The sequence below is a fragment of the Gluconacetobacter dulcium genome, assembly GCF_014174165.1.
GTDB lineage: Bacteria > Pseudomonadota > Alphaproteobacteria > Acetobacterales > Acetobacteraceae > Gluconacetobacter > Gluconacetobacter dulcium.
On the sequence record NZ_JABEQN010000004.1, the window covers coordinates 56,554 to 111,039 of the forward strand.

Consider the following 54,486-nt stretch of genomic DNA (forward strand, 5'->3'; position numbering starts at 1 on the left):
GCGCTGGTCGTGCCCAGGGGTTTCCGCGACGGCCGGGCGTGGTGCTATGAGAGCCTGCATGGAAATGTACGTCGGTGGCGTGTCCTCGGCGCATTTCAAGGCAGGTTCAGAGACGGCTGCGGTGCGGTGACGAATGGACGGGATGCCCTGCATGCGGATGGTCGGCACGGATAGCATGTGAACGACAATGAAAATTCTTGAAGTTACCAACGTCGATTTTTCCCTTCGGCATTTTCTTCTGCCTCTGATGCGAGGTTTGCGGGCCGAGGGACATGAGGTGATCGGTGTCTGTGCGGACGGGCCTTTGCTTGCCGAGGTGCGTGACGAGGGATTCCGCGTCGAACCGGTTCCGATGGTGCGGTCCTTTTCGCCACTGGCGCAGGTCCAGGCACTCTCGGCGCTGATGGCCCTGATCCGGCAGGAGCAGCCGGACATCGTACATGCGCACATGCCGATCAGCGGGCTGCTGGCACGGCTGGCGGCGAAGCTCTGCGGTGTTCAATGCGTGGCCTATACGTGCCATGGGTTTCTGTTCAATCAGCCGGGGTCGATGCCCCGGCGGGGCCTGTCGCTGGCGCTGGAATGGATGGCCGGTCGGATCACCGACCGGTATTTCACCGTGTCCACGCAGGAGGCTGAGGACGCGCAGCGCCTCCATATCCACCCGAAGCCGCTTGCGCTGGGCAATGGCCGCGATCCGGCCAGCTTTCATCCCGATCCCGAAGCGCGGCAGCGGATTCGTGCCGAACTGGGCGTGCCGCCCAACGCGGTCGTGATCATCGCTGTTTCACGGCTGGTACGTCACAAGGGTTATCCAGAGTTGCTGGAGGCCATGGAGCAGGTGCCTGGAGCCGAACTCTGGGTGGTGGGCGAACGCCTGGCATCGGACCATGGATCGTCGCTGGACGAGAATTTCGCGCGTGCGGAGCGCGAGCTTGGCGGCCGGCTGCGCCGGCTGGGCTATCGAAGGGACATTCCGGCCCTGCTGGCGGCCGCGGATATCTTTGTGCTGCCCAGTCATTTCGAAGGGTTGCCGATGTCGGTGATCGAAGCGATGCTGTGCGGCCTGCCCGTCGTGGCGACCGATATCCGTGGCCCGCGCGAGCAGGTGGTGAACGGCCGCACCGGTTTGCTGGTGCCCGTTGGAGAGGTTGCACCGCTGGCCCGGTCGCTGTTGCGTCTGGTACGGGATTCGGACCTTCGATATCGGATGGGCAGCTCCGGGCGGATGCGTGCCCAGAGCCGATACGATGAAGCGACTGTCACCGCTCACGCCGTCGCGGCGCTGCTGGGCGACGCAAAGGACAAAAAGCCGGTGCCGGACCATCAGGCTGCGCCTCATTGAGGGCTGCCTCGCCAGGTGGCACGAGATTATCATATGGTTTTCCGTGAGCGCCGTATGGACAGTCATGGTTTCGGTGGGTAACGTATTAATATTGACTTAAAAATTCGAGTGGAAACCGCCTCGTTTGGGTTCCGATATCCTGAATGCAATTGGTATGAAGTGTGTTCGGCGGATTTGTAGGCTCTCAAGAATATTAGAGAGGGGCGAGTGTCATGCGGTTCCTGCGGGAAGTTGTTGCTCTAAAGCGCGATCGTCGGGGCGTGACCATGCTGGAATATGGGCTGATTGCGGCGCTGGTCGCTATCGTGGCCATTACTGCGCTGACGACATTGGGTAAAAATCTGGGCAACACGTTCAATAGTGTGGCCAGCGAACTTCCGACGAGCGATTCATCGGGTAGCAATCAATCCGACACCGGGAAAGTCGGCAGCAATTGATCATGTCTGAAATCCACAGGTGTGATCGATATCGTTCGTGAAGGTTTGCGCCACCGCGGGAATGGCCGGGTGGCCGTTGGGGGTGGCGTGCCTGGGCGGCGTGACGGTGCTTCTGTTCTGGGCTGCCCTCTATGATATCGCGACCCGACGGGTCTCGGATCGTCTGGTTCTCTGTGTCGCCTTGCTGGATTTTCTGCTCGCCTGCCTCGGCGGTTATCCGTGGCGTGGAGTTCTGTCCGGCTTTTGCCTCTTCGTATTGGGGGTCATTTGCTGGTCGCGCGGGTGGATGGGGGGCGGAGACGCCAAATTGCTGGGGGCTGTCGGCCTTGCGCTCCGGCCCGGCCAGGTGCCGGCGCTGGTTCTGAATATCGCGTTGGTCGGGGGTGTACTGGCCCTGGGTTATCTGCTGGGTCGGGCGGCGCTACCGCTGCGCCATGGCAGGGCGGCGCCTCGAAACCGGGTTCAACGTATTCTGCGGATCGAACGCTGGCGACTGCATCGTGGATGCCCCTTGCCATATGTCTGTGCCATAACGGGAGGAAGCCTCATCGTTTTCCTGTAGCCGGGGCCAGTGATGTTTCGCTTTGTTTTCTTTGTTCTTATGGCAATCGCATTGGGGGGATTTGGGACCGTGGCGTGGATCGCGACCCATCGGCCGGCCGCGAGACCTGACGTGCGGCAGGCTGCCATGGTCAAGGTCCTGGCTGCGTCGCGGTCACTGGATGGAGGGCATTTGCTGAAGCCGGAGGATGTAACCACGATCGACATCCCCCATGGGCGGGAAAGCCCCGATATGACGGTCGATTCCCCCCAAGCGCGTGAGGGGCTGATGGGGGCCATGCTGCTTCATGCCGTTGGAGGGCGCATGATCCTGCGGTCGGACGACTTGCTGCGTCCGGGCGACCGGGGGTTTCTGGCGGCTGCGCTGCATGGGGGGATGCTGGCCGTGACGGTCGGTGTCGATGCGATTACGGGCACAGCCGGGCTGATCTGGCCCGGTGACCATGTGGACCTGATTCTGACGCAGACCTTTCCGAACGAACCGCAGGCCGAACGGCGTGTGGTTGCCGAAATCGTCCTGTCGAACGTGCGGGTGATCGCCATCGACCGCCGCCTGGTGCTGGGCAGGGATGCCGGCAGGGAACCCCAGGCGCGGACGGTGACGCTGGAAGTGACCGCGATCCAGGCTGAACAGGTTTCGGTGGTGACCCGCATGGGGCTTCTGTCGCTGGCGGTGCGCTCGGCAAAACCCGGAACCGAACCCGAGCCGGTGCCGCGCGCCGCCTGGGCCGGCGATGTTTCGCGGAGCGTGCGCGATGATCGGGTGCCGGCCCCAGTCGCCCGTTCGGTTCTGCTTTACGAAGGGGGAGCGGACGGGAAGGAGGTGCGGTTCTGATGGCGGGTAGCGGGAGAGCGGCGCGGCTGGTCATGGTGGCCACCCTGTCGGTCCTGCCGGCGCTCAATGTCCGTGCGCAGGAACCCGGTTCGGGGGAACAGGCCGAGGGGATGCAGGCCCTCAGTCTGGAAGTCGGCAGCGGGCACATGGAATACCTCCCCGAACCCGCCGCCCGGATCTTCGTCGTCGATCCCAGGATCGTGCAGGTTCGGCCGGCCAGTGGCACGAGCATGGTCCTCTATGGCGTGGCGGCCGGACGGACGACGGTGATGGCAAGCGATGCCGCTGGCCGGACGATCGCGCGCTTCACCGTCGATGTGCTGCCGTCGCGCTATGGAGCGTCGCAGGCCGAGGCAGAGATCGCGCGGCAGATGCCGGGTAGCCAGGTCCGGGTTCAGGCCGATCTGCGCAATCTGGTGCTGACCGGTTCGGTCGAGTCCCCCGAGGACGCGTCACGGGCTGAGGAGATCGCGAAGGGGTTCGTGGCCGGTAACCAGGGGGTGACCGATCGGATTGCTATCCGCTCTGCTACACAGGTCACGCTCGTCGTGCGGATTGCCGAGATGGACCGGAATGTGGTCCGCCAGTTGGGAATCGACTGGCAGGCGGTCGGCAATATGGGAAAGTTCGGCAGCTTTCCGGCGCTGACGCTGAACATGAACGCCAGCACAGCCGCCTGTGTGGCAACCCGCAATCCGTTCTGCCTGGGCAGCAACGTCAATGGTGTGGTCGATGCGCTGGCCCAGGACAATCTGGTGCGGCTGCTCGCCGAACCGAACCTGACGGTCATGAGCGGGCAAAGCGCCAGTTTTCAGGTAGGCGGCCAATATCCCATTCCGCTGGCACAGCAGGCTGGGGCGATCTCGGTTGCCTTCAAGAGCTACGGCGTCAGCCTGACGTTTCTGCCGACGGTTTTCAGTAACGGGCGAATCAATCTGCATGTGGTGCCGGAGGTGAGCCAGTTGAGCAACCAGAACAGTGTCTCGGTCACCACCTCGGGCTCTACCTCCGTCATTCCCGCCCTGACGGTCAGGCGGGCGGAGACGACGGTGGAACTGGGCAGCGGTGAGACCTTCGCCATCGCCGGTCTGCTGGAGGATTCGTTGACGGATTCGACCAGGGCCATTCCCGGTGCCGGCGATATTCCGGTGTTGGGGACGCTGTTCCGGTCGGGGAATTTCAATCGGCAGGAGACCGAACTGGTCATTCTCGTCACGCCGTATCTCGTTCGGCCGGTGGCCGATCGCGCCCGTATGACCGCACCGACCGACATGGCGGGGGTGCCGGGTGAGTTGGACCGCCTGCTGCTGTTGCGGCAGGCGATGCCGACTCAGCCCGCCCGGCCCGTTGCCGTGCCGGGGAGTGCCGGATTCTTTGTCGAATGACGGTGGTGGGCGCGCGACATGTCAGGTCGGGCATGCTGTGTTGTGTTCTGGTTCTGCTGGCGGGTTGCGCGTCGCTGGAGCCCTATCGCAGGCCCTATGCCTGGCACCCCGTGGGGGCCAATCAGGCCAATCTGGCGGCAATGGTTGCCGATCCGCATGACCTGGCGCGTGGGCAGTCTGAACAGGAAACGGATGCGCGGGCGCCGGTGCTGGCGATCGAGCGTGTGCGCGAGGACAAGCCGAAGCGATTGCCTTCCACCAGCGGGATTTTCGGTGGTGCCATGGGATCCGGGTCGGGATTGGCGGCTGGTGCCAATAATGGCGGGCCGCCCGTATCCGCATACGGGTACTGAACGATGACGGAGATGGACACGGCGGGCCGGCACGACAGACCGTTCCTGATGGGGTTTATCGGCGACGCCGGGACCGAGGCGATCATTCGTGATGGTCTGGGATCATTCGTCGGCTTCACCGTCGATCTGCGCCGTGGGTCCGTCCGGACCGCCATCGCTGCCCTGCGCCGGCAGGCAACCCCGAAAATATTGATCGTCGATATCGGGGAAGAAAAGCAGCCGATCAGCGCCCTGCGCGAACTGGCCAATGTGGTCGAGCCGGATGTATCGGTTCTACTGGTCGGCACCCTGGATAGCGCGGATTTCTATCGCGAGGTCACGCGCGGGCTCGGCGTGCTGGAATATCTGCCGCGTCCGCTGACGCGAGAAAAGATCGCGCGCGAATTCGGCCCGGTGCTGATGGGACAGATCCCCGAGCGCGACAATGGCGGTCGGTGCGTGACGGTTACCGGCGTGCGGGGCGGGGTGGGGGCCTCCACCATCGCGACCAACCTGGCGTGGCTGTTCGGGGTGGCGATGCACCGCCATACGGTGCTGCTGGATGCCGACCTGTATCGGGGCATGACGGCCCTGATGCTCGACGTGGCGGCGGGGGCTGGATTGTGCCAGGCGTTGGAGATGCCGGAACGGATTGATGTGCTGCTGCTCGAACGCGCGGCCGTTCCGGCGGCCGAGCGGCTGCATGTGCTGGCGGACCGGCTCGATTTCATGACCGAACTGAATTGCGCACCGGCCGCGACGCGTGCCCTGCTGGGTGTGTTGCGGAATCGATACAATTTTATCGTGGCGGATGTGCCGTTTGTGCCGAACAGGTTCAGTCGCGATCTGCTGATGGAAGTGCATCAGCGCATTCTGGTTCTGGAGCCGACCCTGGCATCGGTGCGCGAGACACTGCGTCTGCTGGAGGTTCCGCCCGGCCCCTTGCAGAAACAGCGGCCGGTTCTGGTCCTGAATCGTATGGGCCGGCCCGGCACGCTGAACCGTCGGCAGGTGGAGGATGCCCTGAAAAATCATGTCGACCTGATTATTCCCGATCTGCCGCGTCAGGTCGGAAATGCTGAAACATTGGGAGAGGCGGCGGTCGCAGCGCGCGGCGTGTTTCGTAACGCGATGTTCGAACTGGCGCGGCAGGTCGATGCGGTGGGCATGCTGGATGTCGGGTCCGGATTGTCAGCGGGGCCGACAGCCGGGATCGGGCGACGCTGGCTGTCGTTCGGTCGGCGATGACGGGGTTTCGTCCTCCGGCCTTCGGCCGTCGCGTGGTCAAAGGGGGGCCGCTGTCCGCGCCCGACAGGGGTGCGCCGACAGGGCAGCCCCAGCACCCCGTGGCCAGGGTCGAACCCGCCGGTGCCAGCCTGCCGTTTGAGATTCTTGCCGATCTGCGTGCGATCTGTCTTGATCGGCTGGATCCTGCCGCTGTCGCCGCCATGGCCCCGGAGCGGCTGCGCGCGGATATGGAGCGGCTGATCTCCGAGATCGCGACCGAGCGGCGCATCCAGTTGAACAGTCGTGAGCAGAAGATCCTGGCTGAGGAACTCGTCTTCGACATGCTCGGGCTGGGCCCTCTGGAGCCTCTGCTGGATGACGACCGCATCAGCGAAATCATGGTGAATGGGCCTGACAATGTCTTTGTTGAGAGCAAAGGCAGGCTGGTCGCCTCGGGCGTGCGGTTCCGCGATACGGCCCATCTGGCGGCGATCTGTCAGCGGATTGCCTCCGCCGTCGGGCGGCGGATCGACGAAGCCAGCCCGATGGCCGACGCACGGCTACGGGACGGATCGCGTGTCAATATCGTCTTTCCACCGCTGGCTCTCGACGGTCCTTATCTGACGATCCGGAAATTTGGACGCCAGATCATTGATCTGGAGCGACTGGTCGCCTTCGGGTCGCTGACCGCGCCGGTTGCCCGCGTGTTGCGGATTGCCGCGCAGGTACGGCTGAACATCATCGTCTCCGGCGGCACGGGGGCAGGCAAGACGACATTGTTGAACGCCCTGTCGCGGCTGATCGATGCCAGCGAACGGGTGATCACCATCGAGGACGCGGCGGAGTTGCAGTTGCAGAAGCCGCATGTGGTGCGCCTGGAAACCCGGCCGGCGAACCTGGAGGGCGGTGGAGAGATCGCGCAGCGTGAACTGATGCGCAATGCGCTGCGCATGCGCCCCGACCGCATCATCATTGGAGAATGCCGGGGGCAGGAGGCCTTCGACATGCTCCAGGCGATGAATACCGGCCATGACGGCAGCATGTCGACGGTGCATGCCAATACCACCCGCGACGCGCTGACACGCATCGAGAACATGGTGCAGATGGGCAATATGGGTCTGCCCTCGCACGCGATCCGCAATCAGATCCTGGGCGCCGTCGACCTGATCATCCAGGTGGAGCGTCAGCGTGATGGCAGGCGGCGTATCGTCCAGGTGACCGAAATCTGCGGTATGGACGGCGATGTCTTTACCCTGAACGACATCTTTCGCTTCGAGGTCCAGGGCGAAAGTCCTGATGGGCGCCTGACAGGGCGCTATACGGTCAGCCGCGTGCCGCCTTCCTTCATGCGGCGTCTGGCCTGTTTCGGCCTGGAGCGGGAATGGCATGCGGCCGTTGAACAGGCTGCCGGCGAATGTTGAGTGGTGCAGTCTCGCCGACAATGTTGCTGAGCCTGTCCGGCCTGTGGCTGGTGGCGGTGGCCGCGAGCGGCCTGCTGGCCTTGAGGGCCCACGAGCGTAGCCGTCGTCGGGATGCGCGGATGGCGGCGGTGGTGCGGCCTTATCGTCCGGAGCCGGTCGTCGAACTGTCGGCATTCAAGCCGTTGCGTCGGGTCCGGCGCCCGCTGATCCAGCGTGCGGTCGGGCTTTTGGGCGTCGACGTGGCACGGGCGGATCTTTATCCCCTGCCGTGGTGGATTGTGCCGATCGGGGCTTTCGTCGCGGTGGGTCTCTTGGCGTTCATGATGAAGGATCTTGCCGGCGTTTATGCGACTCCGATCATGGTCGTGGTCGGAATCGGCCTATGCCGGGCCGGCTTCGGCTGGATGAGGGATAGGCGGCGGGAGCGGCAGCTCAGGCAGTTTCCCGACGTATTGTCGACCATCGTGCGGTCGGTCAGTGTTGGTATTCCTATGCTGGAGGCGATGCGGGGCGTAGCCCGGGAAGTGCCGGAACCGACAGGGCCGGAATTTTCCCGTATGCTGGAGCAGATTTCCATCGGCGTTCCGCTGGAGGACGGGCTTCACGACATGGCGGCCCGGTCGGGCTTGCCGGAATATCGGTTCTTCGCCACCGCGCTGGCGCTCCAGACGCAGACTGGCGGCTCGCCGCGCGCCACGCTGGAAGGGCTGGCCGATGTGATCCGCAAGCGGTTGGCCCTGAAGGCCCGTGGCTATGCTCTGGCGTCGGAGGCGCGGGCCAGCGCCGCCGTGCTGGCCCTGTTGCCCCTGGCGCTGGGCGCGTTGCTGTGGCTGACGAACCGGACTTATATCCGCCTGCTGTTCACCGATCCGGCAGGGCACGTGATTCTGGCGCTTGCTATCGGGTCCCTGGCGATGGGTATTCTGATGATGCGCGCTATCATCCGTCGGACTTTGACATGATCGGGCTGATGCCGGCGCTCTGGGTGGCGACGATTGCGACGCTGCTGGTGATGGTGATGCTGACGGCCGCGATCGTACGCCGGCAGCGCATCGGGCGACGATTGCGCGATCTGCGGGCGCCACCCTCGGGGCGTGCGGCAAATGTGGTCGCGGTCAGGAGAGTGGGCACCTCGTCACTTCATCTGATTGCCGCGCTGGGGCACTGGATCGTCAGGCGGGGACTTTTATCCACCGGCACGTTGGACGAGCTACGGGCATCCCTGGCTGCGACCGGCGTACGCGGCGCCAGTGCGGTCGGCCTGTTTATCGGGGTCAAGATCCTGCTGGCAACGCTGCTGCCTCTATCGGCGATCGTTCTCCTTTCCCGGCTGGAGAGTGATATGTCGGCATTGTCGTATCGCGCCCTGATCGCCGCCGCCGCCATCGGCGGCCTGCTGCTGCCGGATTGGATCGTGCGGGCGCGGCGCAACCGCTATCTGCGAGAAGTCGAACGCGGCCTGCCGGATGCGCTGGATGTGATGGTGATCTGTACCCAGGCGGGCATCGGGCTGGGGCAGGCGATCGTCATGGTCGGCGTAGAACTGCAGGACGTCTGTCCCGCGATCGCCAGCGAGTTCGCCCAGACGGCCAGCGAACTGAGCGTGATTGCCGATACCAGGCAGGTGCTGGTCAACCTCGGAGCGCGTACCAGTGTCGATGGGCTGAGACGCCTGACGGCGACACTGTTGCAGACGCTGCAATATGGAACGCCGATGACCGATGCGTTGCGCGGGCTGGCGGGCGAACTGCGGCAGGAGACACTGACGCGCTATGAGGCCGGGGCCGGGCGGCTGTCCGTCCTGCTGACATTGCCGACGCTGCTGTTCATCATGCCTTGCGTGTTCCTGATCGCCGGAGGGCCTGCCGGCATTCAGGTCATGCATATTCTTCATAACCACAAACCCTGATGCAGTGGACGGGATATCATTTGTGAAATCAGCCATGGTTACGAAATGGGCGTTCGTCGTGCTGATTGCGGGGAGTCTGTGCGCCTGCGCAGGCAGCGGGGGAAAGGAATATGCGGAGAGTGGGCGTCTGGATGTCGCGCGGGCGGCGTTGCGCGGTGGAGCGCCGCAGATCGCATTGCGTGCCGCCACGGCCCGCCTGACCGACGATCCGATGGATGCGGAGGCCGCTCTGATCCAGGGTGACGCACTGACGGCGCTTGGTCGGCCGGAACAGGCGGAATGGAGCTATCGGGCTGTCTTGCGTCGTCGCCCGGATATGGCTGGTGCCCATATGGGGCTGGGCCGGTGCCTGCTGGCGACGGACACGGCGGAAGCCGAGCGGCAATTCCTGTCGGCTGTCGGGCGGGAACCGAGCAACGCCGCCGCGTGGAATGACCTTGGCGTGGCACGGGATCTCCTGCGTCGGCATGACGACGCGCAGATGGCCTATCGCCGGGCATTGGCAGTCAACCCGCAGATGATCGGTGCGCAGGTCAATCTGGCCCTGTCACTGGCGATGGGGGGCAATGCCAGCGCGGCGGAGCGCATGGTGCGTCCGTTTGCGGACGATGCCAGCGCGAATGCCAAACTGCGTCACGACCTGGCGGCGGTGCTGGCGATGGGCGGCCAACGTGGCGAGGCCGCGCGCATTCTCTCCGCCGATCTGTCGCCGCAACAGGTCCGCCAGGCGCTGTCGGCCTACATTGAGGCGCGCGATGGGGCAAGCGCGCCCCGGATTGCCGTGCCGTAGGCATGCCGGACGCGACGGGCGCGGGTTGGCGGCGATTGCGGAGAGAGTTCGATCGGCGCGGCTCGGTCGCGTTGCTTGTCGCCCTGGCGCTGCCGGTGCTGATGGGGGTGTTGGGCCTTGCGATCGACATTAGCTACTGGGCGATGACGCGCCTGGAATTGCAGCGCGTCGCGGATCTCGCGGCCGTGGCGGGTGTTGCGCGCTATGGGGCCAGCGGGCAGGTCTCCGATGCGTTGGATACGGCCGCGGCTGTTGCCGAACTGAATGGTCTGCCGGCCGGGAGGCGGGACGGGGACGGAATTGTGACCCGGATCGACATGGCCGGGGCTTACAGGACCACGATCACCTTCGCCGCGCCCGCTACGCTCACGGTGACGATCGTGAAGGCGGTGCCGCGCCTGTTCAGTGCCTTGTTCCTGACCTCTGGCACCCAGCCGGTTTCGGCCCGCGCCGTGGCGCGGCTGACGGCGCGCACCCGTGGCGGGGCGGCCTGCGTCCTCGCCCTTTCCGGCGCGGGTGAGACGGTTCTTGAGGCTGGTGTCCGCCTGAGCATGCCGGGGTGCGATCTGCGCACCAATGCCGCTCTGGCGCTCGGCGCGGAGGCTGCGGTCGATGTTGCGAACCTGGTGGCCGACGGGAGCATCGGGCCGGACGGGAGCGATATATGTTCGGCGCTGACCTGCGTGCAGTATGCGGCGCGGATGGCTGATCCCTATGCGGCTCCATACGGCAGCCTGCTGGGCGGGCCGGTGCAGGCCGTGAGCCTGCCGAAAGGACAGACAACGTTCTCGCCGTCGCCCGTGGGGACGGCTTATGTGTGGCGGGTGGGCAGTGGGGCTTATACGCTGATGCCGGGGATTTATTACATCAGCGGGGATTTCACTGTGAATGCGGGCACGACGCTGACCGGGACGGGGGTGACGATCATCGCCAGCGGCAATGTCGCCATCGACGGCAGTGCCTCGCTCCATCTCGCGGCACCGGTTACGGGCGCTTCGGCCGGATTGCTGTTCGCCTCGGCCGGCAGCCTGTTCCAGTTCACCGGTGGGACGGCCACCACCCTGACCGGCGCGATCTACGCGCCGCGGGCCAATCTGGTCATCGACGGTGACAATGGGGTGGCGGCTGATTGTCTTTATGCCGTTGCCGCGTCCGTAACGTTCAAGGGCGGTGCCAGCTTCGCCGATGGCGACTGCCGGGCGGCGGGCATGAAGCCGATTTATGACCTGCCGGGTGTCGCGAGTCTGGTGGAATGACGGGCACCCGTCGGGATGGTCTCGGCCGGGCCGGGGTGGCCGCATTGGAATTTGCGCTGGTGACGCCGTTCCTGCTGGCGGTCCTGGCCGGGCTGGCGGATTTTCCGCTGGCCTTCTGGGATCGGATGACGCTGATTTCAGCGGTGGAGAGCGGGGCGAACTATGCCTTTGCCGTGGAGCAGAATGCCTCTGGCACGCATGATGCGCTCTTGCCTGGCGATGTGCGGAACGCGGTGCTGGCCGTCGGCGGGCTGCCGGGCATGATTGTCACGGTCGGTGCGGCCACGACCAATTGCATTCAGCCGGGAACGGTCAGCACCCTGATCGCGGTGCCGGCGGATGGGATCTGCCCGGACGGGACTTTGCCTGGAACCTATATGAGCATCGCGGCATCCTATCGCTATGCGCCGCTTATGCCGTTCTACGCGATGGTGGCCCCGGCGACCCTGACGGACATGGCCACGGTCAGGCTGCAATGAGACGCGGGTGCGATCTGGCACGCGACAGGCGCGCGGCGGCGGTGATCGAATTTGCCGTTGTGGCCAGCATTTTTCTGACGATGCTGGTGGGCGCGATCGAGATAGGGCTGCAATGGTGGACGTGCGACTGCCTGCAAATGACGGCGGACCTGACGGCGCGATGCATTGCCCAGGGGGCGTGCCGCGACGATCCGCTGGGGTTTGCGACAACGGAGGCTGCCGACTGGGCGTTGCCTGGGGCGGTGTCGGTATTGTCGGTCGATGACCAGGCCGCATCCTGCCATGGCATGGTCGTGTCGGGCACGCGCTTCGTCACCGTCCAGATCCGTTCGGATTTATGGTCGGGTCTGTCGTTTCCGTTTGTCGCGCCGTCGCTCTCGGTCTCGGCCTGCTATCCGCAGGTATCGTGAGGGCGCGGATATCCCCTTCCGCCGTAGCGGCGGAAGGGGGCGTCTTCCAGAGGTTCAGCGTGCCAGGAAGGTCCTGATCTTGCTGTTGACCTCTTCCGACTGTTCCATCTGCGGCATATGGCCGGTGTCGGGCAGGATCTCGACCGTGATCGCGTCCGGCAGCTCTGCCGCGTGGCTGGAGGGCAGGATTTCGTCGTCCTTGCCCCAGATGACCAGGGTGGGGGGAACGCTCTCCAGCACCGGGCGCAGATTGTCGGTCTGGTGGCCATCGGCGAAGTTTGCCGCCGCGACCTGGCGCAAGGCATCGACCGCGCCGTCCAGACGCTTGTAGCGCAGGACGTCGTCCGCCATCTTGCGGCCGATCAGCCCCTTGTCATGGACCAGATAGGACAGGACCGGGATCAGGGTCTTCTGGCGGTCGGCGGAGATGAAGCCGTCGATGAAGGCCATGTTGATGTCCGGGCCGAGGCCGGCCGGCGCCAGCAGGGCCAGCGAGGCTACACGCGACGGGGCGTTTTTGACCGTGGTCAGCGCCACGCCGCCGCCCAGTGAATGGGCCACAAGATGGGCGCGTTCGATGCCCAGCGTGTCCAGCAGGTCCACGACCACCGAGGAGAAGAATTCCAGCGATCCGGGGCCGACATCCTTGCCCGAGCCGCCATGGCCGGGGAGGTCGAAGGCGATGACGCGCCGGTTGGATGCCAGCGCGGCATGGTTGAACAGCCAGTTGCCGATATCGCCGCCGAAACCGTGGATGAGCACGATGGGGTCGCCATCGCCATGGCCGATATCCAGAACGCGCAGCGCGCGCCCCTTGACGTCGATCACGCTCGGCTCGGGCGGGGTATCGTCGGCGCTCTCGGCCGCGCCGGCGGAAAATTCGGCGTTGAATTGTGCGATGAAGGCGTCGATATCGGCGTCGGACGTATCGGCGTCGGCCAGCACGCCGATCAGCGCGCCGACGGCCAGCATTTCGCCTTCCTGCGCAACCTGGCGGCGCAGCACGCCGGCGGCCGGGCTTTCATACGCGTTGGTGATCTTGCTGGTTTCGATATCCGCCAGATCGTCACCCGCCTTGACGGTCGCGCCGGGGCGGACCATCCAGCCGGCCAGTTTGCCCTCGGTCATCGCCAGACCGAATTTGGGCATGGTGATGGGGGTGATGGAAGCGTTCATGATCAGGCTGCCTCGGTGACTTTGTGGTTCATAACGGCCTTGACGGCGGCCTCGATCTTCGCGGCGTCGGGCAGGTAGAGGGCCTCCAGCACCGAGGCGAAGGGGACCGGGGTGTGGGGGGGAATCACCCGCCGGATCGGTGCCTTCAGGGCATCGAACGCCTCTTCCGCCACCAGGGCCGAGATATCGGCGGCCATGTTGCAGCGCGGGCTGGATTCATCGACGATCACCAGCCGGCCGGTATCGGCCACGCAATCCAGGATGGTGTCGCGGTCGAGCGGCGAGGTCGTGCGCGGGTCGATCACGGTGCAACTGATGCCCTGGCGTTCCAGCTTGTCGGCGGCTTCGTTGGCCAGCTTCACCATCCGGCCGAAGGCGACGATGGTCACGTCGTCGCCCTCGCGCGTCAGGTTCGCCTCGCCGAAGGGGATGGTGTAGGCCTCGTCGGGTACCTCTTCCTCGTCGTCGTACATCACCTTGTGCTCGAGGAAGATCACCGGATCGTCGTCGCGGATCGCTTCGATCAGCAGGCCCTTGGCCTCGTAGGGCGAGGAGGGGATGACCACCTTCAGGCCCGGAATGTGGGTGAACAGCGGATAGAGCGCCTGGCTGTGCTGGGCGGCGGCGTTGAAGCCGGCGCCGAACATGGCGCGGATGACCAGCGGCGTGCGGGCCTTGCCGCCGAACATGTAGCGGAACTTGGCGGTCTGGTTCATGATCTGGTCGAGGCAACTGCCGACGAAATCGACGAACATCAGTTCGGCCACCGGACGCAGGCCCGTGGCGGCGGCTCCGGCGGCGGCGCCGATATAGGAGGCTTCGGTGATCGGGGTGTCGAGCACGCGCTCGGGGCCGAATTCGGTGTACAGGCCCTTGGTGACGCCCAGCACGCCGCCCCAGGCATCGACGACGCCGGACGTGCCGCCCTGGCCGCCGGCCACGTCCTCGCCCATGATGATCACGCGCGGATCGCGGCGCATTTCCAGTCGCATGGCCTCGTTGATGGCCTGCCGGAAGCTCTTTTTGCTCATGATTGTCTCTTTTCTGGCTCGCGGGAGGGGGAGGCGGGGCGCTCAGTACCGGACATAGACATCGGCCAGCAGGTCGGCGGGCTCGGGCAGCGGGGCGGCCTTGGCGGCGACGACCGAGCTTTCGATTTCGTCGCGTACGGCTTCGTCGATCGCGTCCAGTTCCGCGTGCTCCAGCAGGCCGGCTTCGGTCACCTTCTTGCGGAACAGGTCCAGGCAATCGTGGTCGCGCTTGGCCTCGGCGACCTCGCCAGCGGCGCGATATGTCATGGCATCGCCCTCGAAATGGCCGTACCAGCGCTGGAGATGCACATGCAGCATGATCGGCCCGTTGCCGGCGCGGGCATGGGCGATGGCTTCGCCGGCCGTCTGGTAGACCGCGAAGAAATCCGACCCGTCGCATTCCAGGTAGGGCATGCCGAATCCGGCCGCGCGGTCCTTCTGCGTGCCTGCCACCGCGAAGGAGGAGCCTGTGGCCTCGCCGTAGCCGTTATCTTCCACCACGAAGACCACCGGCAGTTTCCACACCGTGGCGAGGTTGAGGCTCTCCAGCGTGGTGCCCTCGTTCGATGCGCCGTCGCCGTAGAAGGCGACCGCGATGCCGCCATCCTTCAGCGTCTTGTGCGACAGGGCCGCGCCGCACATCAGGGGCGGGCCGCCGCCGACGATGCCGTTGGCGCCCAGCATGCCGCGCGAGAAGTCGGCGATGTGCATCGAGCCGCCCTTGCCCCGGCAGACGCCGGTGCTCTTGCCATAGATCTCGGCCATCATGCCCGAGACCTCGACGCCCTTGGCGATGCAGTGGCCGTGGCCGCGATGCGTGCTGGAGATGGTGTCGTTATCCGTCAGGTTGGCGCAGACGCCGACGCCCGACGCTTCCTCGCCGCAATAGAGATGGACGAAGCCGGGGATCTCACCCGTGGCGAATTCGACATGCAGCCGCTCCTCGAAATCGCGGATCGTGCGCATGGCCCGATAGGAGCGAAGCAATGTTTCCCGTGCGATCTGCATTGGAAATCTTCCCTGTTATTCCGGGGATATCGAATCCCGATATCCGTCGGCACAGGGGAACGCCGATTAACTCGGGAGACAAGAAAGACTGTTATTTGAATAACGAATATGTGACTCGGTCTGTCCGCTCTGTCGCGTTCCTGCGACAGGCGGGACGGGTTAAATGAAGACAGGCTATAACCGTTCGGAAGAGACGGATGATGTTGCAGACGCCATCACCTTGGGTGGCCGGCCCCGTGCCGGCCGCCGCTGTTGCCCGGATGCAGCTTGCCGCATCGTGGCAACGCTGCGAGGGCGATTATGCCCTGGACCCGGCGCAATCCGGGCTTACCGACCTGCTGTCGTGCTTCGAGCTGCGCCAGTCCTGCGACGAGGCTGGACCGCTGCTGCGGTTTGCCGATGCCGAACTGGACCGGTTGCATGTGATCGTGCGCGACATGGAATATGCGGTTCTGCTGGCCGACCGGACTGGCACCGTGCTGACCCGCCGCACCGTGCGGGACAGCGAGCGCGGCTGCCGGCGCTGGCATCTGTGGCCCGGCGCGCGGTGGAACGAGCGCGAGGAAGGGACCAACGGCATCGGGACCTGCCTGGCGGAGCGGCGGCCCGTCACGGTGCATATGAACCAGCACTGGCGGATGAATCTGCGCTATCTGACCTGCACCGCCGTGCCGGTCTATGACGCGCTGGGGCGACTGGCGGGGGCGCTGGATGCCAGTTCGTATCATCCCGACCCGGATGCCCGCGATGTTGCGCTGATCCGCAATACGATCACCGAGGCGGCGCGGCGGATCGAGGCGCGCTGTTTCAGCGACCTGTATCGCGGGCACATGATCGTGACCATGGGGGCGGATGATGGAACGTCGGCCCCGTTGCTGGCGCTGGATGCCGAGCGCCGGGTCGTCGGTGCTACCCATGCCGCGCGCCGGGAAATGGGGCTGGAGGACGGCGACGAGCTGGCATTCTGCCTGATGGACGAGCGGGGGCCGGGACGGGATGGCTTTCGCGTGGCGGAGAAGGCGGTGGTCGAGGCGGCCCTGGCCTCCGCGCGGGGCAATGTCAGCGCGGCGGCGCGGCAATTGGGGATCAGCCGGTCGACCCTGCACCGGAAGATAAAAACCCTGGCGATCGACGCCGAATCGTAGGGGTTTCCAGGGGGGATTTCCCCCCTGGAAGCAGGGCTTTAGCCGGTGGGGTCGTCCTGCCGGCCGTGGCCTTCGGCCAGCGGCCCCAAGGCGGCGTCGACTCCGAATTCGCCGGGCAATGCGCCGGCGGGGAACAGGACGTTGACGTGGCCCATCTTGCGGCCGGGCCGCGCTTCGACCTTGCCGTAATGATGCGGCAGCAGGCCCGGCGTCGCCAGGATGGCCGGCCAGAGCGCCATGTCGTCGGGGCCGACGAGGTTCTTCATCACCGCGTCGGAATGCCGGACGGCCGGAGGCAACGGCAGGCCGGTGACGGCGCGGACATGCATGGCGAACTGGTCGACCGGGCAGGCATCCATGGTCCAGTGGCCGGAATTGTGCGGACGCGGCGCGATCTCGTTGACCAGGACCCGGCCGTCGCGATCGACGAACATCTCGACACCCAGCAGTCCCACCAGGTCCAGCGCGTCGGCGATCCGCAGGGCGATCTTGCGGGCATCGTCCCGGATCGTCTCGGGCACACGGGCGGGAGCGAGGCTGAGGTCGAGGATGCCTTTCCGGTGGCGGTTTTCCGTCACGTCGAATGTGACCGCGATGCCGTCCAGCCCTCTTGCGACCATCACGCTGATTTCGCAGGCGAAATCCACCATGCCTTCCGCGACCAGGGGATGGGGGGCCAGCGTGTCGAAGGCGGGCTGCATGTCTTCGTCGCGATGGATGCGGCTCTGGCCCTTGCCGTCATAGCCCAGGCGGGTGGTCTTGAGGATGAAGGGCAGGCCGAGATCGGCACGGGCGGCGGACAGGTCGGCGGGCGTGCCGACTTCGCGCCATGGCGCCACGGGAATGCCGGCTTTGGTCAAAAAGCGCTTTTCGGCCACGCGATCCTGGCTGATGCGCAGGATACGGCCGGACGGGCGTACCGGGCGGAGGGCTGCCAGCAGTTCCAGCCCGTCGGCGCTGATATTCTCGAATTCGAAGGTGACGACATCGACGGCCGTGGCGAAGCGGCGCAGGGCGTCGGGGTCGTCATAGGCGCCGATGGTGATTGTGTGGGCGACCTGCGCCGCCGGGCCGTCCGGCTCGTTGGTCAGGATATGGACCCGGTAGCCCAGGCGGGCGGCGGCGATGGCGGACATGCGGCCGAGCTGGCCGCCGCCGACGATGCCCAGGACCGCGCCGGGGGGCAGGGCGGCGGGAGAGGAAGGCGCGCTCATCGAGACGGGCTGTCCGCGACCGCGTCGGTCTGGGCCTGGCGCCAGGCCGACAGCCGGCCGGACAGGCCGGTATCGTTCAGGGCCAGGATCGAGGCGGCCATCAGGGCGGCGTTGATGGCGCCCGCCTTGCCGATGGCCAGTGTGCCGACGGGCACGCCGCCGGGCATCTGGACGATCGACAGCAGGCTGTCCATGCCCTTCAGGGCGTGGGATTCCACCGGTACGCCCAGAACCGGCAGGATGGTCCAGGCCGCGCACATGCCCGGCAGATGCGCGGCGCCGCCTGCGCCGGCGATGATGACCGAGAGCCCGCGCGCGGCGGCGGTGCGGGCATAGTCGGCCAGGCGGTCGGGCGTGCGGTGCGCGGAGACGATCCGGACCTCGTGCGCGACCTCCAGCGCCTCCAGCACCGCTACGGCATGCCGCATGGTTTCCCAGTCGGACTGGCTGCCCATGATCATTCCGACCCGAGGCTCGGCCTGGGAGGTGGAATGGGGGGAGAGGGGGGGAGGCGTATCGGTCACGCTGGTCGGCTTTCGGGACTGCGGAGAGGGGAGAGAGGGAGGTTCAGGCGATGCTGTCGGGGATCAGGCGGCTTTCCAGCCACGAGATTTCGTCCTTCAGCAGCAGCTTGCGCTTCTTCAGCCGCTGGAGCTGGAGCTGATCCATCGGATGCAGCGCCAGACGGCCGATGACGGTATCAAGGTCGCGGTGTTCGCTGCGCAGTTCGTGCAGCTTACGGAGCACGGTATCCCGGTCAGTCAGCATTGTACCCCGTCTCGCATGTGGTCGGTCACGCATTCTACCGACTCTTGCCGCGATGGCGAGAACCCGATAGCGCGCATGACCGCCTTGGTGAGTCCTGCAATTTTAGCATGCACCGCGCCAGCGTGGCTGGCCTAGGCTATCTGCTGTCGGAAACGCAACTCGCTGGAGGCATCATGTCCCACGAACCCAGACTCCGTAGCCTGCGCCTGCGTCACGCCCGCCTCGATGACAGAATCTTCGACGAGGACCACCGACCGTCGCCGGACCTGAGCGTTCTGCGACGGCTGAAGGTGGAGAAGCTGCGGATCAAGGAAGAAATCGAGCGGCTTTCTCATCCGGCGTGAGCCTGGGCGACCAGACAGGAGACGGGCGGGCATGATCTGCCCGCCCTTGCCGGTCAGTTGGCGTCTTCGCCGATTTCCAGCGGCACCGGGACGGCCTGGCCTTCGCGGGTCAGGCGCTCGTTCGCGGCCTGGACCATGGCGTTGAGGTCGGTCTGGCTGCACAGGCCCAGAATCACCGGATCGCGCGGCTTGATGTTGGCGCTGTTCCAATGTTGGCGGTCGCGCACCTTGGCGATCGTGTCCTTGGTGGTGCCGAGCAGCTTGACGATCTGTGGCTCGGAAAGCTGCGGGAAATTGCGCAGGACGAACGCGATCGCGTCGGGGCGGTCGTTGCGCTTGGCGACGGGGGTGTAGCGCGCGCCCTTGGCCCGGCGATGGATCGGGTTGGGCGTGGACAGCACCTTCAGCCGCAGGTCCGGATTGGCTTCGCAGCGCGCGATGTCGTCCGGACGGACCTGGTGATTGGCGACCGGATCGTAACCCACGATGCCCTGCGCGACTTCGCCATCGGCGATGGCCTGGACCTCCAGCGGGTGCATGCCGCAGAATTCCGCGATCTGGGTGAAGGTCAGTGCCGTCTTTTCGATCAGCCACACGGCGGTGGCCTTCGGCATCAGGGGCAGTGCATTCATGATAACGGGTCCTAACTGCGCAATGGGTGGCGCCGCGCAGGCACCCGGTCCATGTCAGCGTCCCGGAACCCGGTCCACCGCTGCGTGCCTGCAGACGCGCAATGACTTGATGACCGATATGGGGCCGTTCGGGGGAGTGGGTCAAGGGCGGGCGGCGTGTGCCGGCCATGAAAAAAGGGCCGGACTTGCGCCCGGCCCCCTGTTGTGTGGACTGTACTGCCCGAACCGTGCGGACGGTCAGGCGGCGTGTTCGGCTGGCGCCGCGTTTGTGCCGTCATTGGCTACTGCCGGTGCGGGCTGGGCCGAAACGGCGGGGGCGCCGGTACCGACGGGAATGCGGCGGGGCTTCAGGGCCTCGGGCACGAAGTGCCGGACGGCGACGCGCAACAGGCCGTTCGTCAGGTCCGCGTTGTCGACCACGATGTGGTCGGCAAGGACGAAGCGGCGCTCGAAGGCCCGGGTGGCGATACCGCGATGCAGCACTTCGCCCGCGGGCGCGGCATTGGCCAGACGGCCGGCCACCACCAGCGTGTTGTCCTGGACCGTGAGTTCGATATCCTCGGGGCCGAAACCGGCGACCGCCATGGTCAGGACGTAACTGTCCTCGCGCAGCTTTTCGATATTGTAGGGGGGATAGGACGGACCCGCCGGGTTCTGGGCGGCATTGTCCACGAGGCGCGCCAGACGGTCGAAACCGATGGCGGTACGGAACAGCGGTGCGAAATCATAGGTCATGTCAACCTCCTCGACAGCAAGGTCAATTCAGCCGGCCGTATTTGGCCCCTCGACGAGCGGGCCGGAGCCTGACTGGCGGAAACCCGAATGGCGTTTCCGTATCCCTGATGTGAGAAACCCCGCCCCCCGGTTCAAGGGGCAGGGCTCTGCAAACATGCCGATGTGGCGGGCGGGGGATGTTGCCCCCGCGGCCTTTACGCCTTGGCGCGGCGGCCCAGACCACCGAACTTCTTGTTGAACTTCGCCACCTGGCCCCCGGTGTCGAGCATGCGCTGCACGCCGGTCCACGCGGGATGCGACTTGGGGTCGATGTCCAGGCGCAGCGTCGCGCCGGGCTGCCCGTAGCAGGAACGGGTCTTGTATTCGGTGCCATCGGTCATGATGACATTGATTTCGTGATAGTCGGGGTGAATGCCGGATTTCATCGTCAAACCTTCATGCTGGACCCGCCGATGCCGACCGGGGGCGTTTGCATGGGCGTATAGATGAGGCGCGGCGCGGGATCAACGCCTATCTGCCGGCGTTCCGGCGTTCCGCCGGGCTGGTTTGAAGCGATCGGCAGACGATTGCCGCATGCAACGCGGCGGCCTGTGTTTTGTTGTTCATGTGGTATCAACCGGATTGCTATCAATTCCGTGTCGGCAATGCACAAGGAGGCTCCATGTCCGTCAAGGCCCCGTCCATCCATACTCCGGGATGGGTTTCGGAATTCCGCGCCTTTCTCATGCGCGGAAACGTCGTCGACCTTGCGGTCGGTGTCATCATCGGTGCGGCGTTCACCGCGATCGTCAACAGTCTGGTCAAGGACATCTTTACGCCCTTCATCGGGTTGCTGATCGGCGGTATCGACTTCACCAACGTCTTCGTCACGCTGCGCGGGCCGCATCTGGCGACCCTGGCGGAGGCACAGAAGGCCGGTGCGGTGACGATCAATATCGGGCTGTTCCTGAACGCGCTGATCCAGTTCATCATCATCGGCTTCGTCATCTTCTGGGTGGTCAAGGCCGTGAACCGGCTGACCGTGAAGCATGAGGCCGCTCCGGCCGCGCCGCCGCCGCCGCCGCCGCCGCGCAGCGAAGTGCTACTGGAAGATATTCGCGACCTGCTGGCCGCGAAGAAGACCACGCCCTGAGACGGGGGCGCCGCCATCCGCGCTGGCGGGTGGCGGCGGGCTGTCAGGCCGTTAGGCCGCCATCGACGGCGAGGCATGTGCCGGTGATGTAGCCGGCGCGGGGGCTGGCCAGGAACGACACCATATCCGCGATATCGGAGACCTTGCCGTAGCTGTCGGTGGCGGTGAAGCCGCGGATGGTGGCCGCGGCGTCGCCGTGCGCCGGGTTGAGGTCGGTGTCGATCGGGCCGGGTTCCACCACGTTGGCTGTGATGCCCCGCGCGCCCAGGTCGCGCGCCACGCCGCGGGCGAAGCCGCCCAGCGCCGCCTTGGTGGCGGAATAGAGCGAGATGCCGGGGAAGGGCGCGCGCGCGCCGAACGCCGAGCCGATATAGATCAGCCGGCCGCCGGTACCCATATGTTTGACGGCTTCCATGGTTTCCACCATCGCCGCGCGCACGTTCAGGTGCAGGGTGCGGTCGATCTGCTCCACTGTCATCTCGCCGATCGGGCCGTAGGGGTAGATCCCGGCATTGCACACCAGAATGTCCAGCCGGCCCAGGGTCGCCACGGTCTGGGTGATGGCGGCGATGTTGCCGTGGGTCGTGGCGCCGTCGGCCTGGATGGCCACCGCCCGGCGCCCGAGGGCCTCGATCGTGGCCACGACCTGGGCGGCGGCGGTGGCGTTGCTGGCGTAGGTCACGGCGATGTCGAAGCCGTCTTCAGCCAGTTTCGCGGCGATCGCGGCGCCGATTCCACGGCTTCCGCCAGTCACGAGGGCGACACGTTGGGTCATGGATCTCATCCTTGGTTTCGGAGGTTGAAGGGGCGGCGCGTCGGTATGGACGATGCGGCCCGAATGGAACAGATAAAGTTTCGGGTAAAAAGCCAAAGGACTACAGGGAATTTCATAGGCGCGTCATGCCCCGCCGGTCATTGACATGCGACCCCTCCATGGACCTTGCCGCTGTTCGACAGAAATCCTTGCGGGCGATATGGATAGGGTCATGACGGCGATCAAACCTAGCTTGACCGAAGAAGCCGTGATCGTGGCGCATCGCCCGGATCGTTCTTCTGGTTTTGCGGCGAGGTTGTTCGCGCTTGAGCGCAGAAGCATGAAAAATGCCATCAAGGCTTGCTTTGCCTTGCGGCGTGACCGGGTGCTGGCCCTTTTCATACTCGCGGGGTTTCTGTCATTCCTCCATTTCTGGGGAGGGAGCCAGCCTTGGCCGATGACGGCAGGGGGGGGCGGGGGCGTGGCGTGTCTGCTGGGTTTCGGGATCGAGCGGTTTCTGGACGGCCGGCTTGCCTTTCACGAAACCGATGGCCTGTTGCCTGTCGCGGCATTGCGGCGCCAAGAGCGCCGACAATACAAAATGGCGTGGCATCTGGTCGGGTTCGGCGTTGCGGCCTTCATGATGCTGGTCCTGCGCGCGGCCCTGCTGCCGGTCATCGTGCCTGGATATGTCGCGGGTGCCTTGTGTGGGCAGGTGACGCTTCATGTCGTGCGGTCGATAGCGCCGGTGAGGGCGGCGGCGGTCAGGCGGCGTGTTCTCATCTGGCCGCGTCGCTGGCTGGCCGGTTTGGGGGCGGCCGTCGTGCTGGCGCCGGTTCTCCTGCTCGTTGCGCGACTGCCCGATCAGACCGCGCGCCTGTGGTTAGCGGGGATCGGGGCGGCTGTCATCGGTCTGGCATTGACCGGCATCGATCATGCCGTGGTGCGGTTCATGGCGGGTGCCGGGCATGCGCCGTGGCATGTCATCCGCCATCACGTACGGGGGCTGGTCGCGTTCTGTGTTCCGGCCGCGCTGGTTGCCTTTCTTGCCATCGGGCCGGCCGGGGGTGGCGTATTGCTCGCCGTCTCGGGTGGGAGCCTGTTTCTCGTATCGCTGAATATTCTGGTTGCCCTGCTTTACGCTAAACAGGCGGCCTCGCTGGTCATCATGCTGACACTCGCCATGATTGTCGTGATCGCAAACATGTTGCCGATCGTGCTGCCCCTCTTCCTGATCATGCTCATCTGGCAGCTTGTCCGCCGGGCGGCGGCGCGGACATGGATCGTCGCATGACGCCGGTCGTGTCTCTTCGAGGCGTTCGGGTCGCGCATCAGGGCAGGACGGTCGTTCACGCGGTCGATCTGGATATCCAGCGCGGTTCGTGGTTTGGCCTGGTCGGGGCGAATGGATCGGGCAAGACCAGTCTGCTCAAGGCCCTGGCCGGCCGGTTGCCGTTTTCGGGCGGGGCCTGCCTGATCGGCGGAGAGGACATGATCGCGGATCGGGCCGGGCGGGCCGAACAGTTCGGCTTCGCGCCGCCGGCCGATCGTCTGCCCGATAGTTTGCGTGCCTCCGAAATGCTTGCATTCGTTGGAGGACATCTCGACCGCGTGCGTCGGAATCTCGGCCCTCTGCGCCAGGCGCTGGGCGTGGACCCGTTGCTGGATCAATGGATCGGCAATTGCTCTGCCGGGATGAAACAGCGGCTGGCCATCGCCGCCGCCTTCGCGGGTGGGCAAAAGCTGGTCATTCTGGACGAGCCGTTCAACTGGCTTGATCCGGTTGCGATTTTCGACCTGCGCCTGGCGTTGCGTCAGATGGTCGACGACGGTCTGACACTGATCACGGCCCTGCATGACCTGCATGCACTCGTCGTGGCATGCGATGACGGGCTTATCCTTGCGAATGGAAAGAAGAGGATCGATCTCAGTCACGGCATGTTGCGGGATGCCGCGGTCGCGCCGTCTCTTTTCGAGAAGGAGATGATCGATATTCTGCGGGCGGGCGCCGCCGAATAGGAGCGGCGTCGTCCATGCGGCGAGGGCGTCGTGAGCGATCTTCCGACCTTTCATACCGGCAGACTTGTCGTCAGGCCCCGCGTGATGGCGGATCTGGACGCCTGTCTGGCGATGGATCGTGATCCGGAGGTTACGCGCTTCGTGGCCGGTCCCTGGGACGATTCCGCACGCCACGAGGCGTTCGTGCGGGAGAGGATGACGGCCGATTTCGGCCGGGGGCTCGGATATTGGTCGGTGTTCGACCGGCATGAGCCGCATTGCTTTCTCGGATGGGTGTTGCTGATCCCCTGTGATGGAAACGGCCCCGATATCGAGATCGGCTGGCGGTTCGTCCGCCGGGCGTGGGGGCGGGGATACGCGACGGAAGCCGCCCTGCCGGTTGTGGCGCATGCGTTCGGTACGCTGGGATTGGGGCGGATCGTCGCCGGCATCGCACCGGGGAACGAAGGCTCGATGAATGTGGCCCGCAAGATCGGGATGCGCCGGTCAGGGCCGAGTGAGGGGGCAGGGGTGGAGGTGGAGGCGTTGTTCGTCATGACCCGTTTCGATCATGAGGTGTTTTGAACGGGGGTCGATTCTGCTCTAGGCTCTGGCGATGACGAAAAGCTGGAACAGGATCGGGCGACGGAGGCTGGCGGCATCGCTGCTGGTGACGGCCTTTGTCGGGCTGACGGGATGCCAGGGCGGGGCGCCCGCCGAGAGCATTCAGCCGGTGAGCAGGCTGCCGCTGCCGTTGCAGGCGTATCTGAGCCTGGATACGTATTTCATCGCCCAGGGGATGGTGAAGGGGCGGCTGTCGGATGGACGGCTGATGCATGATCAGGCGCGCGATCTGGTGGCGGCGACCCTCTATGCCCGCCAGTTGGCGGCGCGGAACATGATGCACCCGACGGTGGATGGCCAGAAGCGGGTGCAACTGGCCATCGAGATGGTACTGGACTGCGTGCAGCAGGCAAACAGCGGCGCGACCGCCGGCTGTCTGACGCCGCCGTCGGTCAGCGGGGGGGGCGGGAGTCCCGCCGCAGGCGCTTTTCACCCAGCAACAGCAGAATCGGCGCCGCGATAAAGATCGAGGACGAGGTTCCGACCACGATCCCGAACAGCATCACCCACGCGAAGCTGGACAGGCTGGCCCCGAACAGGGCCAGCGGCAGGGCCGCCAGGAACACGGTGGTGGAGGTGCCCAGCGTGCGGCTGAGGGTCTCGTTGATCGACAGGTCGATCAGTTCGGCCAGCGGCATGGTGCGGTATTTGCGCAGGTTCTCGCGCACCCGGTCGTAGACCACCACCTTGTCGTTGGTGGAGTAGCCCAGGATCGTGAGGATGGCCGCGACCATCACCAGGTCGAACTCGAAATGGGTGATGACCAGGAAGCCGACGGTCTTGGTCAGGTCGAGGATCAGGGTGATGACGGCGCTGACCGCGAACTCCCACTCGAAACGGAACCAGATATAGCCCAGGATCATCAGTAGGCTGATGCCCAGCGCCAGCATGCCGTCACGGAACAGTTCGGCCGAGACCGAGGCGCCGACGGCATCGGCGCGCAGGACCTGCGCGCCCGGCAGGGTGGCGACCGCGTGGCGGACCGAATCGACCAGTGCCTGGGTGCGGGCCTCGTGATCGGCGCTGCTGGCCGGGGGCGCGTCGAGGCGGATCAGCACGTCGTCGGGGGCGCCGAAGGACTGCACGCCGGCGGCCTCGACATGCTGGGTGGCCAGCGCCGCGCGGACCTGGCCGAAATCGGCCGGGCCCTGGGTGCGGACCTCGACGACGATGCCGCCCCGGAAATCCAGCCCGAGGGTCAGGCCGGGATGGAGGAAAAGGATCACGGACGCGATCGACAGCACCGCCGAGGTGGCTAGGCCCATGAAGCGGCCGCGCATGAAGTTGATTTTTGTGCCGTTGGGCACGAAGCGCAGGAGGGGGCGAGAGAACATGGTGATGCGCCTCAGACCGGCAGGACAGTGGGACGGGTGCGGGCGTACCAGCGTACCATCAGCATCCGCGACAGCAGCAGCGTGGTGAACAGCGTCGTGACGATGCCGATCATGATCGTCAGGGCGAAGTTCTGCACCGGGCCGGTACCGAAGGCGAACAGCATGATATGCGCCAGCAGCGCGGTCGCGTTGCTGTCCAGGATGGTGGAGGTCGCGCGCTCGAAGCCGGCCTGCATCGCCGCCAGGGGCGTGCGGCCGCGCGCGATTTCCTCGCGGATGCGTTCGTTGATCAGGATGTTGGCATCCACCGCCATGCCCAGGGTCAGCAGCATGCCGGCCATGCCGGGCAGGGTCAGCGTGGCCTGGAACAGCGACAGGATGGCGACCATCAGCACCAGGTTGGCCAGCAGGGCGACATTCGCGTACCAGCCGAAGCGGCCGTAGAACAGCGCCATGAAGACGATCACGAGGGCGAAGCCGATGCCCAGGCTGATCATGCCCGCGCGGATCGAGTCCGCACCCAGCGACGGGCCGATGGTGCGCTGTTCGATGACCGACAGCGGGGCGGGCAGGGCGCCGGCACGCAGCAGCAGGGCGAGGTCGGTGGCCGACTGGGCATCGAACCCACCGCTGATCTGGCCGTTGCCGCCGCTGATGGCGCTGCGGATGACCGGGGCCTGCACCACCTTGTTGTCGAGCACGATGGCGAAGCGGCGGCCGACATTGGCCTGCGTGGTGGCGGCGAAGGCGCGGGCGCCGATGGAATCGAAGGTGAAATTGACGGCCCATTCGCCGGTCTGCTGGTCGATGGCGGCGGAAGCGTTGGTCAGGTCCGAGCCATCGACATCGACATGATCGGCGACCGGCAGTTTCTGGTCCGGCGCGTTCATCATCGGCAGCAGGCTGACGCCGGGACCGGGCACGGCGGAGCCGAGCGCGTTGTCCTGCACCATGTGGAAGGTCATCTTCGCCGTTGTGCCGAGCAGGTGCTTGACGCGCTCCGGATCGCTGATGCCGGGCAGTTCGACCACGATGCGGTCGTCGCCCTGGCGGGTGATCTCGGGATCGACGGCACCGGTCGCGTCGATGCGGCGGCGCACGATCTCGATCGACTGGGTGACGGCGTCGGTCGCGCGCAGGCGCATGGCCTCGGGCGAGAGCGTGACGGCGATGCTGCCATCGGGCCGCTGGGCGACCGCGAATTCATTGGGCACCGCCATGGGCATGGCGCGCAGGGCCTTGAGGTCCGCCTCGGTTTCGGAGGGGCTGCGCGGGGTGAAGGTCACGGTGCCGGCGTGCGCGTCGGTCGCGACATCGCGGTAGCCCAGGCCGGCGCCGAGCAGCGCCTGGCGGGTGCCGTCGGCCAGCGTGCGCAGGCGGTCGGCGGTGACGCTGTTCATGTCCACCTGCATCAGCAGGTAGGAGCCGCCCCGGAGGTCGAGCCCCAGGTGGATCTGGCGCCACGGCACCGTCGGCGCGGGCTGGCGCAGGGCATTGGGGAGGCAGAGCAGCACCCCCAGGAAGCAAACGGCGACGACCGAGGCCAATTTGAGCCGGCTGTAATACATCATGACTGAAAAGGGTGCTCCTTACGCTCGGCCCGGCCGGCTCCCTGTTCGCGTGTCGATGCCGGCGGAGGGCCGGCGACGCGGGAACATGCCGGGCCGGCGCGCCGGATGCAACCGCCCGACGGCTTCCGCCGCACGAAATCCTTCCGTTTCGTGGGCGTATTCGTCAGAACAGGGAGAGTTGCGGTTCCGGCGGCGGTGGGGGGGACGCGAAGCGCGTGCAGTCCAGCGGCCGCCCGCGTGTGAGCCCCAGTGCCCGGCGGGCGCGGGCGAAACGCTGGGCCAGCAGGTCGGCATGCGCGCCCTGGCCCCGGCCGCGCTCGCCGAAGGTCGAATCGTTCAGCCTGCCGCCACGCATCGCGCGGATGCGGTGCAGGACGTGGTGTGCGCGGTCGGGGTAGTGCTGGGCCAGCCAGTCCGCGAACAGCGGTGCGACCTCCAGCGGCAGGCGCAGCAGCGCGTAGCCGGCATCGCAGGCGCCGGCCCTGGCGGCGGCGCCGAGAATCGCTTCCAGTTCGTGGTCATTGAGGGCCGGGATCATCGGTGCGGCCAGGACGCCGGCGGGAATGCCGGCGGCGGCGAGGGCCGACAGGGCGTCGAGCCGCCGGGCCGGGGTGGAGGCCCGAGGCTCCATCCTGCGGGCCAGTTCGGTATCGAGCGTGGTGACCGACAGGCTGACGCGCACCAGGTTGCGCGTGGCCAATGAGGCCAGAAGGTCGAGGTCGCGCAGGATGCCGGCCGATTTGGTGACGATGGTGACCGGGTGGGAAAACCGGTCCAGCACCTCCAGGATGGCGCGGGTCAGGCCCGTCTGGCGTTCGACCGGCTGGTAGGGATCGGTGTTGGTGCCGAGCGCGATCGGGCGGACCCGGTAGGCATGATGGCGGAGTTCCCGCTCCAGCAGGCGGGCGGCATCCGGCTTGCAGGTGAGGCGGGTTTCGAAATCCAGCCCCGGCGACAGGCCGATCCAGGCGTGGGTGGGGCGGGCAAAGCAGTAGATGCAGCCATGTTCGCACCCGCGATAGGCGTTGATCGACCGGTCGAAGCCCAGATCCGGGCTGTCGTTGCGGGTGATGATGGTGCGCGCCTGCTCGAATGTGAGTTCGGTGCGCGGGGCGGCGTCGTCCGCGGCCACGCTGCCCCAGCCGTCATCGACCGGGGACGAGTGATGGCGGGCGAAGCGGTCGGGCGGCGACAGGGTGGCGCCACGCCCATGGCGGATGCCGGCCAGGGTGGACGACTCGTCGGACAGGGTGCGCGCGGCGGCGCGGGTCGGCTGTCCGGAGCCGATGCGGATGGGGGACGGGTTGGACATGGCGGGCTCCGGGACGGCGCCTGTGGCGGGTGGGCGGCATGATGGCAGGCCGGCCTTTGGCGATCAAGAACAAAAAGTGAACATGCAATCCCGCGCGGGTTGGCCGGCGGTGCCGCCTCTGGCCGATCGGGCGCGCGTGCTCTAACCCTTCGTCATCCTGAATGCAGAGAGGACACGATGGCGGGGCTGTTCGGTGGCGGAGCGACGCGGGGTGAGATGGCGCGGCAATTGCGCGTGGGCGTCATCGGCGCCGGTCATTTCGGACGGTTTCATGCGCTGAAGGTCGCCGCGTCGCCGCGTGAGCGCCTGGTGGGCATTCATGACCCGGACCAGGCGCGGGCCGCCGCCGTTGCGGCTGAGGCGGGCGGGGCCGAGGCGGGCGGGGTGCCGGCGCTGGCGCTGGACGACCTGCTGGAGCGGTGCGAGGCGGTGGTGATCGCCGCGCCGGCCGAACATCATTTCGCGCTGGCCGACCGGGCGTTGCGGGCCGGCCGGCATGTGCTGGTGGAAAAGCCGATCGCCTCGACGCTGGAGCAGGCCGACAGGCTGGCGGCGCTGGCCATGGAGACCGGGCTGGTGCTTCAGGTGGGGCATCTGCTGCGCTATTCGGCCGAGCATCATGCCATTACCGGCCGGATTACGCGCCCGCTCTATATCGAGGCGACGCGCATCGCCCCCTTCAAGCCGCGCGGTACCGATGTCTCGGTCATTCTGGACCTGATGATCCATGATCTGGATCTGGTGCTGGCGATCGTGGACAGCGAGATCGTGGATGTCGATGCGCTGGGCGCGGCGGTGAGTTCGCAGCACGAGGATATCGCCAACGCCCGCGTCCGCTTTGCCAACGGGTGTGTGGCGGCCATTACCGCCAGCCGGATTTCGCTGAAGACCGAGCGGCGGATGCGGCTGTTCTCGGAGGAAGGTTATCTTTCGGCCGATTTCGTGAAGCGCGAACTGACGATGATCGGGCGGGAGACGGGGTTGCCGTTGCCGGGCACCGGCGGCTTCCGGCGGGAGGTCGTGCGGTGGGACGACCATGACACGCTGGCGGCCGAGCATGTGGCCTTTGCCGCCGCGTGCCTGGATGGCGCGCCCGTTCTGGTGGATGCCCAGGCGGGCCGGCGCGCGCTGGCGGCGGCGCTGGCGGTGACGGACGGCATCGCGGCGGTGCGTGCGCTGTGGGAGACCTCCGGGCTGGTCAGCCCCGGCTGATGGACGCTCAGTGGGGCAGGGTCTCGATCCGTGCCGCCATGATGAAATCGTTGCGGTGCAGGCCGCCGATACTGTGGGTTTGCAGCTTCAGGCGCACATAGCCCCAGCCGAAGGCGATGTCCGGATGGTGGTCGGCGGCTTCGGCCAGGGCCGCGATCCGTTCGACCAGCGCGTAGGCGCTGGCGAAATCGGGCAGGACGCAGGAGCGCAGCAGCGTCGTTCCGTCAGGGGAGAGGGTCCATTTGGGGATCTGGGCCAGCAGGCTTTCGGATTCGGCGCGCGTCAGGGCCGGCGTGTCGCGGGAGCACGGGACGATGACTTCGCGGGCGAGGGCTGTGGTGGCGGAGAGGGGCATGGCGGTGTTCCTTCAGCCGCTGGTCTCTTCCACGCGGCCGGGGTGCGTGCCGCGCGCGGCGCGGGTCAGGATGAACCCAGCGATTCGCGCAGCATTTCCAGTTCCAGCCAACGTTCTTCCGCCGCCGTCAGTTCGGCCTCGGCGCGGTCCAGTTTTTCCGTCGTCGCGGTGAAGGCCGCCGGATCGCGGGCGTAGAGGCCGCTATCCGACAGGATCGTCCGCAACTGGCCGATCTTTTCCTCCAGGGTCGCGATCTGGCCGGGCAGGCGGTCCAGCGCGTGCTGGTCCTTGTAGGAGAGTTTGCGTGCGGGACCTTTGTCCGACCGCTTCTGTGCCGCGGGCGGTGCGCCTGCCTCGGGGCGCCGGTCGCGGCCCGCCGGGGCCATGCCGCCGCGCTGGGCCAGCATGTCGCTGTAGCCGCCGGCATATTCGACCCAACGTCCGGCGCCTTCCGCCAGCAGCACCGAGGTGGCCACCCGGTCGAGGAAGTCGCGATCGTGGCTGACCAGCAGCACGGTGCCGGCGTAGGCGTCCAGCATCTCCTGCAACAGGTCGAGGGTTTCCAGGTCCAGGTCGTTGGTCGGTTCGTCCAGCACCAGCAGGTTGGAGGGGCGGGCGAGGGCGCAGGCCAGCATCAGCCGGCCGCGTTCGCCGCCCGACAGCGCGCTGACGGGGGTGCGCGCCTGTTCCGGGCGGAACAGGAAATCCTTCATGTAGCCGATGACGTGGCGCTTCTCGCTGCCGACCTGGACCATGTCGCCGCCACCGCCGGTGAGGGTGTCGGCCAGGGTGGTGGCAGGGTTGAGCGTGCGGCGCTGCTGGTCGAGGGTGACGACCGACAAGGCGGTGCCGACGCGGATTTCGCCGGAATCGGGCTGGTCCAGGCCCGTCAGCAGCCGCAGCAGGGTGCTCTTGCCCGCGCCGTTGGCGCCGACGATGCCCAGCCGGTCGCCGCGCAGCACCCGCAGGTCCAGCCCGTCGATGACCGTGCGGGGGCCGTAAGCCTTGTGGATGCCCTCGGCCACCGCGACCAGCTTGCCGGACAGGCCGTCTTCGCTGGCCTGCATCCTGACGCCGCCGGGGGCGCGCACGGCGTCACGCCGGGCCTGGCGCAGGGCGGCGAGCTCGCCGACCCGGCGGACGTTGCGCTTGCGCCGGGCGGTGACGCCGTAGCGCATCCAGTCTTCTTCGCGCGCGATCTGGCGGTCCAGCTTGTGGGCGTCGCGCTCTTCCTGCTCCAGGACCTCTTCACGCCAGGATTCGAAGCGGCCGAAGCCCTGGTCGAGGCGACGCGTGATGCCGCGATCGAGCCAGACGACGCTGCGGGAGAGGGTTTCCAGCAGGCGGCGGTCATGGCTGATGATGATCATGGCCGACGACAGGGACAGCAATTCGCGTTCCAGCCACTCGATGGTCGGCATGTCGAGATGGTTGGTGGGCTCGTCCAGCAGCAGCAGGTCGGGTTCGGGCGCCAGCGCCCAGGCGAGGGCGCAGCGCCGGGCCTCGCCCCCCGACAGGGTTGCCGGATTTTCCGCGCCCGTCAGGCCCAGTTCGCCCAGCAGCAGGGCCGCGCGGTAATCCGGCCCGTCTGGCGGGATGCCCGAGCGGACGTAGTCCAGCGTGGTGGCGAATCCCGACAGGTCGGGTTCCTGCGGCAGGTAGCGCACGGTGGTGCCGGGCTGGAGGAAGCGCGTGCCGCCGTCGGACGCCAGTTCGCCGGCCGCGATGCGCAGCAGGGTGGATTTCCCGCTGCCGTTGCGCCCGACGAGGCAGATCCGTTCGCCGGCCGAGACGCCGAAGCCGGCGCCGTTGAGCAGCGGAGCGCCGCCGAGCGTCAGGGTGATATCCTGAAGAAGAAGGAGAGGAGGCGACATGACCGGGGTTCTGGACCATGGCGAAGGCCATGCGCAAGAGCCAGCGTAAGGGGAGCCCGCATCGGGCTACCCCCCAGGGACCTTTCGAGGCGGGTTTCAGGTGATCCTGGGGCCGCCGGTGACCGCCTGGTAGGTCGCGATGGCCAGTGTCATCGGTTCGAAGGGCTTGGTGATGACGAAGGCGGGTTCGATCGCTTCGCCCGTCAGCAGCCGTTCCGGGTAGGCGGTGACGAAGATGACCGGGGCCATGTGGTGACGGAGGATGCTGGCGACCGCGTTCGCGCCGTCGCCGCCCGCGCCGAGATTGATGTCCGCGAGGATCAGGCCGGGTTTGGTCTGGCGCGCGAGTTCCACCGCATCGGCTTCGGTGGCCGCCACGCCGGCGACCTGATGGCCGCACCAGCGGACCAGATCCTCGATATCCATCGCGATGATCGGTTCGTCCTCGATGATCAGGATGGAGGTCTGGGCGACCTTGCGTAGTCCGGCGTGGGCGTGGGCAAGGATTTCGACGGCCTCGGCCTCCTCGATATCCACGACCCTGGCCGCTTGGGCGGTGGTCAGTTCTTCCAGCGATGTCAGCAGCAGGAGCTTGCGTTCCAGCACGCTCAGGGTTTCGGCATCGGAGGCCGGATTCTGCCGGAACTGGCGCGAGATCCATTGATAGAGACACTGCCGTGCCGGCATCGGTCCGGCTTCCGCGACAGCCAGTCCGCGCAGGCTTTCGGCCACCAGAAGATCGCCGCGCGGTTGACTGCCGGTCAGCGCCCGCGCGTATCGCCTGGCATAGGGAAGGGCCCGGATCAGATCCTGCCGCCGCGAGAGGGGCATTGAACGGTCAACTCCGTATGGAACAAGAAACATGTTACATTATGGATCATGACAGCGTTAGATTTGTCCGCAAGAGGAACTAGGGGTCAGGGGCGCCATTCGTTCAACGATCGTGTCGTCGTCGTGACATCGGGACGGCGGACGGGTGCTTCATTGACGCGCGCCGGGCAGGAATCGGTGTGAACGAATGGGGGCTCGGGCTGGCGGCAGGTACCGCTCATGGAGCCGCCGCGGGGGGCATGACGGGATTTTAACGGTGGATTAGGGTTTTCTAAACGCTTCTCACGCCTTCGTCATGATTAAAACACAACCCAGACATTACACTGGCGCGAGTTTTGGCAAGAGAGGACACAGAGCAATGGCCCATAATTTCCATGACCAGGTGATCGCGATCCTCCCGCGCCTGCGTGTTCAGGCGCTGGCTCTGACGCGCAATCGAACGATGGCCGAAGACCTGGTGCAGGATGCCGTCTGCAACGCGCTGGCCGCCCAGGACAGTTTCATCCCCGGCACCAATTTTTCGGCGTGGATGCACCGCATCCTGCGCAACCGCTTCATTTCCGACCTGCGCAAGCGGCGGGAAACCACGGATATCGAGGATATCCCCGCCTCGGTGCTGGCCACGACGGCGCCGCATGAGGACCGGCTGGCGCTGAAGGATCTGGCGATGGCGCTGGACCGCCTGCCCGAAGACCAGCGCGAGGCGCTGATCATGGTGGTGCTGCATGGCATGAGCTACGAGCATTTGGCCGAGGCGACCGGATGCGCGGTCGGCACGGCCAAGAGCCGGGTCTTCCGTGCCCGCCGCCAGTTGGAAAGCTGGATGATCGGCGAAGAGCATGATTCGCCGCAGATCAAGGCGCGGGTGGCGCGCATGCGCAGCCTGCTGGCGGCGAAGACGGGAGCGCGCAAGGCCGAAGTGGCACGTTCCTGACCCATACCCGGCAACCCTTCGCTTCCCAGGCGGTTATTTCCTGAGTCGGACGGCTGGACGGTAGGTCACGGGCTGTTTTACTGTCCGCCGACATTGATACGTTCGGGATGCGGGTTTCAGTAGGGTGGGCGGGGTATTTCGTGGATCTCAGGGATCATCAATGACGTCCCGAAAGGATTCCCGTCCGAGGCGGCCGTCGAAAAGCAGCGAGACCACCCAGCGAGATGATCCGTTCGAGCTATGGCTCAAGCGCGGGCTTCATGATCTGTTCGATGGAGTTGCATCGGAGCCACTTCCCGAGGAGCTGCTGCGTCTGATCGAGGAAGACCGCAAGACCAGGGGCTAGATGGGCAAGAGTGGCGGCCGGAACAGGCTGAGGCGTGGCGCGCCATATGGTGGGTGGCTTTTTCGGCTGTTCGGGACCGTCAGCGCACGGATGATCGTGATCATCCTGTGCGCGGCGGGTCCTATGGCCATGATCGCGAGCCTTCAGGCATGGAACAGCTATCGCCACACGCTGGAGGCGCCGGTTTTCCGGGCGGATATGGCGGTCAGCCGGATCGATCTGGAAGTGCGGCACGATGTCGATCATATCGGCGCCCTGTTGTCCTCGATCAGCCGCATGTCGCTGGACGAGGGCGGGTTTGTGCGGATTTTCCAGATGGCCCGGTCGCTGACCGGGGAGTTCTATCGCCTGGCCCTGCTGGATGATCATGGGCGGGTGCTGGTCGGGGTCAATGGGAACAGGGTGCCCACTCTTCCGACCCAGGTGCCATACGACGACCTGCCGCGTTTCAGCGGTGACGTGCGGGTGGTGCCGCTCGATATCCCGGCGCAGAACGCGGGCCGGCATTCCTATATCGGGGTGACGCTTTCCACGCCGATTTCCGATTCTTCGGGCACGGTGCGGTCCGGCTTCCTGACTGCTGTCATGCCGGTGGTCTGGAGCCGCCATCATCTTCAGATCGGTGATCCCCGGCTGGATTTCATGCAGAAGAACGGGGTCATCGAGGCCTGGATCGTCGGCCGCGACCTGACGCTTTCGCCTTTATGCGATGATTGCGCCTCTCCGGGGCCGCCGCCTGCCGAGGTGCAGCGCTGGATCGGGGCCATGACGTCCGTTCAGCGTGAGGTCCGGCAGACCATGAGTGTGGGAGATGCCGCCTTCGCGTTCGGCCCGATCGAGGGCGGGGTGGCGGCATTGACGATGACCCGGCGCAATCCGGCTGAAACCCATGCGCTGGTGATGTTCGTGATCTGGCTCTTTGTCATCGTGGGGCTGCTGGGATGCTGCCTGACGATCGTGACCCAGGGTGCGAATGCGCTGCTGATCGCGCCCGTGCGCCGACTGACCGGTTCGGTCGAGCGGTGGCAGGCGGGTGGCGGCGTATTCGATGCGCAGGCGAGCTGGGTGATGCCGATCGAGATCCGGCAACTGGCGCGGGCCTTCACGCAGGCGACCCGCAGCCTGGCCCGCGACGAGCGGCGGCTGGCGCGGGCGGCGGTCAGGCAGGAACTGCTGCTGAAGGAGATGCATCATCGGGTCAAGAACAACCTGCAGATCGTCGCCTCGCTTCTGAACCTACAGGCCAATCGCATCCGGCAGACCGAAGCGCGCCAGGAGTTCGCGCAGGCGCGCGACCGGGTGCGGGCGCTGGCGACCCTGCATCGCTATCTGTATGCCGAGGGCGAATTGTTCAGCATGAACATGGAGCATTTCGTCACCGAGCTGTGTGGGCAGATCATGCAGGCGGCGGGGCACGGGAGCGGCGGGCAGTTGGCCCTGTCGGTTCAGGCGGCGACGCTGGAACTGGAACCCGATCAGGCGGTGCCGCTGGCGCTGATCATTACCGAGATCGTCAGCAATGCCATCAAGCATGCCTTTGCCGACGGGCGGAGCGGCACCATTTCCGTCACGCTGGAGCGGGTGGAGCCAAGGAAGGCGCGGCTGGATATCGCCGATGACGGGATCGGGCTGGCCGGTGGATACCAGCAGGCCAAGGAGGAGCGAAGCGGGATCGGCATGCAATTGATCCGCGGTTTTGCGCGGCAGTTGGGTGGCAAGCTGGAGATTATCGAGGAGGAGGGGACGCGCTATATCCTTCTGTTCCCTCTGAAAGAGGACGAATCGGGCGATCTCGCCCGCTGAATCCGCATGGCCGGTGGCCGGATGGCGGGGCGATTCACGATCGGGAATGGGTGTCCCTGGCGGGGCGCTTCGATTATAGGTCGCGTTCATGAGCGGTGACAAAATGGTGATGCGCGCCTGGACACGGGCGCAATCGCGCCTGGGGCGCCGGCAGGCGATGCCGGTCCTGGCCTGCGGCTTGCTGGCGGGGCTGGTCGCCGTCGGCCAGGCATGGTGCGTGGCGGCGGTGCTGGCGCGGGGATTGATCGGGTCTGGCACGGCCGCGTGGCCGGGCGCCGGGCTGCTGCTGGCCGCGTTGGCCGGCCTGGCGGTGCTGCGTGCCCTGATCATGGCCGGCGGCGATATCTCTGCCGCCCGCGCCGGGCGGGGAGGGCGCCGGCGGCTGCGCGACGAGGTGCTGGGCGCCATTCTGCGCGGCGGGCCGGCCCTGCTGCGGCGGCGGCACAGTGCGGAACTGACGGCCCTGGCGGTTGACAGGATCGAGGCGCTGGACGGGTTCTTCGCGCGCTGGATTCCGGCGTCGGTGCTCTGGATCGCGGTTCCGGGGCTGATCGCGACCCTGGCCGCGCTGGTGCAGCCGGGCGCGGCGGTGATCATGATCGTGTGCGGGCTGGCGGTGCCGGTGGGGCAGGCCGTCTTCGGCATTGGCGCGGCCGTGGCGTCGCGCAACCAGTTTCTGGCCATGACGCGGTTGCAGGCCCGGTTTCTCGACCGGGTGCGCGGTATTGCCACCATCGTCCTGCTGAACCGTACCGATGACGAGGCCGGACGACTGGCCACCGCCGCCGACGAACTGCGCCGGCGGACCATGAAGATCCTGCGGGTGGCGTTTCTGTCCTCGGCGTCGATCGACTGTGCGATGGTGGTGGCGCTGGTGCTGATCGTGGTGCGGGATGGCGCCACGCTTGAGGTGCTGCGCCATGGCGGAGCCTCGGCCCCGCTTGCCGACGCGGCGGCGCGCAGCCTGTTCGTGCTGCTGCTGGTGCCGGAATTCTTCGCGCCCCTGCGTGCGCTGGCGCTGGCCTATCAGGATCGCGCCCATGCGGCCGGTGCGGCGTCCGCCATGGACGACCTGCCGGACGGGGCGGGTGCGGTGGTGGTGGCGGGCGACGTTGTACCGCAACGCGCCGAAGGCGGGGTGTCGGTGGCGTTCGAGCATGTGACCTTCGCCTGGGATGCTGCGCGCGGGCCGGTGCTGACGGATCTGAGTTTTGCCGTCCGGGCGGGGGAAATCCTGACGCTGGTCGGGCCTTCCGGTGCCGGGAAATCGACGATCATCGAAATGCTGCTGGGGTTTATCGTGCCGGGTAGCGGCCGTGTGCTGGTGGGGGGGGCTGATCTGACCGCTATGGCGCCCGCGACCCAGTCCGGGCTGGTGTCGTGGATCGGGCAGAAGCCGGTGTTGTTTGCCGGGACGCTGCGCGAGAATATTCTCTTCGCGCGCCCCGATGCGGATGAGGATGCGTTGGCCGCCGCGCTGCGCGCGGCGTCGGTCGATCGGTTTGTCGCGGATCTGCCCCAGGGGCTGGACACGCCGATCGGTGAGGGCGGGTTCGGCCTGTCGGGTGGGCAGGCGCAGCGCGTGGCGATCGCGCGGGCTTATCTGAAGGATGCGCCGCTGCTGCTGCTGGACGAGCCGACGGCGCATCTGGACCCGGAGACCGAAAGCGAAATCTTTGCCAGCCTGCGCATTCTGGCGCGGGGCCGGACGGTGATCCTGTCCAGCCATGCGGCTGGCGTGCGGGCGTTTGCCGGACCGTGCCTGGATCTGGGGATGCCGCGTTGCGTGGAACCGGGCGCGGCGCGGATGGCGCCCATCGAGGAAGGGCATGTTCATGTCTGATCGCTCCCTTTCCGGTTCGCGGATTCAGGATCGTGACGGGCTGACCCCGGTTCTGCGGGTTCTGGGGTTGTGGAAGGATCGCGCGCCGCGCCTTGTGGCGGGCGGTGTGCTGTCGCTTCTGGCCTTGGTGGCCGCGCTGGTACTGATGCGCGGGGCGGGTGCGCGCATGGGCGGGCTGGCTTTCGGCGGTGCGGTGGCCGGGCTGGTGCTGTTGCGTGGGGCGGGTGTGGCGCGCGTGGTGCTGCGGTATATCGAGCGCCTGGTGACCCATGATGCGATGTTCCGGGCTCTGGCCGATATCCGCGTGTGGTTTTTCCGTCGCCTTGCCGGTGGCGCGGCCGCCGGGCTGGGGTTTCGCCGGGCGGGCGACCTGCTGTCGCGTCTGGTGTCGGATGTCGAGGCGCTGGACGGGTTGTATCTGCGGATCATGGTGCCGCTGGCCGGGGCGTGTGTGGTGCTGCCTTTTCTGGTGATGGCGGTTCTGCCGGTCGATCCGGTGCTGGCCGTGATCGTTGGCGGGTTGTTCGTGATCGGTGCGTTCGCGCTGCCGCTGTTGGCGGCCCTGATGGGACGGCGCGAGGCCGCGATCCTGACGCAGCGTCTGGCCGACCTGCGGATCGGTGTGCTGGATCTGGTGACCGGCTTGCGTGAAATCCGCGCCTTTGGGGCCGAGGGGCGCATGTTGGCGCATGCGCAGGCGCGTGATGCCGCATTGCTGCGGGGGCAGGCGCGGCAGGCGCGGCTGCTCGCGATGATGGGCGGGGTGTCCTATCTGTGCGGGCAGGCGGCGGTGCTGGCGGTGCTGGCGGCGATCCTCGGTGTGGGGCTGGGGCCGATTCCGGCGGCGCGTGGGGTGGGGCTGCTGTTCCTGGTGATTGCCGGCTTCGAGAGTGCCGGCGGCCTGACGCGCGCCGGGGCGCTGGCCGGCGGCATCAGTCGCGCGGCGGCGCGGGTGGTCGCGGTCGGCGAGGCGGATGGGCCGGTGGTGCCGGTGGGGACTCGGCCGGCGCCTGCTGGCACCGATATTCGCTTCGAACAGGTATCGTTCCGCTGGCAGGCGGATCGGGGAGCCGTGTTCGACGGGTTGACGCTGGAGATCAGGCAGGGGGCGCGGGTTGCCATTCTGGGGCCTTCGGGGATCGGGAAATCCAGCCTCGCGGCGCTGCTGCTGAAGGTGGCGGCGCCGACATCGGGGCGGATCATGCTGGGGGGTGAGGATCTGGCGACGCTGGAGAGTAGCTCCGTGCGTCAGCGGATGGCGTGGCTGTCGCAGGCGACGCATCTGTTTGCCGATACCATCCGCGCCAATCTTCTGCTGGGCCGGCCGGATGCGATCGAGGCCGATCTGTGGACGGCGCTGGATCGCGCGCAGGTGGGCGATGTGGTGCGCGCGCTGCCCGATGGGCTGGATGCTTGGCTGGGTGAGGGCGGGGCATCGCTTTCGGGTGGGCAGGGGCGGCGGATCGCGCTGGCGCGCACGCTGCTGTCTGACGCACCGATCCTGATCCTGGACGAGCCGGCGACCGGCCTGGATGCGGAGACCGAGCGGGACTTCCTGACGACGCTTTACGATGTGACGGCCGGTCGCACCGTGATCCTGATCGCGCATCGTCTGGTCGGGGTGGAAAGGCTGGACCGCGTGTGGCGTCTGTCAGACGGCCGGGCGGTCGCCGCTGCCGTCTGACGCGGAGGGGTTTTTCAGGGAACGAGGTTTCTGTTTTTCATAGGAACGGGGGTTTCTGCCCGGAGAGGCGTGCTGGTGAGCGAGAGCGGCCCGCTCGGGCCGCGCCCGTCGTGCGTTTTCGAGCATCGCAGCGGAGCGGCCTTGATGGCCGCCCGCCGCGAAGCGCAGAAAACGCGCGTCGGATCGCCGCCAGCGCGGCTCTCCGGGCAGAAACTGTTGACGTGGGGGTGGGGAGGGGGCACCAAGGTTCCCTATCCATATGTCGCTGACTTTCCCGCATTGTTGGCGGCGGATTCATCCGTAAGCCGGTTAAGCAAGGGGATCTACCGATGCGTCGCCTCTCTCTCGTTCTGGGATTGTGTCTGCTGGCAGGGTGCGCCGATGGTCCGTCGCGGAAATATGTCGTGTTCTTCACCCGTGATTCCACGGCGCTGGAAGACCCGGCCCTGTGGGTGGTGCAGCATGCGGCGGAACAGGCGGCGCATTATCCGCAATCGGTGGTGACGGTCGAAGGCTATGCCTCGGCGCATGGCGACCTGTCGGCGGATGCCCTGCTGGCCATCGACCGGGTGAAGAAGGTTTCGAGCCAGTTGGTGGCGGACGGGGTGCGGGCCGATCGAATCCGCCAGAAGCCGCGTGCGCCTTCGAACGAGGACGGCGCCGTGGGCTCGCGCCGGGTCGAGATCGAGATTGCCGCACCCTGACGCCCCCGTTACGGACCGGATGACGATGTCGCTCGCCGCCGGCATGGCTGCTCCCGAGCGTGAGGATACGCCGCGCGCGATCCTGTCGCGCGTGTTCGGATTCCCCGATTTCCGGGGTCTTCAGGAAGAAGCGGTGGACGCGGTGATGGCCGGGCGCGACTGCCTGGTGCTGATGCCGACCGGCGGTGGCAAGAGCATCTGCTACCAGGTGCCGGCGCTGGCGCGACCGGGCACCGGGCTGGTGATTTCGCCGCTGATCGCGTTGATGGACGACCAGGTGGCGGCCCTGCGGCAGGTGGGGGTGAATGCCGGGGCGCTGCATTCGGAACTGGAACCCGACGATGCCGCGCGGGTGCGCGCGGATCTGGCGGCCGGCCGGCTGGATATCCTGTATGTCTCGCCCGAGCGGCTGCTGTCGCCCGGTACGCTGGAGCGGCTGTCGCGGCTGACGATCTCGGTCATTGCGATCGACGAGGCGCATTGCATCTCGGCCTGGGGGCATGAATTCCGGCCGGAATACCGGGCGCTGGCCACGCTGCCCGAGCATTTTCCCGGTGTGCCGCGCATTGCGCTGACGGCGACCGCCGACCCGCGCACGCAGACCGATATTCTCGGTGCGCTGGCGATGCCGGATGCGCTGGTCCTGCGCGCCAGTTTTCATCGGCCCAATCTGGACATCGCGGTACGGCCGAAGACTTCGGAACTGCGGCAGTTGCTGGAGGTGCTGGGGCGGCATGAGGGGGAGGCCGCGATCGTCTATTGCGGCAGCCGCAACAAGACCGAGCGGGTGGCGCGGTCGCTGGTCGAGCGCGACTGGCCGGCGCTGCCGTTCCATGCCGGGCTGTCGCCGATCGAGAAGCGGGCCGCGCTGGCCCGGTTCCGCTCGGGCGAGCCGGTGGTGATCGTCGCGACCGTTGCCTTCGGCATGGGGATCGACCGGCCCGATGTGCGGACGGTGGTGCATCTGGACATGCCCTCGTCGCCCGAAGCCTATTACCAGCAGATCGGCCGGGCCGGTCGTGATGGCGAGAAATCGGAGACCGTTCTGCTCTATGGCGGGGACGATATCGCGCGGGCCCGGCACTGGCTGGAGCAATCGGCGGCGCCCGAGGCCCAGAAGCGGATCATGAGCGCCCGGCTGGAGGCGATGATTACCCTGACCGAGACCACGGGGTGCCGCACGCAGGCGCTTCTGGGCTGTTTCGGCGAGACGCTGGCCACGCCGTGCGGGCATTGCGACAATTGCCGCAGCCCGGTCGCCTCGTTCGATGGCACGGTCGAGGCGCAGAAGGTTCTGTCGACGATCTATCGCATCGGCCAGAAATTCGGCGCGGTGCATGTGGCGGCGGTGCTGCGGGGCAAGGAGAGTGAGATGGGCGCGCGCTACAGCCATGATCGGCTGAGCGTGTTCGGCATCGGCAAGGACAGGCCCGAGCAGTTCTGGCGCGGGGTGATCCGGCAGTTGATCGCGCGTGGGGCCATTCGCGTGACCGGCGATTATAACGCGCTGGCGCTGAATGAAGCCGTGGCGCGTCCGATCCTGCGCGGTGAGGACAAGGTGCTGCTGCGCGACGACCCGGTGGAGGAATTGAAGACGGCGCGCGGCGCGCGGGCCGGGGGCGGCGCGCGGTCGGCCACGGCGCGGCCGGTGGTCAATCTGCCGCCCGAGGCCGAGGGGCCGTTCGCCGCGCTGCGTGCCTGGCGGTTGGGCGAGGCGCGTGAGCAGGAAATTCCGCCTTATGTGATCTTCCACGACGCGGTGCTGCATGACATCGCGATCGAACGTCCGGAGACGCTGGACGAACTGGGGCGGATCAAGGGCGTGGGTGCGTCGAAGCTGGACCGCTATGGCGACGCCGTGTTGCAGGTTCTGGCCGAGGCGGGCTGACCCGATGGCCGGCGTGCCCTCCGAGGAACGGTATCGCGAAATTCTGTCGCTGGTGCGCGCGCGTGGCTATGTGGCCAATGAGGAACTGGCGCAGCGCCTGCGTGTGGCGGTGCAGACGATCCGCCGCGATGTGAACCATCTGGCCGGGATCGGGCAATTGGCCCGGCATCATGGCGGGGCGGGGCTGGTCTCGTCGATCGAGAACATTGCTTATGCGGAGCGGCAGATTCTCAACCGGCGGGAGAAGGAGGCGATCGGGCAGATCGCGGCCAGGGAAATTCCCGACCATTCGTCGCTGTTCATCAATATCGGCACCACGACTGAAGCCTTCGCGCGGGCGCTGCGGCATCGCCAGGGGCTGCGGGTGATTACCAACAATCTGCATGTGGCCTCGACCCTGGCGCCGGAAGCCAGTTTTCGCGTCGTGGTGGCGGGCGGCACGGTGCGCTCGCATGACGGGGGGATTACCGGCCCGACCGCGACGGCGATGATCGACCAGTATCGCGCGGATTTCGGGGTGATCGGCATCAGCGGGATCGAGGAAGACGGCACGTTGCTGGATTTCGATCTCGACGAGATCGACCTCGCGCGGGCGATTATGCGGAATGCGCGCACGGTGTTCCTGCTGGCCGACCATACCAAGTTCGGGCGGCGGCCGATGGGGCGGGTGGGGCATCTGTCGGACGTGCATGCGCTGTTCACCGATCGGCCGCCGCCGCCATCGGTGCGGGCGGTGCTGGAGCAGCATCAGATCGCCCTGCATATCGCCGGTGTGAGTCCGTAAACGCGCCGTGGCGCGGATCGGTCCTTTCGGGTTCGCGCGGTTTGTCTGCTTTTTGTGGGCATCATGTTCTAAAACGAACATCTGTGTGCGCTTCATGACAAAATAATCAGGGTTCGTGGGTTCGGAACCGCGCTCGATCGCTTCGTTTTGCGTTGATTTTTGCTTTTGTGTTCGTTTACGAACATCAGCAGGAGGAACGAGTCATGCTGTCCGATCCATCGCGCGGGGTGAATGCCGCGCAGCAACCCTATGACCTGCTGATTGTCGGGGGCGGTATCAATGGCGTCGGCATCGCGCGGGATGCCGCCGGGCGCGGGGCGTCGGTGCTGCTGGTGGAACAGCACGATCTGGCGTCCCATACCTCGTCCGCCAGTACCAAGCTGATTCATGGCGGGTTGCGGTATCTGGAATATTACGAATTCCGTCTGGTGCGTGAGGCGCTGATCGAGCGCGAGCGGCTGCTGGCGATCGCGCCGCATATCATCTGGCCGCTTTCCTTCGTGCTGCCGCATTCCAGGCTGGTGCGGCCGGCCTGGATGTTGCGGATGGGGCTGTTCCTGTACGACCATCTGGGTGGCCGGATGACGCTGCCGCGCTCGCGCGGGGTGCGGCTGGACCGCGACCCGGTGGGTACGCCGCTGCGGCCGGAATATCGGCGCGCGTTCATCTATTCCGACGGGCGGGTGCTGGACAGCCGCCTGGTGGTGCTGAATGCCATGGATGCGCGGGCGAAGGGAGCCGATATCCGGACCCGCACCCGGCTGGTCGCGGCGCGCCGGGTCGATGGCGTGTGGGAAGCGACGATCGAGGACGCGAGTGGCCAGCAGGTGGTGCGGGCGCGCGGGCTGGTGAATGCCGCCGGGCCGTGGGTGGAGCGCATTCTGCGCGATACGCTGGCGATCGGGACATCCAAACAGGTGCGGCTGGTCAAGGGCAGCCACATCGTGGTGCCGCGCTGCTTCGAGGGCGAACAGGCTTATATCTTCCAGAATCCCGACCGGCGGATCGTGTTCGCCATTCCCTATGAGCGGGATTTCACGCTGATCGGCACCACCGACATTCCGTGGGCCGCCGATCCGGGGGAAGTGCGGATTGCCGACGATGAGGTGCGCTATCTGTGCGAGAGCGTGAACCGGTATTTCCGCAAGGCGGTCACGCCCGAGGATGTCGTGTGGACCTATGCCGGGGTCCGGCCGCTTTATGACGACGCGGCGCAGAATGCCTCGGCGGTGACGCGCGATTATGTGCTGGATGTGGATGCGCCACCGGGCGAGGGGGTGTTGCTGTCGATCTTCGGTGGCAAGATCACGACCTATCGGCGCCTTGCGGAGCATGCGCTGGAAAAGCTGGCGCCGAGCCTGCCGGTTCTGGGCGGGGCGGGATGGACGGCCAGCCGGCCGTTGCCGGGGGGCGATCTGGGGCCGGGAGGGTTCGAGTCCGCCGTGGCGCGCCTGCGTGCCGATGCCCCCTTCCTTTCGGCGGACGATGCCTGGCGGCTGGTCCGCAATTACGGCACGCTGGCGTGGGAGATCGTGGGGACGGCGCGGAACCGGGCCGATCTGGGCGAGGATTTCGGTGGCGGGTTGACGGCGCGCGAGGTCGATTATCTGATCGCGCAGGAATGGGCCGTGACCGCCGAGGATATCCTGTGGCGGCGCTCGCGCCAGGGCCTGCATATTGACGGCGCGGGCCAGGCGCGACTGGAACGCTATCTCGACGCCCGGCGCGAGGCCGTGCGCGACAGCCGGTCTGCCATGGCCGGCTAGGGCTGGCGGCGTCCGGGCGGGCTGTCTGCCCGGATGCCGCCGCCTGATGCGAAACGCCAAGAGCAATAACCCGAAAATCAATAAAGAGAAGAAACGGGACCATGTTCAGGAACAAGCAGTTCGTCGGCGAGCTGATCGCTGAATTCATCGCGGTCTTCATCATCATCCTGGTCGGTGATTCGGTGGCCGCGATGTATTCGCTGTATGATCCCAGCCCGTACCGCAATGCCTATTGGGGCGTGTGCATCGTCTGGGGGCTGGGGGTCACCATCGCCATCTATGTGACCGGTGCGGTCTCGGGCACCCATGCCAACCCGGCGGTGACGCTGGCGCTTGCGCTGTTTCGCGGTTTTTCGTGGCGCAAGGTGCTGCCTTATGTCGGTGTTCAGGTGCTGGGGGGCATGGCGGGGGCGGCCATCGTCTATGTGCTCTATGCGCCGGTGATCGATCATTTCAATCTGGCGCATCATCTGGACCGTCTGCATGACGGTGGGGCGGCCGGGGTGTTCTTTACCCATCCCGGCGATTTCGTGACGCCGCTTCATGCCCTGGTGGATGAGATCATCCTGACGGCGTTGCTGCTGTTCGGGATCTTCGCCGTGACGTGCGAATATAATACCCAGGCGCCGCAGGCCAATTCGGGCGCGCTGATCATCGGGTTGCTGGTGGCGGCGATCGGCGGGTGCGCGGGGTATCTGGAAGCCTGGGCCATTAATCCGGCGCGCGATTTCGGGCCGCGCCTGTTCTGTTATTTCGCGGGCTGGGGGCCGTCGGCCCTGCCGGCGCCGGGCCATTACTGGTGGGTGCCGATCGCGGGGCCGCTGGTGGGTGGCGTGATCGGCGCCGGTGCCTATGAGGGGCTGGTGCGCCCCTATATGCCGCGCCTGCGCGACCGGGCGGCATCATCGGAGGTCGGCCCGCTGGCTGAGGCACCGACCACCGAAACCGGCTTTTCCGGCCAGGCATGACCCGGCCGGGCATGACATCGAGCGCAGACTCGGGAGGAACGAACATGAGCAGCACGAAAACCATCCTGGCGATCGACCAGGGCACGACCTCGACCCGCAGCATCGTCTTCGATCGCGACGCGCGGCCGCTGGCGACGGCGCGCGCCGAATTCGCGCAGCATTATCCCGGCCAGGGCTGGGTGGAGCATGACGCCGAGGAGATCTGGCGCGACGTGCTGTCGACCGCGCGCGACGCGCTGGAGCAGGGCGGCGGCGTGGAGAGCGTGGCGGCGATCGGCATCACCAACCAGCGCGAGACGATCGTGGTGTGGGATCGGGCGACCGGCACGCCGGTCCATCGCGCCATCGTCTGGCAGGATCGGCGTACCGCGCCGCTCTGTGCCCGCATGCGGCAGGAGGGTTGCGAGGATCTGGTGCGCGCGCGGACGGGGCTGTTGCTGGACCCGTATTTTTCCGCCAGCAAGCTGGCCTGGATCCTGGATAATGTGCCGGGTGCCCGGCGGGATGCCGAGGCCGGGCGGCTGGCCTTCGGCACGATCGACAGTTTTCTGCTCTGGCGCCTGACGGGCGGGCGGGTGCATGCGACGGACGTGACCAATGCCTCGCGCACGCTGTTGTTCGACATCCATCGCCAGTGCTGGGATGACGATCTGCTGCGGCTGTTCAATATCCCCGCCTCCCTGCTGCCCGAGGTGCGGGGCAACAGCGAGATTTATGGCGAGACCGATCCGGCGCTTCTGGGGCGTGCGATTCCGGTGGCGGGCATGGCGGGCGACCAGCAGGCGGCGCTGGTCGGGCAGGCCTGCTTTACGCCCGGCATGGCCAAGGCGACCTATGGCACGGGCTGTTTCGTGCTGCTCAATACCGGCGAGGCGCCCGTGACCTCGGCGAACCGGATGCTGACCACGATCGGCTACCGGATCGGCGGCAGGACGACCTATGCTCTGGAAGGCGCGATCTTCGTGGCTGGTGCCGCGATCAAATGGCTGCGTGACGGGTTGCACCTGATTACCCATGCCTCGCAGACCGACGACATGGCGACGCGCATTCCGCACAGCCATGGCGTGTATATGGTGCCGGGTTTCGTGGGGCTGGGGGCGCCGCATTGGGACCCGGAGGCGCGGGGCCTGATCTGCGGCCTGACGCTGGATGCCACGGCGGCGCATATCGCCCGCGCCGCGCTGGAATCGGTGGCCTATCAGACCTATGACCTGATGGAGGCGATGGCGCAGGATGGCGGCGGGCTGGTGACGACCCTGCGCGTCGATGGCGGCATGGCGGCCAATGACTGGTTCTGCCAGTTTCTGGCGGACATCCTTCAGGCCGGCGTGGAGCGGCCGACCCATCTGGAGACCACCGCCACGGGGGCGGCGTTCCTGGCCGGGCTGGCCTGTGGTGTGTGGACCGATCTGGACGACGTGGCGGCGCGCTGGTCGCGGGGCCGCGTGTTCGAGGCCAGCATGGAGGAGGCCCAGCGCCGGACCATGCTGGAGGGCTGGCGGCAGGCGCTGCGCCGGACCCTGACCCCGAAAGTGGCCTGATCGCGGGTCGGGGGGCGAGCTGCCGGGCGAGCCGGGGAGATCAGGGTGTGGTTTCCTCGGTATTCGCTGGCGGCTGGACGGTGAAGGGGACGTTGCGCGTGGCGCCGCCCATGAAGTGGAAGGTGATGGTGATCTGCTGGCCGGGGTGCAGGCTGTCGTCATAGCCGGTGCAGATCAGGTGATAGCCGCCGGGCGGGAACACCAGGGTGGTTTCGGCCGGCAGCGCCAGATGCGCGAACAGCGTCGCGGTGTCGCTGGTGCTTTCCTGTTCCGTGTGATGGGCGAACAGATTGTGACAGGCGGTCGATGAGACGCCGGCCAGCAGATGAACCGATTTTCCGCGATTTTCGATCGTGAAATACCCTGCCGCGATCCGGCGTTTGGGGCGGAGGATCTGTATCGAGGCATCGCGGATGACGATATCCTGCCCTGCCGCGGCCTGGTCGTCATCGGGCGCGAGGGGGGCGGCGCGGGCGGCCGAGAGGGCCGCCTGACTCATGAGGACCAGTAATCCGATCAGCAGCGCGTGTCGCGTCATGGGCTCCTCGGCTTCATTGCGGGAAGAGTATCAGGGTGCCGGACAGGGGCAAAGCAGGCCCGGCATGGACAGATGGGCTTGCGTCCGGTTGATTTCGTGCGCATTTCCCACCTCGGAAACCCGCTGCTCAGGACTGATACCCGCATGAGATGCCCTTTTTGTGGTCATGACGATACCCAGGTCAAGGACAGTCGCCCGCATGAGGATGGGGCGGCGATCCGTCGTCGGCGGATCTGTGCATCGTGCGGCCAGCGTTTCACGACCATCGAGCGGGTGCAGCTTCGGGACCTGCATGTCATCAAGACGGACGGGCGGCGCGTGGCGTTCGAGCGGGACAAGCTGGCGCGGTCGGTCCGTATCGCACTGCGCAAGCGCCCGGTGGATGACGAGCGGATCGAACGAATCGTCAACGGTCTGGTGCGCAAGCTGGAGGCGTCGGGGGAGACCGATATTCTGTCGGGCGATATCGGCAAGCTGGTGATGGACACGCTGCGCGAGGTCGATATCGTGGCCTATATTCGGTTTGCCAGCGTGCATTGGGATTTTCGTGAAACCAAGGATTTCGCGGCGATCCTGGAGTCGATTCCCGGAACGGCCGAGGCCCGGGCCGTCGCGGCCGGTGGGCGGCAGGACGACGCGCCGTGAGATGGGGCTATGGACCTGGCGACGTAAAGAGGCGATGAAGCCGCCTTTCGCGGAATCGTGGCAGCAGGAGACAGGTGCATGAACGGATCGCAGGACGAAGACAGCACCCATGCGCGGACCCGCTCGCGGACCGCATCGCGCGTGGCGGTGGTGCAGGCCCTTTTCCAGATCGAACAGGCCGGCGACAGCCCGGAGGCGGTGATCCAGCAGTTTTTGCGCCATCGGCTGGTGGTGATGCCGGGAAGCGACCAGAGTGCCGAATATGAGGACGGGCGGGTGCCCGAGGCCGATATCCGCCTGTTCGAGCAGGTGGCGCGCTCGGCGGTGGCGCGGCGCGAACAGATCGATGCGCTGATCGTGGATGTGCTGCCGGCCTCGTGGCCGGTCGGGCGCCTTGACCCGGTGCTGCGGGCGCTGCTGCGGGCCGCCGGTGGTGAACTGGCCGTGGTCGGCGGGGTGCCGACGCGGGTGATCATCAACGAATATCTCGATATCGCCCATGGCTTCTTCTCGGGCGACGAGCCGAAGATGGTCAATGGCGTGCTCGACACGATGGCGCGCCGGCTGCGGGCGTCCGCCAATACGCAGGATGCCGCGCCCGACGAGGCGCCCCAGGAAGCGCATGGGGCCGAAGGCGCCTGATCCGGCGGGGCGCGCCATGTCGCCGCCCGCGTCGGGTGCTGGTCTGCCGTCGGAATTCAAATTCATCCGGCGGCATTTCCGTGCCTTGGCGGGCGAGGGGGCGCTGGGGCTGACCGACGATGCGGCGCTGGTGCATCCGCCCGAAGGCCGCGAACTGGTGATCGCGGTCGATACGATGGTCGAATCCGTGCATTTTCTGCCGGATGATCCGCCCGATACGGTGGGGCGCAAGCTATTGCGCTGCAATCTGTCCGATCTGGCGGCGATGGACGCGACGCCGCTGGGCTATCTGCTGTCGCTGACCCGGCCGCAATCGCGCGATGAGGGTTGGTTCGCCGCTTTCGCCGCGGGTTTGCATGATGATCAGGCGCGCTATGGCCTGACCCTGCTGGGCGGCGATACGACCGCGACGCGCGGGCCGCTGGTTCTGTCGCTGACCATTCTCGGCCATGTGCGCCCCGGCGGAGCCCTGCGGCGCAGCGGGGCGCGCGACGGGGACGATGTCTGGGTGACGGGGACGATCGGCGACGGGGCGCTCGGGCTGCGGGTGCTGCGTGGCGAACTGGCCGATGCGTCCGGTTTTCTGGCCCGGCGTTATCGCCTGCCCGAGCCCCGGCTGGGGCTGGAACTGGGGGGCATTGCCTCGGCGGCGATGGATGTGTCGGACGGGTTGGTGCAGGATCTGGGCCATCTGGCGCGGGAAAGCGGCCTGGGGGCGTGGCTCGATGCGTCGTGCGTGCCGTTGTCCGAGGCTGCGCGGCAGGCGGGAGCGGCTTGGCTGCCGACCTGTCTGACCGGCGGCGACGATTACGAATTGCTGCTGGCCGTGCCGCCGGAGCGCGAAGAGGCCCTGCGTCATGCGGCGGCACGAAGGGGGGTGCCGGTGACGCGGATCGGGCGTTTTGCTCGCGCGCTGCGCGGCGTCGAAGTTCGGGACGGGGCAGGCGGCGTGCTGGCGCTGGACCGCACCGGCTGGAGCCACCTGTAGCCCCGGTTTTCAGTCCGTCGGGGCGGTCAGCGGACGGTCATATACACGGTAACGCTTGCAGGGCTCGGGGGCCAGGCGTTCGATCAGGCGGCGCATGGGCATGTTGTTCTCGACGACCCAGCCCATTTCGACCATCCGGTAGGGCAGGGACTTGCCGCGCCGCATCAGTTCGGTGATCGCCAGGGCCGGCAGGATGGCGCCCAGGGCCGTGCCCTCCATTTTGGAACTCACGCCCAGCAGGATGACGCGGGCGGAATGGAATTTGTGGCGGAGCAGGCGCGCCGCCAGCTTGACCCAGCCCAGCGGGGACGGCGCGCCGCCCAGGTCGCTGGCGATGTCGTAGAGATTCGGGACGACCAGCGCCACGGCCACCGGGTCGCCGTTCTGCTCGATCAGCACGAAATGCTCGGGCTTCAGGATCGGCTTCATCTGCGCGACCATCGCCGTCATTTCCTCCTGGGTCAGCGGTAGGGAGCCCCAGTTGTTGCGCCAGGCATCGTTGTAGAGCCCGCGCAGGATTTCGCCGTCTTCGGCCATCCTGTCCTTGCGCATGACGCGCGTGGTCACGCTGCCCAGCCGGCCTTCGCCCAGGCGCAGGCTGGAGGGGACGAGATGCTTTTCCTCCGCCTGCGGCCCGATTTCCATCTGGTAGGCGAGGAAATCCATCGCCCTGGTGAAACCGGCGGCTTCGATCATCGGCGGGAGCCAGCGTGGGTGCCAGGGCATGGCGATCATCGGCGGGGCGTCGTGGCCCTCGATCATCATGCCTGTTTCGCCGTTGGAGTTGAGCGTGAACGGTCCGCGGGCGGTGACCATGCCCTGCGCGCGCAGCCAGGTGCAGGCCGCGTCGAGCAGGGCCGAGACCACGGCGGCGTCGTCGATCGCGTCCAGCGCCCCGAAAAAGCCAATATTTTCGCCGAGTCTTTCGATGGCCAGATCGTCGATCTGCGCGGAAATCCGGCCTACGGGTCGGCCGCCGCGCATGGCCAGGAAATATTGCGCCCGCCCATGACTGAAGAAAGCACTCTTGCGTGGGTGCAGCAGATCCCTCTGCTCCATGTCCAGCGGCGGCACATAACCGGGCAGCCCGGCATAGAGCCGGCGCGGAAGGCGGATGAACTGTGACAACTGACGAAGCCCGGATACGGGAATGATGACAAGTTGATCCGCTTCGTTCATGACCGTTCCGTTTTTTGGCTGCGATAGGGCCGGAACCGGATGCCCGCGATGGTCGGGGCCGGCCGAGCCATGCAGTAGGCAAGGGGCTGAATGGAGTGGCCGTGAGGGCCAGCCAGTGCTGATGACATGGAAATGGTAGTCAAAGAAAGGGGCCAGATGACCAAGATCCATCAGGGGGGTGAAATCCGTTTTGATCCGGCGACCGTCCTGATTACCGGGGCCTCCAGTGGTATCGGGGCGGAACTTGCCCGCTTCTATGCGCGCTCGGGCCGGCGGCTGGTTCTGTGGGGGCGTGATCCGGCCCGGCTGGAGCAGGTGGCGCGTGATTGCCGGACCATGGGGGCGACGGTCGCGACGCGGGAACTGAACCTGGCCGATGGGGCGGCCGCGATCGTGGCCTTTCGCGAGGATGACGACGCGCATCCGGTCGATCTGCTCATTCTTGCGGCCGGCCTGGGCGACATGCGCCAGAAGGCGGCGCTGACCGAGCGGGCGGAGACGGTGCTGGAACTCGGGCTGGTGAATTTTGCGACGCCGGCCGCGCTGGCCACCGCCGGAGCCGAGCGGATGGTGCCGCGGCGCCGGGGGCACATCGTGCTGCTGGGCTCGGTCGCGGCTTTCCATGCCCTGCCGTTCGCGCCCGGCTATTCGGGATCGAAAGCCGGGCTGCTGCGTTTTGCCGAGGCGCTGCGCAATGGCCTGCTGGACCATGGCGTGGGCGTGACGCTGGTCTCGCCGGGCTTTGTCGATACGCCGATGAGTCGGCGGGTGCGCAGCACCAAGCCGTTCCTGCAAAGCGCGCCGCAGGCGGCGCGGTTGATCGCGCGGGCGGTGGAGGAGGAGCGGCCGCACCTGATCTTCCCCCGGATCTTCGCGGGTCTGCGCGTGCTGGACATCGTGCTACCGCGTCGGATACGGGATTTTGTGCTGAGACGCCTGAAGGCCGAACAGGCACCGCGCCCGACCATCTGACATTCGGTGCCGTTTGCGCCGGCATATTTTCCGCAGGGAGGCAGGACTGGACATGAAAGAAATCGTCGCCGTGGATATCGGCGGTACCCATGCCCGCTTCGCGATTGCCGGGGTGGAAGGGGGGCGGGTTGCTTCGCTGGGCGACGCGCTGACGTTGAAATGCGCCGAACATGCCAGCCTGCAACTGGCCTGGGAGGCTTTCGGCCGGCAGATCGGGCGCACGCTGCCGCGCGCCGCGGGCATTGCCGTTGCCTGCCCGATCCAGGGCGATATCCTGAAACTGACCAATAACCCCTGGATGATCCGCCCCGCGCAGCTTGGCGCCCAGTTGGGGGTGGACGAGCACGTGCTGGTCAATGATTTCGGAGCCGTGGGCTATGCGGTGGCGCAGGTCGATGCCACCCATCTGCGCCATCTGTGCGGGCCGGATCGCGACCTGCCGACCGAGGGCATCACCACGATCGTCGGCCCTGGCACCGGGCTGGGCTCGGCTTATGTCGTCCGCCGTGACGGGCGCTGTCTGGTGTGCGAGACCGAGGGCGGGCATGTCGATTTCGCGCCGCTGGATAGCGTGGACGACCGGATCCTCCAGCGGTTGCGGCAGCGTTACCGCCGCGTTTCGGCCGAGCGGATCGTCTCGGGGCCGGGGCTGGTGAATCTTTATGAAACGATCGCCGAGCTTGAGGGGCAGCCGGCCCGCATTCATGACGACAAGGAACTCTGGACGGCTGGGCTGGAGGGGCGAGACCCGATGGCATCGGCGGCGGTGGAGCGGTTCTGTCTGGCGCTGGGGGGCGTCGCGGGGGATCTGGCGCTGGCCCAGGGGGCCAATGGCGTGGTGATTGCCGGTGGCGTGGGCCAGCGGCTGGCGGACCATCTGCCGCGATCGGGGTTCGCCGAGCGATTCGTTGCCAAGGGGCGGTTCGAATCGATGATGGCGCGGATGCCGGTGAAGCTGATCACTCATCCGCAGCCGGGGTTGCTGGGAGCGGCGGCCGCTTTCGCCGAACGCTTCGCCTAGGAGCTGGGAGCATGGGCGTCGTCTGTGCTTCGTGGCGATGGGCGATCTGGGCCGCTCTTGCTTGCCGGACCGTCTTTCCGGTCAGGCTTTCATGAGGCGTTTTTGAATCGGCCTCCAAAGGGTTGGCGGGTCTCTTGCATCATATCGGAAGCGGTAGGACAGTCCCTTGACCTTGTTGAGGGAAGAGACTGGCAGTGACGCATGACGGCGCCGGAGCAACCGGCTGGATCGACCGTTTTTTCCATGTGACGCGCCGGGGTTCGACCCTCTCGCGGGAACTGATCGCCGGGCTGACCACGTTCGGGGCCATGGCGTATATCATGATCGTCAATCCGGCGATTCTGGCCCTCGCGGGGCTGGACCGGCACGACATGATCATGACGACCATCGCGGCCTCGGTCGTCGGGTCGCTGCTGATGGCGCTGCTGGCCAATCTGCCGATCGCCCTGGCGCCGGCCATGAGCAGCAACCTGATCTTCGCGCAGGTGGTGGTGGTGCAGATGGGAATCGCGCCGCCGGTCGCGTTCACCATGGTCTTTATCGGCGGGCTGGCCTTCGTCGCGCTGTCGCTGACGCAATGGCGGCAGAAGATCGTGATGGGGTTTCCCGTTTCGGTCCGCACCGGCATCCATTGCGCGATCGGGGCCTTTATCGCCCATATCGGCATGGTCAGCGGCGGGCTGGCGGTGAAGGGGGCCGAGGGGTTCGCCTTCGGGTCGCTGCGCGATCCGGCGGTGCTGCTGGCGATCGGCGGTCTGTTTCTGGCCGGGGCGTTGCGGATGCTGCGGGTGCCGGCGGGAATG

At 66.7% G+C, this 54,486-nt stretch carries 56 protein-coding genes (1 of these 56 only partly in view); 38 read left to right on the forward strand and 18 right to left on the reverse strand.

The features are described from left to right. Positions 1 to 187: 187 nt before the first annotated feature. The 14 genes from HLH25_RS04395 to HLH25_RS04460 all read left to right on the forward strand — a co-directional run bounded on the left by HLH25_RS04395 (position 188) and on the right by HLH25_RS04460 (position 12,387). Positions 188 to 1,345, forward strand: coding sequence for a glycosyltransferase family 4 protein (locus HLH25_RS04395; protein ID WP_182972922.1), 1,158 nt, complete (start codon positions 188 to 190; stop codon positions 1,343 to 1,345). Between the two features lie 212 nt (positions 1,346 to 1,557). Next, positions 1,558 to 1,782 (forward strand): Flp family type IVb pilin, encoded by a 225-nt coding sequence (locus HLH25_RS04400; RefSeq protein ID WP_182972923.1) that lies wholly within the window; start codon positions 1,558 to 1,560, stop codon positions 1,780 to 1,782. A 61-nt stretch (positions 1,783 to 1,843) separates the two neighbouring features. Next, positions 1,844 to 2,344, forward strand: coding sequence for an A24 family peptidase (locus HLH25_RS04405; RefSeq protein ID WP_220791684.1), 501 nt, complete (start codon positions 1,844 to 1,846; stop codon positions 2,342 to 2,344). A 39-nt stretch (positions 2,345 to 2,383) separates the two neighbouring features. Beyond that, positions 2,384 to 3,178, forward strand: a complete 795-nt coding sequence (cpaB, locus tag HLH25_RS04410) for a Flp pilus assembly protein CpaB (RefSeq protein ID WP_246401397.1) — start codon at positions 2,384 to 2,386, stop codon at positions 3,176 to 3,178. Beyond that, positions 3,178 to 4,563 (forward strand): type II and III secretion system protein family protein, encoded by a 1,386-nt coding sequence (locus HLH25_RS04415; RefSeq protein ID WP_182972926.1) that lies wholly within the window; start codon positions 3,178 to 3,180, stop codon positions 4,561 to 4,563. The genes cpaB and HLH25_RS04415 overlap by 1 nt, the downstream gene beginning before the upstream one ends. Then, positions 4,560 to 4,916, forward strand: coding sequence for a CpaD family pilus assembly lipoprotein (locus HLH25_RS04420; protein ID WP_182977186.1), 357 nt, complete (start codon positions 4,560 to 4,562; stop codon positions 4,914 to 4,916). The genes HLH25_RS04415 and HLH25_RS04420 overlap by 4 nt, the downstream gene beginning before the upstream one ends. A 3-nt stretch (positions 4,917 to 4,919) precedes the next feature. Further along, positions 4,920 to 6,143 carry an AAA family ATPase gene (locus HLH25_RS04425; protein WP_182972928.1) on the forward strand — a complete coding sequence of 408 codons (1,224 nt, stop codon included), beginning with the start codon at positions 4,920 to 4,922 and terminating at the stop codon, positions 6,141 to 6,143. Further along, positions 6,140 to 7,543 (forward strand): CpaF family protein, encoded by a 1,404-nt coding sequence (locus HLH25_RS04430; protein WP_182972929.1) that lies wholly within the window; start codon positions 6,140 to 6,142, stop codon positions 7,541 to 7,543. The genes HLH25_RS04425 and HLH25_RS04430 overlap by 4 nt, the downstream gene beginning before the upstream one ends. Further along, positions 7,537 to 8,505: a type II secretion system F family protein gene (locus HLH25_RS04435; RefSeq protein WP_182972930.1), complete on the forward strand. Its 969-nt coding sequence runs from the start codon at positions 7,537 to 7,539 to the stop codon at positions 8,503 to 8,505. The genes HLH25_RS04430 and HLH25_RS04435 overlap by 7 nt, the downstream gene beginning before the upstream one ends. Next, positions 8,502 to 9,452, forward strand: a complete 951-nt coding sequence (locus tag HLH25_RS04440; protein ID WP_182972931.1) for a type II secretion system F family protein — start codon at positions 8,502 to 8,504, stop codon at positions 9,450 to 9,452. Before HLH25_RS04435 ends, HLH25_RS04440 begins: the two co-directional genes overlap by 4 nt. A 34-nt stretch (positions 9,453 to 9,486) precedes the next feature. After that, on the forward strand, positions 9,487 to 10,242 hold the full coding sequence (locus HLH25_RS04445) for a tetratricopeptide repeat protein (RefSeq protein ID WP_220791685.1): 756 nt from the start codon (positions 9,487 to 9,489) through the stop codon (positions 10,240 to 10,242). Positions 10,243 to 10,244: 2 nt separating this feature from the next. Next, a complete protein-coding gene (locus HLH25_RS04450; protein ID WP_182972933.1) occupies positions 10,245 to 11,498 on the forward strand; it encodes a pilus assembly protein TadG-related protein in 1,254 nt (417 codons plus the stop codon). After that, a complete protein-coding gene (locus HLH25_RS04455; protein WP_182972934.1) occupies positions 11,495 to 11,977 on the forward strand; it encodes a TadE/TadG family type IV pilus assembly protein in 483 nt (160 codons plus the stop codon). The genes HLH25_RS04450 and HLH25_RS04455 overlap by 4 nt, the downstream gene beginning before the upstream one ends. Further along, a complete protein-coding gene (locus HLH25_RS04460; RefSeq protein ID WP_182972935.1) occupies positions 11,974 to 12,387 on the forward strand; it encodes a TadE/TadG family type IV pilus assembly protein in 414 nt (137 codons plus the stop codon). The genes HLH25_RS04455 and HLH25_RS04460 overlap by 4 nt, the downstream gene beginning before the upstream one ends. A 54-nt stretch (positions 12,388 to 12,441) precedes the next feature. Here HLH25_RS04460 and HLH25_RS04465 read toward each other — a convergent pair whose 3' ends face one another. The 3 genes from HLH25_RS04465 to HLH25_RS04475 are packed head-to-tail and all read right to left on the reverse strand — an operon-like array spanning position 12,442 to position 15,602. After that, positions 12,442 to 13,563 (reverse strand): acetoin dehydrogenase dihydrolipoyllysine-residue acetyltransferase subunit, encoded by a 1,122-nt coding sequence (locus HLH25_RS04465; protein ID WP_182972936.1) that lies wholly within the window; start codon positions 13,561 to 13,563, stop codon positions 12,442 to 12,444. A gap of 2 nt (positions 13,564 to 13,565) precedes the next feature. Next, positions 13,566 to 14,594 carry an alpha-ketoacid dehydrogenase subunit beta gene (locus tag HLH25_RS04470; RefSeq protein ID WP_182972937.1) on the reverse strand — a complete coding sequence of 343 codons (1,029 nt, stop codon included), beginning with the start codon at positions 14,592 to 14,594 and terminating at the stop codon, positions 13,566 to 13,568. A gap of 42 nt (positions 14,595 to 14,636) precedes the next feature. Next, complete coding sequence (locus tag HLH25_RS04475) at positions 14,637 to 15,602, reverse strand: thiamine pyrophosphate-dependent dehydrogenase E1 component subunit alpha (RefSeq protein WP_182972938.1); 966 nt, start codon at positions 15,600 to 15,602, stop codon at positions 14,637 to 14,639. 197 nt (positions 15,603 to 15,799) lie between these two features. On the opposite strand from HLH25_RS04475, the gene HLH25_RS20480 reads away from it, so the two are divergent. Then, entirely contained in the window at positions 15,800 to 16,747 is a 948-nt protein-coding gene (locus tag HLH25_RS20480) for a helix-turn-helix domain-containing protein (RefSeq protein ID WP_182972939.1), read from the forward strand. 38 nt (positions 16,748 to 16,785) lie between these two features. On the opposite strand, the gene HLH25_RS04485 is transcribed toward HLH25_RS20480, so the two are convergent. The 3 genes from HLH25_RS04485 to HLH25_RS04495 form a co-directional block, all read right to left on the reverse strand. After that, positions 16,786 to 17,961: a 5-(carboxyamino)imidazole ribonucleotide synthase gene (locus tag HLH25_RS04485; protein ID WP_182972940.1), complete on the reverse strand. Its 1,176-nt coding sequence runs from the start codon at positions 17,959 to 17,961 to the stop codon at positions 16,786 to 16,788. Continuing rightward, positions 17,958 to 18,422, reverse strand: a complete 465-nt coding sequence (gene purE / locus HLH25_RS04490) for a 5-(carboxyamino)imidazole ribonucleotide mutase (protein WP_182973083.1) — start codon at positions 18,420 to 18,422, stop codon at positions 17,958 to 17,960. The genes HLH25_RS04485 and purE overlap by 4 nt, the downstream gene beginning before the upstream one ends. Before the next feature lie 106 nt (positions 18,423 to 18,528). After that, positions 18,529 to 18,729, reverse strand: a complete 201-nt coding sequence (locus tag HLH25_RS04495; RefSeq protein WP_182972941.1) for a DUF465 domain-containing protein — start codon at positions 18,727 to 18,729, stop codon at positions 18,529 to 18,531. Between the two features lie 173 nt (positions 18,730 to 18,902). Here HLH25_RS04495 and HLH25_RS04500 point away from each other — a divergent pair, with 173 nt between their 5' ends. Next, positions 18,903 to 19,073: a YdcH family protein gene (locus HLH25_RS04500; RefSeq protein ID WP_182972942.1), complete on the forward strand. Its 171-nt coding sequence runs from the start codon at positions 18,903 to 18,905 to the stop codon at positions 19,071 to 19,073. 53 nt (positions 19,074 to 19,126) lie between these two features. Here HLH25_RS04500 and HLH25_RS04505 read toward each other — a convergent pair whose 3' ends face one another. The 3 genes from HLH25_RS04505 to rpmE all read right to left on the reverse strand — a co-directional run bounded on the left by HLH25_RS04505 (position 19,127) and on the right by rpmE (position 20,865). Continuing rightward, positions 19,127 to 19,705, reverse strand: coding sequence for a DUF1013 domain-containing protein (locus HLH25_RS04505; protein WP_182972943.1), 579 nt, complete (start codon positions 19,703 to 19,705; stop codon positions 19,127 to 19,129). Between the two features lie 237 nt (positions 19,706 to 19,942). Next, a complete protein-coding gene (locus HLH25_RS04510; protein ID WP_182972944.1) occupies positions 19,943 to 20,440 on the reverse strand; it encodes an Hsp20 family protein in 498 nt (165 codons plus the stop codon). Positions 20,441 to 20,634: 194 nt separating this feature from the next. After that, a complete protein-coding gene (rpmE, locus tag HLH25_RS04515) occupies positions 20,635 to 20,865 on the reverse strand; it encodes a 50S ribosomal protein L31 (protein WP_114726912.1) in 231 nt (76 codons plus the stop codon). Positions 20,866 to 21,101: 236 nt separating this feature from the next. Here rpmE and mscL point away from each other — a divergent pair, with 236 nt between their 5' ends. Next, complete coding sequence (gene mscL / locus HLH25_RS04525) at positions 21,102 to 21,572, forward strand: large conductance mechanosensitive channel protein MscL (RefSeq protein WP_182972946.1); 471 nt, start codon at positions 21,102 to 21,104, stop codon at positions 21,570 to 21,572. A 43-nt stretch (positions 21,573 to 21,615) separates the two neighbouring features. On the opposite strand, the gene HLH25_RS04530 is transcribed toward mscL, so the two are convergent. Beyond that, on the reverse strand, positions 21,616 to 22,347 hold the full coding sequence (locus HLH25_RS04530; protein WP_182972947.1) for an SDR family oxidoreductase: 732 nt from the start codon (positions 22,345 to 22,347) through the stop codon (positions 21,616 to 21,618). Between the two features lie 436 nt (positions 22,348 to 22,783). Between HLH25_RS04530 and HLH25_RS04535 the strand changes: the two genes are divergently transcribed. From HLH25_RS04535 to HLH25_RS04550, 4 genes are read left to right on the forward strand one after another with little or no spacing between them, the layout of a single operon-like run. Continuing rightward, a complete protein-coding gene (locus tag HLH25_RS04535; RefSeq protein ID WP_220791686.1) occupies positions 22,784 to 23,620 on the forward strand; it encodes a hypothetical protein in 837 nt (278 codons plus the stop codon). Further along, a complete protein-coding gene (locus tag HLH25_RS04540; RefSeq protein ID WP_182972949.1) occupies positions 23,617 to 24,345 on the forward strand; it encodes an ATP-binding cassette domain-containing protein in 729 nt (242 codons plus the stop codon). Before HLH25_RS04535 ends, HLH25_RS04540 begins: the two co-directional genes overlap by 4 nt. 30 nt (positions 24,346 to 24,375) lie before the next feature. Next, the gene (locus tag HLH25_RS04545) at positions 24,376 to 24,909 is read left to right on the forward strand and encodes a GNAT family N-acetyltransferase (protein ID WP_220791687.1); all 534 of its coding nucleotides are present in this window, start codon (positions 24,376 to 24,378) and stop codon (positions 24,907 to 24,909) included. 31 nt (positions 24,910 to 24,940) lie between these two features. Further along, a complete protein-coding gene (locus tag HLH25_RS04550) occupies positions 24,941 to 25,411 on the forward strand; it encodes a hypothetical protein (protein ID WP_182972950.1) in 471 nt (156 codons plus the stop codon). Here the strand turns inward: HLH25_RS04550 and secF are convergent. From secF to HLH25_RS04565, 3 genes are all read right to left on the reverse strand, one after another. Further along, a complete protein-coding gene (gene secF / locus HLH25_RS04555; protein WP_114726915.1) occupies positions 25,341 to 26,282 on the reverse strand; it encodes a protein translocase subunit SecF in 942 nt (313 codons plus the stop codon). The two genes, HLH25_RS04550 and secF, sit on opposite strands and share 71 nt — an antisense overlap. Positions 26,283 to 26,293: 11 nt before the next feature. Beyond that, on the reverse strand, positions 26,294 to 27,853 hold the full coding sequence (gene secD / locus HLH25_RS04560) for a protein translocase subunit SecD (RefSeq protein WP_182972951.1): 1,560 nt from the start codon (positions 27,851 to 27,853) through the stop codon (positions 26,294 to 26,296). Positions 27,854 to 28,016: 163 nt separating this feature from the next. After that, positions 28,017 to 29,165: a PA0069 family radical SAM protein gene (locus tag HLH25_RS04565; protein WP_182972952.1), complete on the reverse strand. Its 1,149-nt coding sequence runs from the start codon at positions 29,163 to 29,165 to the stop codon at positions 28,017 to 28,019. Between the two features lie 216 nt (positions 29,166 to 29,381). Between HLH25_RS04565 and HLH25_RS04570 the strand changes: the two genes are divergently transcribed. Beyond that, a complete protein-coding gene (locus HLH25_RS04570) occupies positions 29,382 to 30,377 on the forward strand; it encodes a Gfo/Idh/MocA family protein (protein WP_182973085.1) in 996 nt (331 codons plus the stop codon). Positions 30,378 to 30,384: 7 nt separating this feature from the next. Here HLH25_RS04570 and HLH25_RS04575 read toward each other — a convergent pair whose 3' ends face one another. The 3 genes from HLH25_RS04575 to HLH25_RS04585 all read right to left on the reverse strand — a co-directional run bounded on the left by HLH25_RS04575 (position 30,385) and on the right by HLH25_RS04585 (position 33,437). Further along, positions 30,385 to 30,732 (reverse strand): 4a-hydroxytetrahydrobiopterin dehydratase, encoded by a 348-nt coding sequence (locus tag HLH25_RS04575; RefSeq protein WP_182972953.1) that lies wholly within the window; start codon positions 30,730 to 30,732, stop codon positions 30,385 to 30,387. Positions 30,733 to 30,797: 65 nt separating this feature from the next. Beyond that, positions 30,798 to 32,606: an ABC-F family ATP-binding cassette domain-containing protein gene (locus tag HLH25_RS04580; protein ID WP_182972954.1), complete on the reverse strand. Its 1,809-nt coding sequence runs from the start codon at positions 32,604 to 32,606 to the stop codon at positions 30,798 to 30,800. Between the two features lie 96 nt (positions 32,607 to 32,702). Continuing rightward, positions 32,703 to 33,437, reverse strand: a complete 735-nt coding sequence (locus HLH25_RS04585) for a response regulator (protein WP_182972955.1) — start codon at positions 33,435 to 33,437, stop codon at positions 32,703 to 32,705. Between the two features lie 358 nt (positions 33,438 to 33,795). On the opposite strand from HLH25_RS04585, the gene HLH25_RS04590 reads away from it, so the two are divergent. From HLH25_RS04590 to glpK, 10 genes are all read left to right on the forward strand, one after another. After that, positions 33,796 to 34,371: a sigma-70 family RNA polymerase sigma factor gene (locus HLH25_RS04590; RefSeq protein ID WP_182972956.1), complete on the forward strand. Its 576-nt coding sequence runs from the start codon at positions 33,796 to 33,798 to the stop codon at positions 34,369 to 34,371. 436 nt (positions 34,372 to 34,807) lie between these two features. Further along, on the forward strand, positions 34,808 to 36,520 hold the full coding sequence (locus HLH25_RS04595) for a sensor histidine kinase (protein WP_246401335.1): 1,713 nt from the start codon (positions 34,808 to 34,810) through the stop codon (positions 36,518 to 36,520). Positions 36,521 to 36,608: 88 nt separating this feature from the next. After that, positions 36,609 to 38,363, forward strand: a complete 1,755-nt coding sequence (cydD, locus tag HLH25_RS04600) for a thiol reductant ABC exporter subunit CydD (RefSeq protein ID WP_182972958.1) — start codon at positions 36,609 to 36,611, stop codon at positions 38,361 to 38,363. Then, positions 38,356 to 40,047 carry a thiol reductant ABC exporter subunit CydC gene (gene cydC / locus HLH25_RS04605; RefSeq protein WP_182972959.1) on the forward strand — a complete coding sequence of 564 codons (1,692 nt, stop codon included), beginning with the start codon at positions 38,356 to 38,358 and terminating at the stop codon, positions 40,045 to 40,047. Before cydD ends, cydC begins: the two co-directional genes overlap by 8 nt. Before the next feature lie 329 nt (positions 40,048 to 40,376). Further along, on the forward strand, positions 40,377 to 40,751 hold the full coding sequence (locus tag HLH25_RS04610; RefSeq protein WP_182972960.1) for an OmpA family protein: 375 nt from the start codon (positions 40,377 to 40,379) through the stop codon (positions 40,749 to 40,751). Positions 40,752 to 40,776: 25 nt separating this feature from the next. Next, positions 40,777 to 42,639, forward strand: a complete 1,863-nt coding sequence (gene recQ, locus HLH25_RS04615; RefSeq protein WP_246401338.1) for a DNA helicase RecQ — start codon at positions 40,777 to 40,779, stop codon at positions 42,637 to 42,639. Between the two features lie 4 nt (positions 42,640 to 42,643). Beyond that, a complete protein-coding gene (locus HLH25_RS04620) occupies positions 42,644 to 43,423 on the forward strand; it encodes a DeoR/GlpR family DNA-binding transcription regulator (protein ID WP_182972962.1) in 780 nt (259 codons plus the stop codon). A gap of 203 nt (positions 43,424 to 43,626) precedes the next feature. Further along, a complete protein-coding gene (gene glpD / locus HLH25_RS04625; RefSeq protein ID WP_182972963.1) occupies positions 43,627 to 45,189 on the forward strand; it encodes a glycerol-3-phosphate dehydrogenase in 1,563 nt (520 codons plus the stop codon). A 101-nt stretch (positions 45,190 to 45,290) separates the two neighbouring features. After that, a complete protein-coding gene (locus HLH25_RS04630; protein ID WP_182972964.1) occupies positions 45,291 to 46,157 on the forward strand; it encodes an MIP/aquaporin family protein in 867 nt (288 codons plus the stop codon). A 44-nt stretch (positions 46,158 to 46,201) separates the two neighbouring features. Continuing rightward, a complete protein-coding gene (gene glpK / locus HLH25_RS04635; RefSeq protein ID WP_182972965.1) occupies positions 46,202 to 47,698 on the forward strand; it encodes a glycerol kinase GlpK in 1,497 nt (498 codons plus the stop codon). A 40-nt stretch (positions 47,699 to 47,738) separates the two neighbouring features. Here glpK and HLH25_RS04640 read toward each other — a convergent pair whose 3' ends face one another. Next, on the reverse strand, positions 47,739 to 48,236 hold the full coding sequence (locus HLH25_RS04640; RefSeq protein WP_182972966.1) for a copper chaperone PCu(A)C: 498 nt from the start codon (positions 48,234 to 48,236) through the stop codon (positions 47,739 to 47,741). 144 nt (positions 48,237 to 48,380) lie between these two features. Here HLH25_RS04640 and nrdR point away from each other — a divergent pair, with 144 nt between their 5' ends. The 3 genes from nrdR to thiL all read left to right on the forward strand — a co-directional run bounded on the left by nrdR (position 48,381) and on the right by thiL (position 50,511). Beyond that, positions 48,381 to 48,881 (forward strand): transcriptional regulator NrdR, encoded by a 501-nt coding sequence (nrdR, locus tag HLH25_RS04645; protein WP_182972967.1) that lies wholly within the window; start codon positions 48,381 to 48,383, stop codon positions 48,879 to 48,881. Between the two features lie 78 nt (positions 48,882 to 48,959). Next, positions 48,960 to 49,523 carry a transcription antitermination factor NusB gene (gene nusB, locus HLH25_RS04650; RefSeq protein WP_182972968.1) on the forward strand — a complete coding sequence of 188 codons (564 nt, stop codon included), beginning with the start codon at positions 48,960 to 48,962 and terminating at the stop codon, positions 49,521 to 49,523. Continuing rightward, positions 49,504 to 50,511, forward strand: coding sequence for a thiamine-phosphate kinase (gene thiL, locus HLH25_RS04655; protein ID WP_375288955.1), 1,008 nt, complete (start codon positions 49,504 to 49,506; stop codon positions 50,509 to 50,511). Before nusB ends, thiL begins: the two co-directional genes overlap by 20 nt. Before the next feature lie 9 nt (positions 50,512 to 50,520). On the opposite strand, the gene HLH25_RS04660 is transcribed toward thiL, so the two are convergent. Further along, positions 50,521 to 51,690, reverse strand: a complete 1,170-nt coding sequence (locus HLH25_RS04660) for a hypothetical protein (protein WP_182972969.1) — start codon at positions 51,688 to 51,690, stop codon at positions 50,521 to 50,523. Between the two features lie 156 nt (positions 51,691 to 51,846). Here HLH25_RS04660 and HLH25_RS04665 point away from each other — a divergent pair, with 156 nt between their 5' ends. From HLH25_RS04665 to HLH25_RS04675, 3 genes are all read left to right on the forward strand, one after another. Then, a complete protein-coding gene (locus tag HLH25_RS04665; protein ID WP_182972970.1) occupies positions 51,847 to 52,662 on the forward strand; it encodes an SDR family NAD(P)-dependent oxidoreductase in 816 nt (271 codons plus the stop codon). A gap of 52 nt (positions 52,663 to 52,714) precedes the next feature. After that, positions 52,715 to 53,683 (forward strand): glucokinase, encoded by a 969-nt coding sequence (glk, locus tag HLH25_RS04670; RefSeq protein ID WP_182972971.1) that lies wholly within the window; start codon positions 52,715 to 52,717, stop codon positions 53,681 to 53,683. Between the two features lie 194 nt (positions 53,684 to 53,877). Further along, positions 53,878 to 54,486: the 5' end (the start) of an NCS2 family permease gene (locus HLH25_RS04675; RefSeq protein ID WP_182972972.1), read on the forward strand. It continues 756 nt past the right edge of the window; the window shows 609 of its 1,365 coding nt (coding positions 1–609); the start codon lies at positions 53,878 to 53,880; the stop codon falls past the right edge of the window.

Coding starts and splice junctions, on each gene's coding strand:
- HLH25_RS04540 (WP_182972949.1), top strand. CDS start 23,617: ATGACGCCGGTCGTGTCTCTTCGAGGCGTTCGGGTCGCGCATCAGGGC.
- glpK (WP_182972965.1), top strand. CDS start 46,202: ATGAGCAGCACGAAAACCATCCTGGCGATCGACCAGGGCACGACCTCG.
- cpaB (WP_246401397.1), top strand. CDS start 2,384: ATGGCAATCGCATTGGGGGGATTTGGGACCGTGGCGTGGATCGCGACC.
- HLH25_RS04435 (WP_182972930.1), top strand. CDS start 7,537: ATGTTGAGTGGTGCAGTCTCGCCGACAATGTTGCTGAGCCTGTCCGGC.
- cydC (WP_182972959.1), top strand. CDS start 38,356: ATGTCTGATCGCTCCCTTTCCGGTTCGCGGATTCAGGATCGTGACGGG.
- HLH25_RS04570 (WP_182973085.1), top strand. CDS start 29,382: ATGGCGCGGCAATTGCGCGTGGGCGTCATCGGCGCCGGTCATTTCGGA.
- HLH25_RS04610 (WP_182972960.1), top strand. CDS start 40,377: ATGCGTCGCCTCTCTCTCGTTCTGGGATTGTGTCTGCTGGCAGGGTGC.
- HLH25_RS04470 (WP_182972937.1), bottom strand. CDS start 14,594: ATGAGCAAAAAGAGCTTCCGGCAGGCCATCAACGAGGCCATGCGACTG.
- HLH25_RS04420 (WP_182977186.1), top strand. CDS start 4,560: ATGACGGTGGTGGGCGCGCGACATGTCAGGTCGGGCATGCTGTGTTGT.
- HLH25_RS04620 (WP_182972962.1), top strand. CDS start 42,644: ATGGCCGGCGTGCCCTCCGAGGAACGGTATCGCGAAATTCTGTCGCTG.
- recQ (WP_246401338.1), top strand. CDS start 40,777: ATGTCGCTCGCCGCCGGCATGGCTGCTCCCGAGCGTGAGGATACGCCG.
- HLH25_RS04640 (WP_182972966.1), bottom strand. CDS start 48,236: ATGACGCGACACGCGCTGCTGATCGGATTACTGGTCCTCATGAGTCAG.
- mscL (WP_182972946.1), top strand. CDS start 21,102: ATGTCCGTCAAGGCCCCGTCCATCCATACTCCGGGATGGGTTTCGGAA.
- HLH25_RS04535 (WP_220791686.1), top strand. CDS start 22,784: ATGACGGCAGGGGGGGGCGGGGGCGTGGCGTGTCTGCTGGGTTTCGGG.
- HLH25_RS04665 (WP_182972970.1), top strand. CDS start 51,847: ATGACCAAGATCCATCAGGGGGGTGAAATCCGTTTTGATCCGGCGACC.
- HLH25_RS04465 (WP_182972936.1), bottom strand. CDS start 13,563: ATGAACGCTTCCATCACCCCCATCACCATGCCCAAATTCGGTCTGGCG.
- secD (WP_182972951.1), bottom strand. CDS start 27,853: ATGATGTATTACAGCCGGCTCAAATTGGCCTCGGTCGTCGCCGTTTGC.
- HLH25_RS04440 (WP_182972931.1), top strand. CDS start 8,502: ATGATCGGGCTGATGCCGGCGCTCTGGGTGGCGACGATTGCGACGCTG.
- HLH25_RS04595 (WP_246401335.1), top strand. CDS start 34,808: ATGATCGTGATCATCCTGTGCGCGGCGGGTCCTATGGCCATGATCGCG.
- nusB (WP_182972968.1), top strand. CDS start 48,960: ATGAACGGATCGCAGGACGAAGACAGCACCCATGCGCGGACCCGCTCG.
- HLH25_RS04495 (WP_182972941.1), bottom strand. CDS start 18,729: ATGCTGACTGACCGGGATACCGTGCTCCGTAAGCTGCACGAACTGCGC.
- HLH25_RS04575 (WP_182972953.1), bottom strand. CDS start 30,732: ATGCCCCTCTCCGCCACCACAGCCCTCGCCCGCGAAGTCATCGTCCCG.
- HLH25_RS04415 (WP_182972926.1), top strand. CDS start 3,178: ATGGCGGGTAGCGGGAGAGCGGCGCGGCTGGTCATGGTGGCCACCCTG.
- thiL (WP_375288955.1), top strand. CDS start 49,504: ATGGGGCCGAAGGCGCCTGATCCGGCGGGGCGCGCCATGTCGCCGCCC.
- cydD (WP_182972958.1), top strand. CDS start 36,609: ATGAGCGGTGACAAAATGGTGATGCGCGCCTGGACACGGGCGCAATCG.
- HLH25_RS04405 (WP_220791684.1), top strand. CDS start 1,844: ATGGCCGGGTGGCCGTTGGGGGTGGCGTGCCTGGGCGGCGTGACGGTG.
- nrdR (WP_182972967.1), top strand. CDS start 48,381: ATGAGATGCCCTTTTTGTGGTCATGACGATACCCAGGTCAAGGACAGT.
- HLH25_RS04530 (WP_182972947.1), bottom strand. CDS start 22,347: ATGACCCAACGTGTCGCCCTCGTGACTGGCGGAAGCCGTGGAATCGGC.
- HLH25_RS04455 (WP_182972934.1), top strand. CDS start 11,495: ATGACGGGCACCCGTCGGGATGGTCTCGGCCGGGCCGGGGTGGCCGCA.
- glk (WP_182972971.1), top strand. CDS start 52,715: ATGAAAGAAATCGTCGCCGTGGATATCGGCGGTACCCATGCCCGCTTC.
- purE (WP_182973083.1), bottom strand. CDS start 18,422: ATGATCATGGGCAGCCAGTCCGACTGGGAAACCATGCGGCATGCCGTA.
- HLH25_RS04505 (WP_182972943.1), bottom strand. CDS start 19,705: ATGAATGCACTGCCCCTGATGCCGAAGGCCACCGCCGTGTGGCTGATC.
- HLH25_RS04425 (WP_182972928.1), top strand. CDS start 4,920: ATGACGGAGATGGACACGGCGGGCCGGCACGACAGACCGTTCCTGATG.
- HLH25_RS04400 (WP_182972923.1), top strand. CDS start 1,558: ATGCGGTTCCTGCGGGAAGTTGTTGCTCTAAAGCGCGATCGTCGGGGC.
- glpD (WP_182972963.1), top strand. CDS start 43,627: ATGCTGTCCGATCCATCGCGCGGGGTGAATGCCGCGCAGCAACCCTAT.
- HLH25_RS04485 (WP_182972940.1), bottom strand. CDS start 17,961: ATGAGCGCGCCTTCCTCTCCCGCCGCCCTGCCCCCCGGCGCGGTCCTG.
- HLH25_RS04510 (WP_182972944.1), bottom strand. CDS start 20,440: ATGACCTATGATTTCGCACCGCTGTTCCGTACCGCCATCGGTTTCGAC.
- HLH25_RS04585 (WP_182972955.1), bottom strand. CDS start 33,437: ATGCCCCTCTCGCGGCGGCAGGATCTGATCCGGGCCCTTCCCTATGCC.
- HLH25_RS04660 (WP_182972969.1), bottom strand. CDS start 51,690: ATGAACGAAGCGGATCAACTTGTCATCATTCCCGTATCCGGGCTTCGT.
- HLH25_RS04460 (WP_182972935.1), top strand. CDS start 11,974: ATGAGACGCGGGTGCGATCTGGCACGCGACAGGCGCGCGGCGGCGGTG.
- HLH25_RS04500 (WP_182972942.1), top strand. CDS start 18,903: ATGTCCCACGAACCCAGACTCCGTAGCCTGCGCCTGCGTCACGCCCGC.
- HLH25_RS04430 (WP_182972929.1), top strand. CDS start 6,140: ATGACGGGGTTTCGTCCTCCGGCCTTCGGCCGTCGCGTGGTCAAAGGG.
- HLH25_RS04580 (WP_182972954.1), bottom strand. CDS start 32,606: ATGTCGCCTCCTCTCCTTCTTCTTCAGGATATCACCCTGACGCTCGGC.
- HLH25_RS04590 (WP_182972956.1), top strand. CDS start 33,796: ATGGCCCATAATTTCCATGACCAGGTGATCGCGATCCTCCCGCGCCTG.
- HLH25_RS04445 (WP_220791685.1), top strand. CDS start 9,487: ATGGTTACGAAATGGGCGTTCGTCGTGCTGATTGCGGGGAGTCTGTGC.
- HLH25_RS04450 (WP_182972933.1), top strand. CDS start 10,245: ATGCCGGACGCGACGGGCGCGGGTTGGCGGCGATTGCGGAGAGAGTTC.
- HLH25_RS04475 (WP_182972938.1), bottom strand. CDS start 15,602: ATGCAGATCGCACGGGAAACATTGCTTCGCTCCTATCGGGCCATGCGC.
- HLH25_RS04550 (WP_182972950.1), top strand. CDS start 24,941: ATGACGAAAAGCTGGAACAGGATCGGGCGACGGAGGCTGGCGGCATCG.
- HLH25_RS04395 (WP_182972922.1), top strand. CDS start 188: ATGAAAATTCTTGAAGTTACCAACGTCGATTTTTCCCTTCGGCATTTT.
- rpmE (WP_114726912.1), bottom strand. CDS start 20,865: ATGAAATCCGGCATTCACCCCGACTATCACGAAATCAATGTCATCATG.
- secF (WP_114726915.1), bottom strand. CDS start 26,282: ATGTTCTCTCGCCCCCTCCTGCGCTTCGTGCCCAACGGCACAAAAATC.
- HLH25_RS04565 (WP_182972952.1), bottom strand. CDS start 29,165: ATGTCCAACCCGTCCCCCATCCGCATCGGCTCCGGACAGCCGACCCGC.
- HLH25_RS04630 (WP_182972964.1), top strand. CDS start 45,291: ATGTTCAGGAACAAGCAGTTCGTCGGCGAGCTGATCGCTGAATTCATC.
- HLH25_RS20480 (WP_182972939.1), top strand. CDS start 15,800: ATGATGTTGCAGACGCCATCACCTTGGGTGGCCGGCCCCGTGCCGGCC.